Below are 56,979 nucleotides of genomic sequence, written 5' to 3' on the forward strand. Positions count from 1 at the left end.
CCTTCATCGTGTTGATGTATGCGACACCCCTCGCCAGCGCGGCGATTGCCACCCTGATGCTGATGCGGCAGAAGAAATCGCAATTGCCAGCACCCTTGCGTCGTATGATCGACACGACACGGTTGGCCTTTCAGCGGCGCTTTACCTCCAATAGCGCCAATGGCCAGGACAATGGAGGCAGCGCATGATGCTCAACACGCTCAGTCGCTATTTTCTCAAGCGCTATGCGATCACCGTGTTCTGGTTCGTGATTGGCGTCGCAGCGATCATTTTCCTGATCGACTTCAGCGAGGTCAGTGGCCGGTTCTCCGACAACGAACAATCCTCGCTGTTTGGCGTCTTCCTGCTGACGCTGATGCGCTTGCCGCTGCTGCTCCAGCAAACCGTACCCTTCATCGCATTGTTTTCCGGGATGGTGACCCTGATCACCCTGAACAGGCGCTCCGAATTGGTGATTGCGCGTGCCGCAGGCATTTCCGTCTGGCAGTTCATGTTCCCCTTCCTGCTGGGCGCTTTCCTGCTCGGCTGCGCCACATCCCTGCTGATCAATCCGCTTGCCGCTCTCGGACAGAAACAGGCTGCGACACTGGAGGCCGAATACAGCGACCCCGGCAAGGCCAGCAACAATAAGAACTCCGTGCCGTGGATGCGCCAGATCACCGGCAAGGAAGACACGATCATCGGCGCGACCTCGGTTCTGGAAGACGGCACGCTGCTGATGCAGGCGGTGTTCATCCACTTCGACGGCCAGGGCCGAATCACCTCCCGTCAGGATGCACGCACAGCGAAGTTGCAAGATGGTTACTGGTTGCTTAAGGATGTCGTAGAGACCAAGCCTGGCGAAACACCCAGGCGGGAGACATCGGCACAAGTTAGCACCAATTTGAAACAGGAATTTGTACAGGAGCGTCTCGCACAGCCGGATACTGTTGCTTTTTATGAACTTTCTCAGAAAATCGCAGTTGCCAAATCCTATGGCGTCTCAACGAAGAATTTGGAAACGCAGTTTCACACGCTGCTCTCCACTCCCTTCCTTTTCGTTGCGATGACTCTGATTGCTGCAACTGTTTCTCTCAAATTCAGCCGGTTCAACCAGTCACGTTCCGTGATTCTGGGTGGAATCATTTCGGGCTTCGTGCTTTATGTGGCGACAGTGCTCGTGAAGGCGTTCGGAAGCAGTGGCGTTGTGCCTCCGTTCGTTGCGACCTGGGTTCCTGTCATTGTTGCGACAGCGCTCGGGGCGACGATCCTGCTTCATCAGGAGGATGGTTAGTGGCGGCAATTGACCGCGGAAATATAAAACGGCTTTTCACAGCCCTGCTGGCAGGCGTCGCCTTTAGTGCGACCCTCGTTCCTGTGCCTTTTGCCTATGCGCAGACGGCCTCCAGCAATGGTTTGGTGTCACCGAAAATTCCCGCCGATGCGAAGCTCATGCTCGCAGCGAATGAAATGACATATGATAAGGACGCCCAGAAGGTGACTGCGGTCGGCGGCGTCCAGATCAATTACGCCGGCTACCAGATGGTATCCAAGCGCGTCGAATACGACCAGAAGACCGGTCGGATGATGGCCTATGGCAATATCGAACTGATAGAGCCTGATGGTAACCGCATCTATGCCGACAAGATGGACGTCACCGACGACTTCGCCAATGGCTTCGTCAACAGCCTGCGGGTGGAGACGACGGATAATACCCGCATCGCCGCCCAGAAGGGCGAACGGGTCAACGGCGACCAGATGATCCTCTACAAGGGTGTCTACACCGCCTGTCTGCCTTGCGCGCAGCAGGGCCGTGCGCCCTTCTGGCAGATCAAGGCGGAACGAGTCATTCAAAATGGCAAGACCCACACGATCCGCCTGGAAAACGCGCGCTTCCAGCTGTTCGGCAAATCGATTGCGCTGATCCCGTCAATCGAGGTTCCCGACAATACCGTCAAGCGTAAATCGGGCTTCCTGTTTCCCGAATTCAGCACGACTCAGAAACTCGGGTTTGGGGTTATTGTTCCCTATTACTGGGCCATTTCCCCGCAGACCGACGCCACGATCAAACTGGGTGGGTTTACCAGCCAGGGTGTGTTGCTCGATACAGAAGTGCGCCATCAGTTCGAGGATGGATTGGCGACGCTGCGCTTTGCTGGCATCGACCAGTTAAACCCAGGCAAGTTCGACAGCGGCACCACGGATGCCGAGAAGGACTTCCGCGGCATGGTCGGCTCGACCGGCAAATTCGATATCAATCCCCGCTGGAGCTTCGGCTGGGATGTGATGCTGGAGAGCGACAACAACTTCGCACGCACCTACGACCTGGAAGGTTTCAACCAGAAAACCCATACCAATCAGGTCTATCTGACCGGTCTTGGGGATCGTAATTCCTTCGACATGCGCGCCTATTACTTCGACATCCAGGATGCCGACAGCAAGGATGTCGCCGAGCGCAAGCAGCCGATTGTCACCCCAACCATCGACTATAGCTATTATGCGCCGGAACCGTTCATGGGCGGAGAATTGTCGGCAACCGTCAACTTCACGGCCCTGACGCGCTATAACAGCGATATTCTCAACCTGAACAATGGCAACGAACGCTTCAGCGGACTGAAGGGCAATACGACCCGCCTGACCGGTGAAGTGGAATGGAAGCGCACCTTCGATACACCGCAGGGCGTGTTGCTGACACCTATCCTTGCCGCGCGTGGCGATGCCTTTGGCAATAACATGGACGCACCAGGGTCCAGCTATTCCGGCAATTACAACGACACAACAGGCGTGACCCGTTCGATGGTGACGGCTGGACTTGAGGTTCGCTATCCGTGGCTGCTCAGCGCGCCGGGCAGCACGCATGTGATCGAGCCGATTGGCCAGATCTTTGTCCGACCCGACGAGCAACAGGCGGGCCGACTTACGAATGAGGATGCGCAAAGCTTCGTCTTCGATGCCAGCAACCTGTTTGAGCGCGACAAGTTCTCCGGCTATGACCGGGTTGAAGGCGGCACGCGTGCCAATGTCGGCCTGCGCTATACCGGCTCGTTCGACAGCGGTTATACATTGCGCAGTATCTTCGGGCAGTCCTACCAACTGGCCGGCAAAAACTCCTTTGCCTCCTCGGATCTGGTCTATGCCGGCAACGAATCGGGTCTGGAAACCGCAGTGTCCGATTATGTCGGCATGGTCGGGCTGGATACGCCTTACGGCATATCCACCTCGGTCAATGCGCGGTTCGATGAAAAGACCTTTGAGGTCGCGCGGACGGATTCGGCCATCGGTTATCACAACGACCAACTGCAAACGAATTTCATCTACACCCAGATCGCGGCACAGCCTAATTACGGCTATGATTACGACCGCGAAGAGATACAGAACGCCAGCTCGGTCAAGATTGGCGATTTCTGGTCGGTCTTCGGTTCGATTACTTGGGATGTGAAGAAGGACAATATCAACCGCTATGGCATCGGCGTGTCCTATGCCGACGATTGCACGATCTTCTCCATCGTTTACAAGAACAAGGACGATGACGAATCCGCCAATGACTGGTCCATCGGCGCCCGACTGACATTCCGCACCTTGGGCGATGTCAAAGTAGGCGATACCGACGTCACCGGGTTTAATTGATCTGTCTCGCCTTTTAAAAGCCCGCTGTTTTCCCTGGAAAGCGGCGGGCCACGTTCCTATTGATCCAAAATATCAATAGCACCGTGCGGAGACTGGATTCGGCACGATGCTATTGGTTTTTATTTTCGCATCGGATTTTTCAAGATCCGGTTCGCGGCTTTTCGGTCTGATGCCGTAGAACAGATGTGTTTTTATAAGAAACGCTGCCGCACGATTGGTTGACGCGCCGTTTCTTATGGAAAAGCCATTGTTTCGCCGCAGGGTTTGTGCAATCGATCCTGCAATAAAGCATTTTCAGCAAAAGTGCGGTGCGGCTTTGTGGTGTAAATGCCTGAAAGTAAAAAGGGAGCATTCTGCGGTTCACTTTGAAGCGGGAATTCTCCAATATGCTGTGCCTGCTGCATAATTATTTGAATCAATGCCGATTTAAGAAATTATGCAGCAGAGTTTACCGGGAAAAAACATGCGTGTTTTTAACGGTAGACCCTGAACACGATCATTCAGAGGGTGCCGCGCGCCATTGGATCGCTGCGGCATGGGAAAAGGACAGGTGATGACCTTGAGCAATAAAACTTTGCGCGCCGCTGTTGTTGCAACGGTGGCTTTGGTTTGCGTGACAGGCTTTGCGCCAGCAACGGTCACTCCAGCTCTGGCCGATACCGGCGTGGCTGTCGTCGTCAATAAAACCGCGATTACCAATACCGATTTGGCACGGCGGATTGCCTTCCTGAAACTTCGCCATGAGACAGGTGACGTTGCTAAAAAGGCCCGTCAGGAGTTGATTGACGAGCAGCTGAAACGCCAGGAAATCGCCCGGGTCGGAATGTCCGTCAGCACCATGGATGTCGACCAGGCTTTTGGGCGGTTCGCCGCTTCCAATAAGCTGTCGACGCAGCAGATGGGCCAGATCCTTGACAAGGCCGGTGTCGGCGTCGAGCACTTCAAAGCCTATATTGCCGTGCAGATGAGTTGGCCGCGACTGGTAAACGCACGCTATGCGTCCCGCTCGAAGATGAGCAACCAGGACATGGTTACCCGTCTGCTTGAAAACAAGCAGAAGCCGGTGACGACGGAATATACCTTGAAACAGGTTATTTTCGTTGTTCCCGTCGCCAAACGCGCCACCTTGACGGCCAAGCGCAAGGCAGAGGCCGAAGCGTCCCGCGCCAAGTTTCCCGGCTGCGACCAGGCGATGGATTTTGCCAAAAACTACCTCGACGTCTCGATCCGCGACCTCGGTCGGGTGATGAAGCCTGAATTGCCTGACGACTGGAAGCCTTTGATCGAGGGCGCGAACGGCACCACCACAGGCACGCGCGTCACCGAACGCGGAATTGAATATCTGGCGATCTGCAATCAGAAGCAGGTCTCCGACGATCTGGCCGCCGAAGCGGTTTTCAAGGCCGAAGATATCGGCAAGGAAGACAAGTCCAAGGGCGATCCGAACTCCGAAAAATACCTGACCGAACTGCGCTCCAAGGCCCAGATCATCAATCGTTGAGCATCATCATGTCGGATACCAGCCAGCGTCTTCCCCTCGCCTTGACCCAAGGCGATCCAGCGGGGATAGGCCCGGATATCGCCTTGGTGGCATGGACGAAGCGCAAGGCGCTTGACCTGCCGCCATTCCTGTTTCTGGGCGATCCAGCCGTGCTGAAAAGCCGTGCCAGACTGCTGGGGCTGGACATTCCCTTCAAGGAAACAGGGGCAGAGGATGCGACAGAGGTTTTCGAAACCGCGTTTCCGGTTCTGCCGATCCCTGTTGGTATCGATGTCGTGGCTGGCGAGCCGCATGTTGCAACCGCGCGCTCGACGATAGCCGCCATTGAAATGGCGGTCGATCTTTGCCTGAAAGGCCAGGCTGGTGCGGTCGTGACCAATCCCGTCGCCAAATCCGTGCTCTATGAGGGCGGATTTGGTTTTCCAGGTCATACCGAGTTTTTGGCCGCTCTTGCCGAAAAGGCCACAGGCCACCCGGTCATGCCCGTGATGATGCTGGCCGGAGCGCAATTGCGGGCAATTCCCGTCACAATCCACATGCCGCTAAGCGCGGTGGCGCCAGCGCTGAGCGAAGAGCTGATCATTCGCACCTGTCGCATCACCCATGCCGACCTGCGCGACAAATTCGGCATTGCCGAGCCTCGGCTCGCCGTTGCCGGGCTCAATCCGCATGCTGGCGAAGGCGGCGCGATGGGCCGCGAAGACGAAGAGATCATCGCACCGGCTCTCAAAATCCTCCGCGCGGAAGGAATCGACGCTTTCGGGCCGCTGCCTGCCGACACCATGTTTCATGAGGAAGCGCGCCGCCGCTACGATGTCGCTGTCTGCATGTATCACGATCAGGCGCTGATACCGGTGAAGACCCTGGACTTCGACGGTTCGGTCAACGTCACCCTCGGCCTACCCTTCGTGCGCACCTCGCCCGACCATGGCACCGCGTTCGGCCTCGCCGGCCAGGGTATTGCCCGTGAAAACAGCTTGGTCGCAGCGCTACGCCTGGCGGTGGATATCAGCCGCAAGGCCGCCCTCACCCACGCATTGGCCGTCTGATGGCCGCTCTGGACGGATTGCCGCCGCTGCGCGACGTTATCCAGCGCCATGGGCTGGATGCAAAGAAAGCACTCGGCCAGAATTTTCTGCTGGACCTCAATATCACCCAGAAAGTCGCCCGCACCGCCGGTGACCTGACGAATGCGACGGTATTCGAGGTCGGCCCAGGCCCAGGCGGTCTGACACGGGCCTTGCTGGCGCTGGGCGCCAAGAAGGTTATCGCCATAGAGCGCGACAACCGCTGCCTGCCGGCGCTGGCCGAGATTTCCGACCATTATCCGGGCCGCCTTGAGGTGATTGAGGGCGATGCGCTGAAGACCGATTTTGAAGCTATGGCCCCGGATGGTCCGGTGAAAATCGTCGCCAACTTGCCCTATAATGTCGGCACGCAATTGTTGATCAACTGGCTGATGCCACGCCAATGGCCGCCCTTCTGGGACTCGTTGACGCTGATGTTCCAGAAGGAAGTCGGCCAGCGTATCGTGGCGCAAGCCGATGACGACCATTATGGCCGTCTCGGTGTACTCTGCGGCTGGCGGACCGAGGCGCATATGGCGTTCGACCTATCACCACAGGCCTTCACACCACCGCCGAAAGTGACATCCACAGTGGTGCATCTGACGCCGCGCCCTGCCCCCATTCCGTGCGAGATCGCCAAGCTGGAAAAACTGACCCAGGCCGCTTTTGGCCAGCGGCGCAAGATGTTGCGTGCAAGCCTGAAGCCCCTGGGTGGTGAAGCGCTTCTGAACCGCGCCGAAATCGATGCATCGCGCCGGGCAGAAACCCTGTCGGTCGAGGAATTCTGCCGGATTGCCAATCTGCTGTAGCCACTACTCAATCAAACGTGAGAACCTATCACGCCTTCGGGACGCGCAGGGTAAACAGGGCGACCCGGCCATTTCGGCGCACGTCCACATCCTGAAAATGCGCACTGAGCGTCTCCGTAAGGCCCTCCTGCGTGTCGTGGCGATTGCCGAAAACACCCTTCGCATTGTAGACCGCCATCAGTCGTCGGCCATAGTGGTTATGGCCAGCGCTCTCGCCGAGGATTGTCGCCCCGTATATCACCCCGCCAGGTTCCAGATAGGGCGACAGATGGGCGATGGAAGCTGACTTTTCCGCCATGCTGCCCGGCAGGCAGTGATAGAGATAGAACAGCGAAATTGACGAAAAACGGCAATCCGACGGCAGCGGCGCGGTCGCATCACGTCACCGACATAGGTGCTACACGGTCGGCCCAAAGACCGGCCCAGGCGCGCCTGCGCCGCCTTCAGGCTGTTCGGGTTGAGGTCGAGCAGGCTGACCTTCTGATGCGGGCCGATCCCCGCCTCCGCAAGGTAATAGCCCGTGCCAACGCCGACATCGAGATGATTGTCACTGAGATGCGCCTTGAAGAACGGGAGTAGCACCTTGCGGGTCGGGCATGTCCAAGCGAAGCGGTTGGAAAAACCGAGCACGACGAGATCATAAAGCTTCAGGGTCAGCGGCGAATAGATCGCCGCACCCGAGCTGCTATCGAGACCATTCTCCGCCATTGGCATCTCTCTCCTCATGCCACCAGGAATAGGCTATTTGGTTCGAACCCTCCAGTCCTGACCCTATATTAAAGCTTTGGCTCTTCCGTAATCAGGTTATTTACGAAATCGAACAGGCCCGGGCGGCGATCGCGACGCAGGCGCTCGGCCTTGACGATTGACTGCACAGCATCGAAGGCCGAATTCAGGTCGTCATTGACGATGACATAGTCATATTCACGCCAATGCTCGATCTCGGAGCGGGAATTGGCCAGCCGCGTCTGGATCACCTCTTCGGAATCCTCGGCGCGGCGGTGCAGGCGAGATTGCAGCTCGGTCATGGTCGGCGGCAGGATGAAGACCGAGACGACATCGGCGGCCATTTTCTCCTGCAATTGCTGGGCACCCTGCCAGTCGATGTCGAACAGCATGTCACGCCCCTCCGACATCGCCACCTCGACCGGCTCGCGCGGTGTACCGTAGAAATTGCCATGCACTTCCGCCGACTCCAGCAGAGCATCCGAGGCCTTGAGTCGTTCGAATTCGCGCTGCGAAATGAAATGGTAATGCACGCCCTCGATTTCACTCGGACGGCGCTGGCGCGTGGTGACGCTGACCGACATGCCGATCTGCTTGTCGATATCCATCAGCGTGCGCGAAATGGTCGATTTACCCGCCCCCGAGGGTGAGGAAATCACCAGCATCAGGCCGCGCCTGGGAATAGTGGCGTTTTTGGACGCTGCGATGGACATGTTTCACTCCAGATTTTGGACCTGCTCGCGGAACTGGTCGATGACGACCTTCAATTCGATCCCGGCAGCGGTCACCGCGGCGGAATTGGACTTAGAGCAGATGGTATTCGATTCGCGATTAAATTCCTGCGCCAGAAAATCGAGCTTGCGCCCGACCGGTCCGCCAGCGCGCAGCAGGGTCCGGGCCGCAGCCACATGCGCCTTCAGCCGGTCGATCTCCTCGCGCAGATCGGCCTTGGTGGCCATCAAGGCCGCCTCTGCATAGAGCCTGTCCTTGTCAAGAACAGGTGCGGACGCCAGCAGCGCGCTAATCTGCGTGGCCAGCCGCCGAGCGATCTCGTCCGGGCTGCGGGATGGATCAGCCTCGATGACCAAGGCCAGTCCCTCGATTTCATCGATATGTGCGAGCAGGACAGACTGCAAGGCAAGGCCCTCGTGCGACCGCATCTCAGCAAGTGCGGCGACGGCAGTTTCCAGTTCGCCCAGCAGCATTCGCCGCCGTGCGGCCAGTTGGGTGCCGTCCTCCTGCGCCTCGCGCAGATCGACAAGGCCACGGATGGACAGAAGCGTATCGAGCGACAATGGTTCGGCAGAGACGATGCCCGGACCCAATTGAGTGCGCAGCTCTAGCACAGCATCGAGGGCATCGCGGTTGACCACCGCTTCCATTCGGTTGTCGCTGGCAGTCAGGCTCAGGCCAACCTGCACATTGCCGCGAGACAGCTGCAAGGCGACCGCTGCCTTGACCTCAGTTTCCATGTCTTCCAGGCCCGGCGGCAGGCGAAGCCGCACATCCAGCCCCTTGCCATTGACCGACCGCAGCTCCCAGGCAAAACGATAGCGGCCGATCTGACCTTCATTGCGGGCGAACCCGGTCATCGATTGCAATGTCATCGTGTGTCTTCCATCGCAGCTACGTTTGACCGGTCATCCGGCCAGCCGCGTCACGTTATTTTTTCTTCGCCGGCTTTGGAGCCTGATCAGGATCCGCTTCGGGCTGGCCATCGACGGCCTGGCCAGGATCTGCACCCCGATCCGCCTCCAGCTTGCGCCAACGTCTGACATTGGCATTATGCTCATCCAGGGTCGATGCAAAGACGTGACCGCCAGTGCCATCTGCGACGAAATACAGATCGGAGGTGCGCCAGGGATTGGCAACCGCCTCCAGCGCCGCGCGGCCTGGATTGGCAATCGGTCCCGGCGGCAGGCCCTTGATCACATAGGTATTATAGGGCGTCTGCTTCTGCAGGTCCGACTGGTAGATCGGCCGGTCGGCAGGTTTGCCGTCACCGCCGAACAACCCGTAAACGATGGTCGGGTCCGATTGCAGCCGCATACCCTTCTGCAGCCGGTTGAGGAACACCGAGGCCACATGGGCCCGCTCGTCATCCTTGCCGGTTTCCTTTTCGACAATGGAGGCCAGAACCACGAATTGCTCCTTGGTCTTCAAGGACAGGTCGGGAGAGCGATTGGCCCAGATCTGATCGACAAGACGTTTCTGTCCGTCGAGCATCTGGTCGACGACCTCCTGCCGCTTGGTGCCACGGGTGAATTTATAGGTATCCGGGCGCAGGCTTCCCTCTGGCGGCAGCGCCTTGGGTAGATCGCCTTCCAGCGTCTCATCCTTGGCCAGCCGGTCGAACATCTGCTTGACCGTCAGACCCTCCGGCAGCGTCACCGAATAGAGAATGGATTTGCCCGACCGCAGCAGCTCGAGAATATCCTTCATCGAGGCGCCGGCCTTGATCTCGTATTCGCCAGCCTTCAACGTATCGCCGTCATGCAGATAGGTCGATGTCATGTAACGGAAAATCCGCGCATCGGAAATCATGCCATTGCGCTCAAGGCTGGTGGAGATCTCGGAGACGCCCGCGCCGTTGCGAACCAGAAAATTGGCGTTGGTCGGGAGCGGACCGGGGTCCTGAAACGCAGAGACCACGTAATAGAAGGCAGCAACTGCGGCAATGCAGGCAAAGACCAGCAAGGTCATCACGAAATTCAGGAACACCACCACCTGGCTGCGCGCACGTCGCGAACGACGCGGCGGTTGCGGCACCCGCTCCGGCCTCAGGGCTTCCGAGGGCGATTTGGGGATGAAAGGCCCTTTTGCCGCCTGGTTTTGATTTTGGGGCTGCTGTTCGCCACCATTGCTGGAACGGTTGGCTTCCTGGTCGACGCGATCGCTCACCGGCACTCCTCTTCTGTTCGGTCATGGTGCTTTTGGGCAAGCATTACGGCAAAAGCGGGTTCCGGAGACATGTCTTCCGGCGTTGTAGCGACGGCAGGGGTTGAAACCAGACCTTCAAGCCCATCCTCTGCCCTTACCACGAAACAGCATCGGCCCGGCAGATTTTCATACTCTACCCCTGCCTTTCAGAAAAGGCAGGGGATCTATTTTTCCGACTGGTCGGGATTGAGAGCATGACCAAGGCTTGAATCACAGAAGCACAAGCGTTTGGCCCGTCGCTCTCGAAGCTGCCGTTAGTCTTTTCGGGAAAACCGGTCTCCGCTTTTCCTAAGGCAAGTCTAGCCTTCGAAGCGGCGCAGCACCAGCGATGCATTGGTGCCGCCGAACCCGAAGGAATTCGACAGGGCCACACGCACATCACGCTTGCGGGCCTGATGTGGCACCAGGTCGATGGCGCTGTCCACATCCGGCGTATCGAGATTCAACGTCGGTGGAACGATGCCGTCCCGAATGGCAAGCGCCGAGAAGATGGCTTCGACCGCACCGGCTGCTCCCAGAAGATGGCCGATGGCCGATTTGGTCGAGGACATCGAAATCTTCGAGGCCGAAGCACCGACCAGCCGCTCGACAGCGCCAAGCTCGATCGTATCTGCCATGGTCGATGTGCCATGGGCGTTGATATAGTCGATATCGGCAGCGGTCATCCCAGCGCGCTTCAGTGCCATGGTCATGCAGCGGAATGCACCGTCGCCATCTTCCGCAGGCGCGGTGATATGGAATGCATCGCCGGACAGGCCGTAGCCTACCACTTCCGCATAGATCTTGGCACCACGCGCCTTGGCATGTTCCAACTCCTCAAGCACCACGATCCCGGCACCCTCGCCCATCACGAAACCGTCGCGGTCTCTGTCATAGGGGCGCGAGGCCTTTTGCGGATCGTCGTTATGCTGGGTAGACAGGGCCTTGCAGGCGGCAAAACCGGCCAGCGAAATCCGGCTGATCGGCGATTCGGCCCCACCAGCCACCATCACATCGGCATCGCCGAAAGCGATGAAGCGGCTGGCGTCACCGATGGCATGGGCGCCCGTCGAACAGGCGGTGACCACGGAGTGGTTTGGACCGCGCAGCTTGTGGCGGATCGAAACATGACCGGAGGCCAGATTGATCAGACGGCCAGGAATGAAGAAGGGAGAAATGCGGCGCGGACCCTTGTCGCGCAGCGTATAGCCGGCTTCGACAATGCCTTCGATGCCGCCGATGCCCGAGCCGATCAGCACGCCGGTGGCGATCTGATCCTCATCGGTCTGGGGTTTCCAGTCGGCATCGGCCAATGCCATTTCAGCAGCGGCCATCGCATAGACGATAAACGGATCGACCTTGCGCTGTTCCTTCGGCTCCATCCAGTCATCGGCATTGAATGTGCCGTCTGTACCGTCGCCAAAAGGAAGGCGGCAAGCGATCTTGGCCGGAAGATCCTCGACCTCGAATTCGGTTACCTTGCGGGCAGCGTTCTGGCCGGCAAGAAGCCGCGTCCAGGTGACGTCCGTACCGCAGCCAAGAGGAGATACCATGCCGGTACCGGTGATAACGACACGTCTCATTCGCCCGTTCACCCCACTCAAACAATCAAATGCTAACGCATGCCTCCCTCAATCCGCCTCGATTGAAGGTGAAAACATGCAACGGATTAGAGATTTCCAGCCCGATTGCCCGTCATCCAGGATGAGGTACGACTGTGAAACCTGAAAACAACGTCAAAACAAACAGGACCGCAGGTGCATGTGTTTTGCTTGCAGGTCCTTTGAAGGGGGCGGACAGGTGCCCGCCCCTCTCAGGAAGATCAAGGATCAAGCCTGAGCCTTTTCGATGAACTTGACAGCATCGCCAACCGTGAGGATGGAGTCAGCTGCATCGTCGGGGATCTCGACGCCGAATTCTTCTTCGAACGCCATGACCAGTTCGACCGTGTCGAGCGAGTCTGCACCGAGATCGTCGATGAAGCTTGCGCCTTCAACGACCTTGTCGGCTTCAACGCCCAGATGGTCAATAACAATTTTCTTTACGCGTTCTGCGATATCGCTCATGTCGGTTTCCTCGACCTCTAATATAAAAGGGAATGCCGTGATGACGTTCCCACCCTGTTTTGCGCCCGCGGGTCCGAAGACGTCGCCGGCATTTGCGTTGAACCCGCTCTGCACACGTTCGTTCCGTGCTCACGGTCAGGCGCAAGACCTTCCATTTCGTGGCCATTTTCTGGCCATTTCCGGGACGACTGCTCACAGTCCCCGCCCGATTAACATGGTTTAAGTCTGCCGGAAAGCCCGAAAATCGATGCCCTCTGGTTGTTCCCAGACCAATTAACCGGGTTTTGGCTTGTCTTCAGATCATTGCCATGCCGCCATTCACATGCAGTGTCTGGCCGGTGACATAGCTCGCTTCCGAAGAGGCCAGGTAGAGAACGGCAGACGCAATCTCGGCTCCCGTTCCCATGCGTTTCATGGGGATTGCCCCCATAATGGTGTCTTTCTGCTTATCGTTCAGCTTGCCAGTCATGGCGCTTTCGATAAAGCCCGGTGCAATGCAGTTGACCGTGACGTTGCGCGCGGCAATTTCCTGGGCCAGCGACTTGGAAAAGCCGATCATGCCAGCCTTGGAGGCACAGTAATTGGCCTGGCCGGGATTGCCGGTCACGCCGACAATCGACGTGATGTTGATGATCCGGCCATAGCGGCGGCGCATCATCGGATGGGTCAGTTCCCGCGTCAGGCGGAATGTCGAGGTCAGATTGACCTCCAGCACGCTGTCCCAATCGGCATCCGACATGCGCACGAACAGGCCGTCCTTGGTGATACCGGCATTGTTGACGAGAATGTCGACGCCTTCCAGTTCTGCTTCGGCCTTTTCGCCCAGTGCCTTCACTTCATCGCGGTCGGCGAGATTGGCGGGAAAAATCTTCACACGCTCGCCGAGATCGGCGGCCAGCGCCTCCAGCTTTTCGACGCGGGTGCCATGCAGACCGACGATTGCGCCTTGCGCATGCAGCATGCGGGCGATTTCCTCGCCAATGCCGCCGGTTGCGCCGGTTACCAGGGCCTTGCGGCCGGTCAAATCGAACATGTTCAATCCTCGTTGCTTGAAACCCGGTTCCGCCCTGCGAAACGCCAGCCTCATGTTAGAAACTTCTGCATTGTGCATTCATAAGCGACCGGCATAAGCTACCAGCCCCGGCAGGCCGCAAACCGGATGGCTTAAGACATCAACGCGGTCAGGGCCGCTTCGATATCAGCTGGCGAACCGACCGCCGTGCCGGTGATATTCTTGTCGATGCGCCGCACCAGGCCGCTCAGCACCTTGCCAGCGCCAATCTCATAGAGAACCGAGACGGCATTGTGGCTGAACCACTCCACCGTTTCACGCCAGCGCACCTGCCCCGTCACCTGCTCCACCAACAGGCGGCGGATCTCGTTCGGGTCGCTCACCGGAACGGCGACGACATTGGCGATCAACGGCACAATAGGTGCTTTCATCTCGACAGTCGCCAGGGCCTGCGCCATCGCATCGGCTGCCGGTCCCATCAATGTCGAGTGGAACGGCGCCGAGACCGGCAACATGATGGCACGCTTGGCGCCTTTTTCCGTCGCAAGCACTGATGCCTTTTCCACGGCAGCCTTCGCGCCGGAAATCACCAGCTGGCCGCCGCCATTGTCATTGGCGATCTGCACCGGGCCGTCGCTGCTGGCCGCCTTGCAGACCTTTTCGACATCGCCATGCTCCAGACCGATAATTGCCGCCATGGCGCCAGCCCCAACCGGAACTGCGGCCTGCATGGCATTGCCACGAATGCGCAACAGGCGAGCGGTATCGGCAAGGCTGAAGGTGCCGGCGGCACAGAGCGCCGAATATTCACCAAGCGAGTGGCCCGCGACATAGGACACTTTGCGCGCCAACGAAAAACCACGCGCTTCCATGACCCGCAGCACCGCGATGGACACAGCCATCAGCGCCGGCTGGGCATTGGCCGTCAGGGTCAGATCCTCAGCGGACCCGTTCCACATCACGTCCGACAGTTTCTGGCCGAGTGCATCGTCAACTTCGTCAAAAACCGTGCGGGCTTCCGGAAAAGCCTCAGCCAGATCCTTGCCCATTCCGACGACCTGGCTGCCCTGGCCCGGAAATGTAAATGCGACACCCATGCGGTACTCCCTGCTAATTTCCTTCTCCAATTCACAAACTATCCTGGAGAGTCAACCCTTCGAGGCCGTATCGACGCCTCAACCCCGGTGAAGTCACAGGCTTTGGAGGTGCATTGGCGGGTCTTGCGGATCGGAAAATTCCCTCTACATTCCGCCTCGATCCCTCCCTGCTCGCAAAGAGCTTTTTCAAAACCTGGACCATAGACCATGAAATATAACAGGCTTGGCCGCACGGATATTTCCGTCTCCTCAATCTGCCTCGGCACCATGACCTGGGGAAGCCAGAATACCAAGGAAGACGCCTTCGCACAAATGGACTATGCCCTTGATAAGGGTGTCAATTTCTTCGATACCGCAGAGCTTTATCCCACCACGCCGCTCTCTGCCGAAACCTATACGGATACCGAAAAACTGATCGGCCTGTGGTTTGAAAAAACCGGAAAGCGTAAGGATGTGGTGCTGGCAACCAAGGTTGCAGGCGCGGGTCGACCCTATATCCGCGGTGGTGCACCGATCACTGCCGACACGATCCGCGAGGCGGTCGATGCCAGCCTGATGCGGCTGAAAACCGATTATATCGACCTCTATCAAATTCATTGGCCCAATCGCGGTCATTATCATTTCCGTGGTGTCTGGGGCTATGATCCATCCAACCAGAACCGCGCCCAGGTGCTGGCCGAAATCACCGAAAAGCTTGAGGCGCTCCAGGATTGCGTCACCGCTGGCAAGATCCTCGCCATCGGCCTGTCGAACGAAACCACCTGGGGCACTCAGAAATTTCTATCGATTGCCGAAGAAAAAGGCCTGCCTCGCGTCGCCAGCGTGCAGAACGAATATAACCTGCTTTACCGTCCGCATGATCTCGACATGGCGGAACTGTCCCACCACGAACAGGTCGGGCTGCTGTCCTACTCGCCGCTGGCTGGCGGCATCCTGAGCGGCAAATATCTTGATGGCGCAAAGCCCGCCGGATCGCGCGGCTCGATCAATGGTGACATCGGCGGTCGCCTCACACCGCATCAGGAACCCGCTACCCGCGCCTATCTGGATCTGGCGAAACAGCATGGCCTCGACCCGTCGCAAATGGCGCTGGCCTTCTGCCTGACCCGCCCGTTCATGGCCTCGGTCATTATTGGCGCGACCAGCATGGAGCAACTGAAAACCAATATCGGTGCTGCGGACGTCACCCTGTCCGACGAAGTGATGAAGGGCATTGCTGCGATTTATCGGCAATATCCCATGCCGATCTGACAGCTTTTTGGCGAGCCAAGAATAACCATAGGGGTGGGAGATATCCCGCCCTTTTTTTAACCCTTTGCTCACCGCATTTGCAGGCAAAAGTAGCTTTACCTATCTTTATATATAAGTGTGCTCTTATCTTGTGGCTCGTACCGGGCACGGAGAGCGGACATGAGCAGCATCAACAGTTTCTATCGCGACCCAAATGCCGTCGCCTATGCAAGCCAGCTGTTTTCCGGCAACAGCGCGGCCAAACCCACAACAACGACAAACACTGGCCATAGCCAATCTGATCGTGGCACAGTCTCCGACAGCGCCGGGCAACGGGCACTGGCCCGCATCATCGAAATTCTCAGCCTTGGCGATGGCGGCAGCGCCGACCAGGCGGATGTCAGTGAAAGCCTTGGCTATGTTACCAGCGTTACCGGCACGGAGGGCAATGACAGCCTGACCTTTACCGGCCGCGGCGTCTATCAGGTCGAGACCGGCAATGGCGACGACAGCCTGGTGGCCAAAAGCGCCGCCATAGCAGGAATTGCACTTGGCGAGGGCAAGGACAGCCTGAAGGCCAGCGCCACCCTGCTCTCGGAGATCGACGGCGGAGCCGGTGATGACGATATCCAGTTAACCGGATCGCTGATCATGGCGGTAACGGGCGGCGACGGGAACGACACGATCAAAGCCTCCGGCGACACGCTTGCCAATATTGATGGCGGTGCTGGCGACGATACGATGTATCTCGAAGGCAGCCGCATTTTCGCCTCCGGCGGAACAGGCAATGATACGGTGACCATCCACCAAAAACCCGGCAGCAATAGCGTGGCCGAATATGCCTTTGCCGCTGGCGATGGTCAGGACAGCGTGACCACGGATGGGCCACTCTCTCTTCGATTGGGCGGATTTCAGCAGAGCGATATCACTGTCACCGCTGGCACCAATAGCCTGATCCTGACCTTTGCAGGGTCGTCCGACAAGATGACCGTGACCTTTGACGGCGCGGCGGCCAAAGGCTCCACGCCGAGCTTTGCATTTGCCAATCAGGATGGCCACCTGACTCTCCAGATCAAATCGGCCTGATCGTTTCTCCCAAAAACCGCATGATGTTCTTGGCTCGCCTGCAACTTTGTCTGCGAGGCATGGAACCTGCTGGTGCCTTGATCGTTTTCCCGAATAAATTTTAACGACACTTTATACTCCCCTCGGTGGAAATCTGATCAATCATGGAGGTTGCCATGTGCCGCTATTGCCAAATCATTCCCGAAAAAGTGCTGATCGCCCTATCCCATGACCAGGATTTTCCTGCTGCCGTCCGCGAGCGGTTGCAGGAAACAATGCATCACGACCATCAACTGCGCCAGTTTCGAGACAGCGCCCGGCAACTGACCATCGCCAAGCGGCCTTTTCGGGCGTTTTCCGTGACCGTGGCCCAGGCACCGGACATCCCTGTTTATACCTGCAATAACGGCATGACCCTTCCCGGCGTACAGATCGTCAATCCCGGTTCATCAAAGGATGCCCAGGTGAAGACCACATTCGACACCACGAGCGGGGTCGAGGAATTCTTCAGCAGCGTCTTCAAGCGCAATTCCATCGACGGCAATGGCATGACCATCCTGTCGTCGGTCCATTACGGCAGGGATTACAACAACGCCTTCTGGAACGGCTCGCAAATGGCCTACGGCGATGGCGACGGGGAAATTTTCACCCCGTTTTGTGAGAGCGCCGATGTGGTCGGCCATGAACTGACCCATGGCATCACCCAATATACCCTGGGCCTCGACTATGAAAACCAGCCGGGCGGGCTGAATGAGAGCTTGTCGGATGTGTTCGGCAGCATGTTCAAGCAATGGACGAAAGGCCAGAGTGCCGATGAGGCCGATTGGCTGATCGGCAATGACATTCTCGGCCCGACAGCCCGGCAGAAATATACTTGCCTGCGCGACATGGCCAATCCTGACGCATCCCATTGCATGGCCGACCAGATCAGCCATTTCAGCGATTATCGCGATGGCATGGACCCACACGAGAGCAGCGGCATCGCCAACCGCGCCTTTTATCTGGCCGCCACCCGCATCGGCGGCAAAAGCTGGGACAAGGCCGGACAGATATGGTATGATGCACTCATAAAGAATGGCAGCAACCCGGACATGACCATGGCGGAATTTGCCGATGCGACCCGGGCCGGAGCTGCCAGGCTTTATCCAGGAGATGGACCGCTCGCAGAGGTGCTCGATACCGCGTGGAGCGAAGTGGGTTTGCAAAGTGCTTCGGTCTGATGCGTTTGCCAGGATCACGGCGGCATCGATCAGGGCCGTAAAGGTCAAGAACGTATGGATGAACTCATTCTTGAAAAAATGGGCGGCTTTGCTGGCTTCGGCGGAGCAAGATCGGCATTGCGCAGCGATGGGGTCTGCGCCGTCGAAAAACTGAGCGCGGCCGAAAAACAGCTGATCGAAGAGTTTTTCCGGCATTCGGTGCCTCAAACAGCAGCCGTAGCGGATGGTTTTCGCTATCGAATCGTCTGGCCGTCGCGTTTCGGCGACCAGTCCGTGGACGTGCCTGAAAGCCTGGTGCCGGATGAAATCAAGGCCGCCGTCAAGGATCGGCTTAGGTAAGAGCCCCATCTTATAATATTACCTCGGCGCACAACCGTTACGTTTCCCCAGCTTTTTGCTTGCTTTCCGGCTGAAACCAGCTATAAGCCCGCTGTTCGCAACACCCGGTCTTTTGGCTGGTGGCTGAACGGAGGGCCGGCAGACTTGTTTTGCCGTCAGAAACGAAAAGCGTTTCGGCCTCCCGTGTCTCCGCTCTCGACCGTCTCGTACAACGCTTTTCTTGCCCCGGGCCTTGCCCGATCAGGAGCAGTCGTTGAGGCTTAGCGCCGATCCGGGTGATGATCACAGCAAGAAAGGCAAAGCTATCATGGCTCTTTATGAACATGTATTCCTTGCCCGGCAGGATATGTCCGCACAGCAGGTTGATGCCCTCGTAGAACAGTACAAGGGTGTTATCGAAGCAAATGGCGGCAAAGTCGGGCGCGTAGAAAACTGGGGCCTGAAGTCCCTGACCTACCGCATCAACAAGAACCGCAAGGCTCACTACGCTCTGATGGACATCGATGCACCGGCTGCTGCCGTGCACGAAGTCGAGCGTCAGATGCGCATCAACGAAGACGTTCTTCGTTACATGACCATCGCCGTTGAAGCCCACGAAGAAGGCCCGTCTGCCATGATGCAGAAGCGCGACCGCGACGACCGTCCGCGCCGCGATGGCGACCGTCCGGATCGTGGCGACCGCGGTGATCGTGGTGATCGTGGTCCCCGTGAAGGTGGCCGTGAAAGCTTTGGTGATCGTCCGCGCCGTCCGCGCGAAGATCGCGCATAAGGAGATTTGACTATGGCTGAAGTTTCCTCTTCCACGGTTCGTCGTCCGTTCCATCGCCGTCGCAAGACCTGCCCTTTCTCCGGCGCTAACGCTCCGAAGATCGACTACAAGGACGTGCGTCTGCTGCAGCGCTACATTTCCGAGCGCGGCAAGATCGTTCCCTCGCGGATCACGGCTGTTTCGCAGAAGAAGCAGCGCGAGCTGGCCAAGGCCATCAAGCGCGCCCGCTTCCTCGGCCTGCTGCCTTACGTCGTTGCTTAATCTAAGTTGACGTGACTTTGCGGCTCCCGTTTTCGGGGGCCGTCTCCCTTCCGCGATGGGCGTGGATCGGAACGGATAAATCCCATGTTGAGGTGCAGGCCGCTTGCCGGTATCGCCCTCTAACTGCCAGGCGCAGGACAGCGACGTGAAACAATTGGACGGAAAATTGCTGCTGACCGGCTTTCTCGCCGGCGTGACCGCCATCTTTCTGGTGCTGGCGGCCAATGCACAACCGTCTTTTTCGTCTGTTTTCTATGCGGCATCTGCCTTGCCTGTGATGATTGTCGGTCTGCGCTGGGGCAATGTCCCAGCCATCGTCGCCATCGTCACCGCAGCCTTTGCTGGCGCGCTGGCGGTTTCGCCGCTGTTTGCCTGCGCCATGGCGGTGTTTACCCTTCTGCCAGCCGGCTGGATCAGCCATCTTGCCAATCTCGCCCGCCCTGCCTCGGAAATCGGTGGCCCGGACAAGCTGCTCGCCTGGTATCCGCTCTCAGATATTCTGATGCATCTCTGCGGGTTGGTCTGTATCGGCGTGATCTTCCTCGGCGTGATGATCGGCTATGATGCTGAACTGGTCAGCAACATGATCGATGCGCTGATGCAATCGCTGACCGAGCGCGATCCGACCGTTGCCGCCACCATGGGCAGCACAGCTGGGATCAAGTCCACCATGCTGTTGACCCTGCCAATCGTGCAGGGTGGCATGTGGGTCATCATGCTGTTTGCCGCTTACTATCTGGCAAGCCGGATTGTGGCGGCATCAGGCAATGCGTTGCGTCCGCGCGAGGATATTCCCTCGGCCCTGCGCATGAACCGCAATGCGCCGTTCATCTTCCTGGCTGGTATTGTCGCCTGCTTTATTGGCGGCGTTCCGGCCCTGATCGGCGCAACGGTCTGCGGCACGTTTGGGGCAGGTTTCCTGCTCGGCGGCTTCGCATCGCTGCATCAACGCACCCGTGGCAAGGAATGGCGCATCCCGGCGCTGATCCTCACCTATATGGCGTCTCTCCTCGCCTTTCCGGCCTTCTTCATCGTCATTCTCGGCCTTATCGACACACGGCGGACCGTTGCCCTCACCCCACCGAGGGTAGACGGCAAGTCCGGTACGGACAGCAAGTCCGATGACGATAACAAACCCGAAACATGAGCTTACAAACTTGAATTGCCCAACTTGAATTGAAAGGAACATAGCATGCAAGTCATTCTTCTCGAGCGCATCGCCAAGCTTGGCCAGATGGGCGAAGTGGTCAAGGTTCGTGACGGCTTTGCCCGTAACTACCTGCTGCCAACCGGCAAGGCGCTGCGCGCCAATGCCGCCAACAAGGCCCGTTTCGACGCCGAGCGTTCCACGCTCGAAGCCCGCAACCTGGAGCGGAAGTCCGAAGCCCAGACCGTTGCTGACGTTCTGAACGGCAAGTCGTTCATCGTCGTCCGTTCGGCTGGCGAAACCGGCCAGCTCTACGGTTCGGTTGCGGCTCGCGACATCATCGAAGCTCTGGCTGCCGAAGGCTTTACCGTTTCGCGCAACCAGGTTGAGCTGAACAACCCGATCAAGACCATCGGCCTGCACAACGTGACCATGCACCTGCATGCCGAAGTTGAAATCGCTATCGAAATCAACGTTGCCCGTTCCGCTGAAGAAGCCGAGCGTCAGGCCAAGGGCGAAAGCCTCACCTCCGCCGACGCCATCTACGGCGTGGACGAAGACGCGCTGCGTCCGGAAGACTTCTTCGATCCGGATGCCGACCGCGATGGCGACGACGAATAAGATATTCGTCCTTATCGATTGAAGAGACGCCCGGATTTTCCGGGCGTTTTTTTGTGCGGATCGGGTTAAAATAGGCACCTAAAGAACTGAGTCGCGCCATGCCACAGTCAATGGAAAAAGCGGGGTCAGCGTGTTTTTTTCTGCCCTGGCGCATCAGGCCTGTGAACTACTGTGTTTATCGCAATCCGCCCTTTAACCGCCCCACAGGATCGATAGGAATGCAGCTTCCAGCGAGAGAGAACGGATAAAGCCCATGAACGATGTTGCGCGCAGGTTAAATCCTGCCCAGCCGGCAGAGCCCCATTACCGGGAAGCCCCGAACAATATCGAGGCCGAACAGGCTTTGCTTGGCGCCATTCTGGTCAATAACGATGCCTATTATCGTGTCTCGGATTTTCTCAAACCCCCGCATTTTCATGAGGGACTGCACCGGAAGATCTACGAGGTCGCCTCCGACATTATCCGCATGGGCAAGACCGCCAATCCGGTGACGATCAAGACCTTCCTGCCCTCAGACCAGAAGATCGGCGATTTCACCATTGCCCAATATCTGGCGCGGCTGGCGTCGGAAGCCGTGTCGATCATCAATGCCGAGGACTATGGCCGGGCGATCTACGATCTGGCCCTGCGCCGTGCGCTGATCACCATCGGCGAAGACATGGTCAATATCGCCTTCGACGCACCGCTCGACATGCCGCCGCAGGCGCAGATCGAAGATACCGAGCGGCGGCTGTTCGATCTGGCCGAGAACGGCCGCTATGACGGCGGTTTCCAGTCCTTCAACGATGCGGTGGCCCAAGCCGTCGATATGGCCGGTGCTGCTTTCGAGCGTGACGGTCATTTGTCCGGCATTTCCACCGGCATCCATTCGCTCGACAGCAAGATGGGCGGTTTGCAGCGCTCCGACTTGATCGTGCTGGCTGGACGTCCCGGCATGGGTAAAACCTCGCTTGCCACCAACATCGCCTGGAACATCGCCGCATCCTACGAGCCGGAAGTGCAGCCAGACGGTTCGTTCAAAGCCAAAAACGGCGGTGTGGTCGGCTTCTATTCGCTCGAAATGTCCTCCGAACAGCTCGCCACCCGTATCATGTCCGAGCAGACCGAAGTGTCCTCTTCGAAAATCCGCCGTGGCGATATTACCGAGCAGGATTTTGAAAAGCTGGTTGGCTTTTCCCAAACCATGCAGAAAGTGCCGCTGTTCATCGACCAGACCGGTGGTATTTCCATCGCCCAGCTTTCCGCTCGGGCACGCCGCCTGAAGCGCCAGCGCGGCCTCGATTGTTTGGTGGTGGACTATATTCAGCTGATGACCGGCTCGGGCAAGTCAGGGGAAAACCGCGTCCAGGAAATCACCCAGATCACCACTGGTTTGAAAGCACTTGGCAAGGAGTTGAACGTGCCAATCGTCGCGCTGTCACAGCTGTCGCGTCAGGTGGAAAGCCGCGACGACAAGCGTCCTCAGCTCTCCGACCTTCGTGAATCAGGCTCGATCGAGCAGGACGCCGACGTGGTGATGTTCGTGTTCCGTGAGGAATATTATGTGCAGAACCTCGAACCCCGCGACCAGGCCGACCCTAAATATCCCGAATGGGAAGCCCAGATGGAAAAGGTACGCGGCACGGCGGACGTAATCATCGCCAAGCAGCGTCACGGACCGACCGGCACCGTCAAACTGGCCTTCCAGGCGCAGTTTACCCGCTTTGCCGATCTGGCCGATCCGAGCTTCACGCCGTACGAGGAGACCTGACCATGCTTTGCGCGGAGCTTGCTTAAACTTTGCGCAAATGCACACCGTCAATCCAGACAGAACCAAGGGCCGCCTTTTCCAGGCGGCTTTTTGCATAGTGGCATAGCAATTGCTTCAAGTTGTGCATCATATCAATCCGGAGCATCCTATGCATCGTCGTACCCTGCTTGCCCTTGGCCTTTCCCTTGCCACCTTTGCCGCCGTCCTGCCGGCCCATGCCGATGCGCTGGGCGACATTACCAAGCGGGGTACGCTAAAAGTGGCGGTGCCGCAGGACTTTCCGCCATTTGGCAGCGTCGGCACCGATATGCAGCCCGTCGGATATGACATCGATACCGCAGCGCTGATTGCCAAGAAATTGGGCGTCAAGCTGGAACTGGTGCCGGTCACCAGCGCCAACCGCATTCCCTATTTGCAGACCAACAAGGTTGATCTGGTCATTTCAAGCCTCGGCAAGAATCCAGACCGTGAAAAGGTCGTGGACTTCTCCACCGCCTATGCGCCTTTCTATAATGGCGTGTTTGCGCCCGCAGATACCGCCATCAAGTCCGCCGCCGATCTGTCGGGCAAGTCGGTCGGCGTTACCCGTGGCGCGGTCGAGGATCTGGAATTGACCAAGGTTGCGCCGTCCGACGCTGTCATCAAGCGCTACGAGGACAATAACGGCACGATTTCCGCCTTCCTCTCCGGTCAGGTCGATGCGGTTGCCACCGGCAATGTCGTCGCTGCCGCTATCCTCGCCAAGAACCCGCCGAAGCGTCCGGAGCCAAAGTTCCTGATCAAGAACTCGCCCTGCTTCATCGGCTTCAACAAGAACGAACCGGCGCTGGCGGAAAAGATCAATACCATTATCGCCGAGGCCAAGGCCGATGGCTCGCTGAGCAAGATTTCCGAAAAATGGCTGGGCGCACCGCTTCCCGCCGATCTGTAATCTTTGATCGGACGGTATAACCATTTCTGCACAATCACCGCAGCCGTGTGGCTGAGGTGATTGTGCAGGCCAGATACGGCAGCAAAGCCGCATAAGTTCGCTTTGCCAGCAGGTTTCATCATGCATTATATTTTCGATTTCAGCTGGTTTGGCGAATATTACCCGATCATCCTCAAAGGGGTCGGGGTGACGGTCGAACTGACACTGGTCGGTGGCGTGGTCGGCATTGCCTTCGGCATCGCCTGCGCCTGGGCGCGGGCCTTGGGACCGAAATGGATCAAGCCACCAGTTGCCGCCTATGTGGAACTGATCCGCAATACGCCCTTCCTGATCCAGCTGTTCTTCATCTTTTTCGGCCTGCCCTCGACCGGGCTGAAGCTCTCCGAGATGGAAGCCGCCAATCTGGCGATGATCATCAATCTCGGCGCCTATAGCTGCGAGATCATCCGAGCCGGGATCGAGGCAACCCCAAAAGGCCAGTTCGAGGCCGGAACTGCGCTGGCGCTTCGCCCGCTGCAAACCTTCCGGCTGATCATTCTGGTTCCGGCTCTGCAACGAATCTGGCCGGCGCTATCGTCTCAATTGGTCATCGTCATGCTCGGTTCCGCCGTCGTGTCCCAGATTGCCGCCGAAGACCTGACCTTTGCCGCCAATTTCATCCAGTCGCGCACCTTCCGCGCCTTTGAAGCCTATATGATCTCCACTGCTCTCTATCTGTTGCTGGCCATCGGCCTTCGACAATTGCTGGCGCTGCTTGGACGGCAGATCTTCCCGAAAGGGGCGACACGATGATTGAGTTCACCCTCTGGGATATCGCTCGCAATCTGCTGCTGGCAGTCCGCTGGACCCTGGTTCTTTCCCTGGTTTCCTTCATCTGTGGCGGAGCGCTTGGATTGGCGCTGCTGATGCTGCGGATTGCCAAACAGCGCATGTCCCGGATCTTCGCGCGCGGCTTCATCGAGTTTTTCCAAGGCACGCCGCTGTTGATGCAGTTGTTCATCGCGTTTTTCGGTCTCGGCCTGTTCGGCATCGACGTTCCCGCCTGGCTCGCTGCCGGTGTGGCACTGACTTGCTGGACCGCCGCTTTCCTGACTGAAATCTGGCGCGGCTGCGTCGAAGCCGTGCCAAAAGGCCAGTGGGAAGCCGGCACCAGCCTGGCCCTCACCTATCGTCAGCAGATGCGGCTGATCATCCTGCCGCAGGCCATGCGGATCGCCATTGCCCCGACCGCCGGTTTTTCGGTGCAGGTGGTCAAAGGCACGGCCCTGACCTCGATCATCGGCTTTGTCGAGTTGTCGAAGGCCGGAACCATCGTCACCAACGCAACCTTCCAACCCTTCACCGTTTATGGATTGGTCGCGCTGTTCTATTTCGCCATCTGCTACCCACTGTCGCGCTACTCAAAATATCTGGAACGCCGGTTCGGCGCGGCACCGGTCGGGCATTGATCCCCTCAGCCTATCCCCGGCGAAATTGCGCCGGGGTCATGCCCATCCGCGCCTTGAAATTGCGGGTAAAATGCGCCTGATCGGCAAAGCCGCAGGCAAAAGCGACGTCCGCAGGCGTAGCGTCCTTGGCCAGCATGGACTCCGCTTCTCGAATACGCCGAAGTGTCAGATAGGCGTGGGGCGTAATATGATAGGTGGCACGAAAGCTGCGGATCAAATGCGCGCGGCTAAATCCGACCAGTCCCGCCAGATGGTCAAGGCCGATATCCTCGGCAAAATTAGCATGGAGATAGTCTCGAACCCTCGCCATCGCCGTGTCGGGGCGAGCAGCAGAGGAGGCAGGCGCAACAGCGCCATGGCGAGTGAAAAGAGCGGTGAGTATGTCCAGCATCCCCTCTTCGGCACCGAGCATTCCATCTGCCTGCTCTATTTGCCTGTGCATCCGGTTAAAGGCCTGCGCCAAGGCCGGATCCGTGACGATCTGCTGGCGAAAGGACGGCGTTCCCCACGACGGTCTCTTGCTGGACTCTTGCAGAACGTCGCACACCATGGCGACCGACGGATAGATCATCCGATAGCGATAGACCCCACCCGCAGGACTGCCATCGTGGATCTCCTCCGGATTGATCAGGTATAGATCGCCCGGTCCGCAGACTTGTCTGCATCCCCTGATCGTGGCGATTTTCTGCCCCGTCTCCATGGCACCGATGCCAAAATGCTCATGGGCATGCGGGGAAAACCGATGGGTGATAAAGGTCGCACTCATACATTTCATGCCGCCAAACCGAGCATCTCGCCAGAAGCGGGTCTGCTCACGAATGAGAGGTTGATATAAACTAGCGGGGCGAGATGAAAGCATGTGCATGGCCCGACAATACCATCGCCGCATCATTCCAGTCTTGAAGAAAAGTGATAGGGTCCGGACATCGTTCCTTTGCGAAAAGCTGTTTCATGTCTGCTTCTTCCTTTTCCATTCCCCCCTCCGATGAATTCCTGACCGCACCGCTGCGCGTCACAATCGACCTGCAAGCGCTGGCCGACAATTGGCGCGATATGGCGAAGCGATCCGGCAAGGCGCGGGCGGGTGCCGTGGTAAAAGCCGATGGCTACGGCATCGGTATCGAGGATGCAGGCCAGACGCTCTACAATACCGGTGCGCGGGATTTTTTCGTGGCGCTGCCATCGGAAGGCGCGACCTTACGGACCTATGCGCCGGACGCCCGGATTTTCGTGCTGTCAGGGATCTGGGAGGGAATGGAACCGCTGTTTTTCGAGCATGATCTGGTGCCGGTGATTGCCAGTGAGGAACAGCTGGCGTTCTGGATGCGGGCCGTGGCCGAGCATGGCGATCATCCATGCGCCCTGCATGTCGATACCGGCTTCAACCGGCTGGGCCTCAGCATGGACGATGCCTTGTTCCTGGCGACGGACGTTTCGCGCCCGGCCAGCTTTTCGCCGGTGTTGATTTTGAGCCATCTCGCCTGCGCAGATGATCCATCCTCGCCGATGAACCAGAAGCAATTGCAGGCTTTTCATCAGGTTAGCGCGGCTTTCGAGGGCATTGAATCAAGCCTTTCAGCCTCTGCTGGAACTTTACTCGGCCCTGATTACCATTTCGACCTCACCCGCCCCGGCATCGCGCTTTACGGTGGCGAAGCGGTCACGGACCTGCCCAACCCGATGCGCCCAGTGGTCAAGGCCGAGGCCCGCATTCTCCAGATTCGACAAGCCAATAGCGGAGAAACCGTCAGCTACGGCGCCACCTGCCAGTTGACGCGCGATAGCCGTCTGGCCATTGCCTCCGTCGGCTATGCCGATGGCTACCTGCGCAATCTCTCAGGCCACGGCACGGCATTGCGCAATACCGGATTGCCGGGGGCCTATGGCTCTATTGCCGGATACCGAGTGCCGGTTGTTGGCCGCATCACCATGGACATGACGATCTTCGACGTCAGCGACGTGCCTGAAAAAGCGATTGCCGCTGGCGATTATATCGAGCTGTTCGGACCGAACATGCCTATCGATGACGTCGCCCGGGCGGCGGGTACGATCGGCTATGAAATGCTGACCGGCCTCGGCCTGCGCTACGAGCGGCATTATCTGGAGGCCGAATAAGTCGTTAGCCCTCTTGCATAGGCCCGGCATTTCTCTTAGGTGATAGCACGTATTCACTCTTTGTTCTCATTTCTCCATCCATATTGCGGTGGGTGGGATGGTACGATGCTCGTATGAAAGGCAATGCATGGCCAAGGCAAAGACCCAATTCATCTGCCAGAACTGCGGCACGGTTCACAGCCGCTGGGCTGGCAAATGCGATGGTTGCGCGCAATGGAACACCATTGTCGAGGAAGACCCGATGGGTGGCATCGGCTCTGGTCCCGGCAAGGTGCCAAAGAAAGGCCGGGCGGTAACGCTGACCTCGCTGTCGGGCGAAATCGAGGAAGCACCACGCATTCCGACCGGCCTGTCGGAACTGGACCGGGCGACCGGCGGCGGTTTCGTGCGCGGCTCCGCCGTGCTGATTGGCGGTGATCCGGGCATCGGCAAATCCACCCTGCTGATGCAGGCCGCCGCCGCCTTGTCGCGGCAGGGCCATCGGGTCGTCTATGTCTCGGGCGAAGAAGCAGTGGCCCAGGTGCGGCTGCGTGCGCAGCGGCTGAATGCCGCCGATACCGACGTGCTGCTGGCAGCAGAAACCAATGTCGAGGACATTCTGGCGACGATTTCCGAAGGCAAACGGCCCGATCTTGTCATCATCGATTCGATCCAGACGCTCTGGAGCGATACCGCCGATTCGGCCCCAGGCACGGTCACGCAGGTGCGGACCGGGGTGCAGGCGATGATTCGTTTCGCCAAGCAGACCGGGGCCACCATGGTTCTGGTTGGCCACGTCACCAAGGAGGGCCAGATCGCCGGTCCCCGCGTCGTCGAGCACATGGTCGATGCGGTGCTATATTTCGAGGGCGACCGGGGCCACCATTACCGCATCCTGCGCACCGTCAAGAACCGTTTCGGACCCACCGACGAAATCGGCGTGTTCGAAATGTCGGATCGGGGCCTGCGCGAAGTCGCCAATCCCTCGGAACTGTTTCTGGGGGAGCGCAATGAAAAAGCGCCGGGCGCTGCGGTGTTTGCAGGCATGGAAGGCACGCGTCCAGTGTTGGTCGAAGTGCAGGCGCTGGTGGCCGCCACAGCGCTTGGCACGCCGCGCCGGGCCGTGGTCGGCTGGGATTCCAGCCGTCTGGCGATGATTCTGGCCGTACTGGAGGCCCATTGCGGTGTCAGGCTTGGCCAGCACGATGTCTATCTGAATGTGGCAGGCGGCTACCGAATCACCGAACCCGCCGCCGATATGGCAATTGCCTCGGCGCTGGTGTCATCGCTGGCGGGCGTCGCCCTGCCCGCTGATTGTGTCTATTTCGGCGAAATCAGCCTTTCGGGCGCGGTGCGGCCCGTATCGCATACGGCGCAGCGATTGAAAGAGGCTGAAAAGCTTGGCTTTTCCTCCGCCGTTTTGCCCGCCTCCTCTGTCGATCTGCCGAAACGCACCGGCAAATGGGGTGAAATCGAAAGCCTGCCGGATCTGGTGGCGCGCATTGCCGGATCGAAACTGAAATCGCGCCAGCAGGGCAATGAGGATTGAGGCAACCGGTTCGATAGCACCAGCCGCAAGCAGGTTGCGACCCTTGTCGCTCATAACGGTTGATTGCTTGTAGCCTGGAATTGACAGGGCCGGACCCCTTCCCCTACATGAACGGCAACGGACTGCAAGAGGACGCTATGGGAAAGACACGGACGGCATTGGTGACCGGCGGCGCTGGATTTCTCGGTTCCCACGTCTGCGCACGTTTGCTTGACGAAGGCTGTGATGTGGTTTGCCTGGACAATCTCCAGACCGGGCGGCGCAAAAATATCGAACCTCTGCTGACCAATCCCAAACTGTCCTTTATAAAAGCCGATGTCCGCGATCCCTTGCCGCAAGGCAATTATGACGAGATCTGGAATCTCGCCTGCCCCGCCTCGCCGCCGCAATATCAGATCGATCCTGTCGGCACGATGCTGATCAATGTGCTTGGCATGAAAAACGTGCTGGACCTGGCTGTCGCCTGCGGCGCGCGGGTGTTTCAGGCATCGACCAGCGAGATCTACGGCGATCCGCAGGTTCATCCGCAGACGGAAAGCTATCGTGGCGCAGTCAACACGATAGGGCCGCGGGCCTGCTATGACGAAGGCAAGCGCGCCGCCGAAACCCTGTGTTTCGATTATCACCGCCAGCATGGCGTTGAAATCAAGGTGGTGCGGATCTTCAACACCTATGGTCCCAACATGGACCCGCAGGATGGACGGGTGGTGTCCAACTTCATCGTCCGCGCCCTGGAAGAGGCCCCGCTGGAACTTTATGGCGGCGGCACGCAGACCCGATCCTTCTGCTATGTCGATGATCTGATCGAGGGATTTTTCCGACTGATGCGCTCCGATGCCTCGATCACCGGTCCGGTCAATATTGGCGATCCCGGCGAGTTTACCGTGCGGGAACTGGCTGACATCATTCTGGAAATGACCGGAAGCCGGTCGGTTATCATCGACAGGCCGCTGCCGAAGGACGATCCGCTGCTGCGGCGTCCCGACATCACCCTTGCCGGGCAATTGCTGGGCTGGGCGCCGAAAGTGCGGCTGCGTGAAGGGCTGAAGCGGTCGATCCCGTATTTCGCAGCGGAAACGGGACGCCCCATAAACACAAGAGCTGCCAACATCAATCTGGATACATTGTCATGAAGAATATCCTTGTTGTCGGCGGAGCCGGCTATATCGGAAGCCATGCCTGCAAGGCCTTGTCCAAGGCGGGTTACACACCTGTGGTTTATGACAACCTGGTCCACGGCCATGCGGATTCGGTCAAATGGGGTCCGTTCGAACAAGGTGACATCGCCGATGGCGCACGGCTTGATGCGGTTCTCAGCAAATACAAGCCGGAATGCGTGATGCATTTTGCCGCCTTCGCCGCCGTCGGCGAATCGGTAACGGACCCGGCAAAATATTACAACAACAACATCCATGGTTCGGTCTGCCTGCTGGACGCCATGCGCCGCAACGGCGTTGACACCATCGTGTTTTCCTCGACCTGCGCCACCTATGGCGAGGTCAAAAGCCTGCCGATTGTCGAGGAAGCACCGCAGAACCCGGTCAATCCCTATGGTTTTTCCAAGCTGGTGATCGAGCAGGCGCTGAAGGATTACGGCCATGCCTATGGGTTGAAATGGGTGGCCATGCGCTATTTCAACGCCGCCGGTCTCGATCCGGAAGGCGATCTGGGCGAACGTCACGATCCGGAAACCCATGCCATTCCGTTGGCGGTTCTGGCGGCCATGCGCCAGACCGAGTTCAACGTGTTCGGCACCGATTACGATACGCCTGATGGCACTGCCGTCCGCGACTATATCCATGTCTGCGATCTTGCCGATGCCCATGTCCTGGCCATCGACTATCTGCAAAAGGGCGGCGAAAGCGGTGCCTTCAATCTTGCGACCGGCAAGGGTACATCGGTCAAGGACTTGCTGGAAGCAGTGTCTGAGGCCGTCGGCGCGCAGGTTCCGATCAAATATGCGCCGAGGCGGGCTGGCGATGCGCCGGCTCTTTACGCCTCCGGCGACAAAGCCCGAAGCCTGCTGGGCTGGACGCCGCGCTATACTGATATCAACCTGATCGTGAAAACCGCGGCGGACTGGTTCAAGGCTCACCGCAACTAAAGCCGACATAACGAGGCTTTGTCGATATGGTTCAATTGGAACCGCAAGGCAGTCCCGCCCTTAGCACCCCTTTGACAGGAAAGCGGCAGAATTCATGAATGTTCGCATTACCATGGTAGGCACCGGCTATGTGGGCCTGGTCAGCGGCGCATGCTTTGCCGAGCTGGGCCATGACGTCATCTGCGTCGACAAGGACCCGCGCAAGATTGAAATGCTGCATCAAGGCAAGATGCCGATCTATGAGCCGGGTCTGGATGAACTGGTGCAGCGCAATGTCGCCGCCGGCCGCATCACCTTCACTACCGACCTTGCCGCAAGCGTCAAGGACCGCGATGCCGTGTTCATCGCCGTCGGCACGCCAACCGAGGCGGGTTCGGACCGGGCCGATCTGAAATATGTGTTTGCCGCCGCCGCCGAAATTGCCAAGGCTGTCACCGGCTTTACCGTCATTGTCACCAAATCGACGGTGCCGGTTGGCACCAACCGTCAGGTCTTCGAGATTGCCAAGGCCAATGCCGCACCGGATGTGCGGATCGCGGTTGCGTCCAATCCCGAATTTCTGCGCGAAGGCGCCGCCATCAAGGATTTTCTGGAGCCGGACCGGATCGTCGTCGGCGTCGATACCCCTCAGTCTGGCGAGGTGATGGAGAGGATTTATGCGCCGCTGCTGCTAAACGGTAATGTTCCTTTCTTCAGCACCGGGATTGAGACGGCTGAACTGATCAAATATGCCGCCAATGCCTTTCTCGCGGTCAAGATCAGCTTTATCAATGAAATGGCCAATCTATGCGAGGCCGTCGGCGCCACAGTTGAGGATGTGGCGCATGGCATCGGTCTCGACAAGCGGATCGGCCGGGCCTTTCTCAATACCGGCCCTGGCTGGGGCGGCTCCTGCTTTCCCAAGGATACCCGCGCGTTGCTGGCAACCGCTGCCGATGCCGGGATCGACTCGCTCGTCGTGTCTTCGGCGGTCAATGCCAACAACCAGCGCAAGGCCGATATGGTCACCAAGGTGATTGAGGCCGCGGGCGGTGATGTCGAGGGCAAGAAAATCGCCGTGCTCGGCGTGACCTTCAAAGGCCAGACCGACGATATGCGCGAAAGCACCAGCCTGGTGATGCTGCCTGCCTTGCAGGCGAAAGGCGCAAAGGTTGCTGCTTTCGATCCGTCAAGCCCACATGACGCGGCAAGTCAGTTGCCGGGTGTTGAAATGACCAAGACAGCCAAGGAAGCCGCGACAGGCGCCGATGTTCTGGTCATCCTGACCGACTGGATGGTCTTCAAGACCTATAATTTCAAGGAAATCGCCAGTGTCATGGCGTCTCCTGTCCTGGTCGATCTTCGCAATATGTTCAATGCCAATGAAGCGCAGAAGAATGGATTTTCTCACTATGTCTCGCTGGGACGGTGAGGTAGCTCCCAGGAACAGGCCGTTCGGAAGGATTTTTGGCGTAAAGTCACATTTGTGTAACAAACTCGGCAAGGATTGATCCTTCCACTGCGTGACATCGTGGTGTAAGGAGAGGCCGCCGGAACAGCCGGACCGGAAAGATCAAGAAACCTGGCGACCCCTTCGCGGCCTAGTCCTGGAGTTGAACGGAATGCCCATTACGATTTTCGACGGTATTGTCATCGGTGTCGTGCTGTTTTCAGCCGTGCTGGCGATGATCCGCGGCTTTTCACGCGAGATCCTGTCGATTGCCAGTTGGGTGGGCGCCATTGCGGCGGCCTATTATCTCTATCCTTTCATTCTTCCCTATGTGAAGAATTATACCAACGACCAGCGGATCGCTGTTGCCGCCTCTGCAGGCGGAGTGTTCTTGCTGGCCCTGATCCTGATCTCATTCATTACTTCGCGCATTGCCGACTTCATCATAGACAGCCGGATTGGCGCATTGGACCGCACCCTCGGCTTTCTGTTCGGGGCAGCGCGCGGCATCCTGCTGCTGGTGGTGGCCGTGGCCTTCTGGAACTGGCTGATCGATGCCAAGCAGCGGCCTGACTGGGTCAACAATGCCAAGTCGAAACCGTTCCTCGATGCGCTGGTGGTCAAGCTGGAAGCGGTGCTGCCCGACGATATCGAACCGCAACTGCGCGCCCGCATCCTCGGCAAACAACAGACAGCACCTGCTGAAGGCCAGGCGCCTGCCGACGATGCGCCAGCCCAGACACCAGGTCAGACACCCGCGCCAGCCAACTGATATCGTCCGCCTTCTGGACGTTGATACCAGGCTTGCTTATATAGAGCTGGCCTGTCCGAATTGCTCAAGACCATCAGACCCTGCCAGGGATTGAGCCCAGGGATTGAGCATAGACAAAGAATGAGCGCCACCCGTGATGGAAATCGGCGCTCCTCACTGCATTTCGTCACCCGTGCCCCGTATCGGCGCGCATGTATCGAGCAAAGGCTTGCTGCAATGAAACAGTCTATTTCATCGACTTTCCTTGAAGAGCTTGATGGCGACACGCTGCATGAAGAATGCGGCGTGTTCGGCATTCTGGGCTATCAGGATGCCGCAACCCTGACCGCTCTCGGCCTGCATGCGCTTCAGCATCGCGGCCAGGAAGCAGCCGGACTGGTGTCTTTTGACGGCAAGCAGTTTCACACTGAAAAGCATATGGGCCTGGTCGGCGACCACTATACCAATCCGGTGACGCTGGCGAAATTGCCGGGTTCCGCCGCCATCGGCCATACCCGCTATTCCACGACAGGAGAAACGGCGTTGCGCAATGTGCAGCCGTTGTTTGCCGAACTGGAGGAAGGCGGTATCGCCATTGCCCATAACGGCAATTTCACCAATGGCCTGACGCTGCGCCGCCAGATCATTGCCACCGGTGCCATCTGTCAATCCACCTCGGATTCGGAAGTGGTACTGCATCTGATCGCCCGGTCACGCCACAGCTCGACCGCCGACCGTTTCATCGACGCCATGCGACAGATGGAGGGCGGCTATGCGATGATCGCCATGACCCGCACCAAGCTGATCGCCGCCCGCGACCCGATCGGCATCCGGCCTCTGGTGATGGGCGATCTCGACGGTAAGCCGATTTTCTGCTCGGAAACCTGCGCGCTGGACATTATCGGCGCGAAATTCGTACGCGATGTCGAAAACGGCGAAGTGATCATCTGCGAGATCCAGCCCGACGGCTCGATCACCATCGACAGCCGCCGCCCGGCACGCCCGCAGGCCGAGCGTCCCTGCCTGTTCGAATATGTCTATTTCGCCCGCCCCGATTCGGTTGTCAGCGGTCGCAATGTCTACCAGACCCGCAAGGCCATGGGCATGAACCTGGCGAAGGAAGCCCCTTGCGACGGCGATGTCGTGGTGCCTGTTCCCGATGGTGGCACACCGGCAGCACTGGGCTATGCCCAGGCCAGCGGCATTCCGTTCGAATACGGCATCATCCGCAATCACTATGTCGGGCGCACCTTTATCGAGCCGACGCAACAGATCCGCGCCTTCGGCGTCAAGCTGAAGCATTCGGCCAACCGGGCGATGATCGAGGGCAAACGGGTTATCCTGGTGGACGATTCCATCGTGCGCGGCACGACTTCGCTGAAGATCGTCCAGATGATCCGCGATGCCGGTGCCAAGGAAGTGCATATCCGTGTTGCCAGCCCGATGATCTACCATCCGGATTTCTACGGCATCGACACGCCGGACGCCGAAAAGCTGCTCGCCAATCAATATGCGGGTGCCGAAGCCATGGCGAAATTTATCGGCGCCGATTCGCTTGCCTTCCTGTCCATCGATGGGCTGTACATGGCGGTGGGCGGCGAGGCCCGCAATGCCGCCAATCCGCAATTTACCGATCACTATTTCACCGGCGACTACCCGACGCGTCTCCTGGACAAGGAAGGCGAGAAAATGGGCCGCAAGGTGTCGGTTATGTCGAGCAATGGGTGAGGCCGATAGTTAGCGTTGCATGAGATGATGAGGGGGAAGTGGACATGACGGTTGATCTCAAGGGACGGATCGCGCTTGTCACCGGCGCGTCACGCGGCATCGGCTATTTCACCGCGCTGGAACTGGCAAAGGCTGGCGCGCATGTGATTGCCTGCGCCCGCACCGTCGGGGGTCTGGAAGACCTTGACGACGCCATTACTTCGGCAGGTGGTAGCGCGACCCTCGTGCCATTCGATCTCGCCGACATGGGCGCCATCGATGCGCTGGGCGGATCGATTTTCGAGCGTTGGGGCAAGCTGGATATTCTGGTTGCCAATGCTGGTGTGCTCGGGACGATTTCGCCCGTTGCCCATGTCGAGGCCAAGGTGTTCGAAAAGGTCATGACCATCAATGTCACCGCCACCTGGCGGCTGATCCGCTCGATCGATCCGCTGATCACCAAATCCGACCAGGGCCGCGCCCTGATCCTGTCCTCCGCCGCACCGCATAAATGCAAGCCTTTCTGGGGCCCCTATTCCGCATCCAAGGCTGCGGTTGAAGCCTTAGCCCGCACCTGGGCTGCCGAAAACCAGCGCCTACCGCTCCGCGTCCTTTCCATTGACCCTGGTGCCACCCGCACGGCGATGCGCGCCCAGGCCATGCCGGGCGAAGACCCTGATACATTGCCGCATCCCTCAGAAGTCGCCAAAGCCCTGTTGCCACTGGTCGGGCCGCAACAGACGGAAACAGGCAAGCTGTTTATCGTCCGGGAACAGAAGATCGTCGATTATCCGCCCTACGGCTGACCGCGATTGCGGACAGCCTGGACGGCTGCGATCTTCAAAAATATTGAAATAGATTTTTACGGCAAGAGCGGCTCGAAAGTCGTGCCCATCAGGGCCACTTTGTTGCGAATCCGCTCGGCTCCTTCGGCTCTTTCCGCGGGATTATCGATCAGGCGGATGATTTCTGCGATCCAGGCAGCCTGATCATAGGGCAATCGAGGTTGTGCATCATCAGCCTCGGCGCCATAGGCCAGGCCTTCTGAGAACAGCCCTGCCGCACCCAGCCGGGCGACATCGATGAATTTGGTGCAGGCCCGGCTGTCATTGGCCTCAGACGGCGCCAAGGGTACCAGCATGATATCGACCTGCGCCCTTCCCGCGTAAACCAGATATTGTGGCCAGGACACTGGCGCCTTCACCGTTACGCGGTTCATGTCTTTCCAGATCGCGCGGGCCTTCTTGCCCGCAAACACTTCGAACACCGCCTGGGGGCGCTGTTCCAGCACGGTCCGGATGACCGGCTTCAGGAAGTGATGTTCCGCCACATGCACCCCCGTGGCGTGATAGGCAACCACCACCTTGTCCTGGCTCGTCGCGTCATCCGCTTCGCTATCGGCGTGCAAGCGACGCTCCCAAAGGCTGATGGGAGGAGCTGGTGGCAGGACACGGGCCATCGGTTCGCCAATCGCCTGGAACAATTGCGGCGTGGACAGCCAGAGAATGTCAAGATGGCGGTTCAGGCGCCGCAGCGGATAAAGCGCCCGAAACCATAGAAACAGGCTATAGGCGATATCGGCGTCTCGGCTGGAGATCACCGCATTGATGTCATCATCCAACAGCAGACCGACGCCGGCCAGCTTGTCGGCATGGGTTTCGATCCAGCGCAGCAAGGGTCGCGATGCATAGCGACAGATCACCACAAATGCGCCGTCGGGGTCGAGTGCGCGCCCGTCAAGCTTTCTAATATCGTGAACCTGATAGGGAGGCATGCCCTCTGCACTCAACCGGACGGGCAGATAATAGTCGAATGTGGGGTTTGGAACGCGACCGAAGACCAGAACCGACTTGACTGGGCGGCGCGGCTTTCCATCCGCTTGTTCCCGCAGCCGGGGTCGCGGCAAAACCTGCTCCAGAACGGGCCAGTACCACCGTTTTTTCATCGGATGCGGCCACTCCTTGCCGACAGGTCACGCGGCGCCGCTTCCAGCACGAAATCACCAGCGCTCAGCGAGCAGTTCGGATTGTAGCAGGGATCGTTGTCGATGACCTCGGCCCAGCGTTCGAACATTACCTTCTCCTCTCCGGCAAAGCGCAGCCGCTTTTCGACGGTATCGTCCCGCCCGCGCGATACGGATTCACGATGAACAAGGCGTGCATGAGGCGTCCAGACGATATCGAGACCGGCACGGCGCAGCTTCAGGCAGTAATCGACATCGTTGAAAGCAACCGGCAAATTCGCTTCATCCATGCCGCCCACCTGAAGCCAATGGCTCTTGCGGGTCAAGAGGCAGGCCGCCGTGACGGCGGAAACATGGCGGCGCTGCGCAAGCAGGCCATGATCCTCGCCACCATCAGGATCATGAAAATGGAAACTGTGGCGGGCGATGGACCCCGCCCCCAGCGTGACGCCAGCATGTTGCACAAAACCATCGGGATAGAGCAACAGGGCGCCAACAGCCCCGACTTGAGGATCATCCAACTCGGCATTCATCTCGCCCAGCCAGTCGCGCTCCAGCGGCTCGACATCGTTGTTGAGCAGCAGGATCCGGTCATGCCGGGCCTGATCGACGCCGAGATTGCAGGCTCGGGAGAAATTAAAGGTGCCAGGCATCGGCAAGCGCCGGACATGACCCTCCGCCTCGATCCTGTCGAGAAGAATGCGCGTCGCATCCTCCTTGCTGTCATTGTCGATGACAATAATGTCCAACTCACCATGATCGGTGCGGCCCAGCAGGCCATCAAGACAGGCGGAGAGAAGATCCGCCCGGTCGCGGGTCGGAATGATCACTGTGACAGGCGGGCGAGAGCTGCCCGGCTGAAGCAAGGGCCGCGACGGCGTGAGAGCCGGTCGCGCAGAGGACCGGTGAACCAGAACGCGGGGCAGATGAAGAATGTCCCCCGCGGCCGCCGCCTGGATGACGAGTTGGTTCGCATCGAAATTGGTGACATCGACAGGCTGCGGTAGGCGGGCATGGCGCAAGAGAACGCAGTCCATCGGCAGCCAGCCGGTTTGCACCAAGGGCAGGTTCCAGGCCGGTTTGAACAACGGCACAGCTGGCTCACCCTTGCGCGTAGTCTGGTCCTCGTCGCAATAGACCCCTGCCGCCTGCGGATTCTGGATCAGGCAGTCGGCCATCCATTGCAGCGCCCATGGCGACAAGGTGACGCCGGCCGGTACCAGCAGCCAAAACAGATCCTTGTCCTCAGTGCGATTTGACAGGCGATCCGCCAGATCTTCCAGCTCGGCAAATTCGAAAGCGCGGTAGCTTTGCCGCTCAAGACTTTTGCGCGTAATGGTCCGCCCCTCACCCGCCCCAGTGATACAGACCAAAACAAGCGGCCCAGAACGACTGTCGATGGCTGGTGGCTTGTCCACCTCATTGCGCAGCCGAAGCCAATCCTGATAGCGGGGGGACGACAAGGCCTCGAAATGCCGGAGGAACCGGAACGTCGCACCTTTGACGTTTCGAGCCGCCAGCAAGCGGAGCAAGGTGCGTGCGCTATGAGGCCAGCGGATCAGCACCCGCAGCACAGCTTCAGCGATGGACAGCGTGCGGATTGTGACGGTCGGTTGCCGAACTGCCTTGCCCCCATCCTTTGCCGGTGAGGCGACGAGTGCAATAGAGTCCAGATCGTCGGGCATCCATCCCAGGAAGCGTCCAGCGTTTTTCACGATCAGCGACCGCTTGAGAATGGCAGGAACCCGCCCGGGACGATGAAGCAAGACACGTGGCGACGGTCCAAGGTAACCGTCTGGATCATCAACGGAGATCATAACCGGCTTATCGGCGAGATGACGGGCAGCCGGACCCTGCGCGGCGCATACCTGCGCCAACCCAGCCGAATCCTGTCCATCGAGCACACTGGTCTTCAACGCATTACACCACCGATAAGACCATTGGATGCGCTCCACAGCCGATACAATATTTCATCGGGCCTCACTTTTGAAACGCCAACACCGACCGCAACGAGACCTCTGCCCGCGTTTTACCGCATAAACCTTAAATCAAAGTCGATTTGAGGAAAAAATTATGCAGCATATATAAACTGTTACAGCGCCACACCCTCTCAGGTGCGTGGCGCTGTATTGCAGATACGCGTCCGGTTTAAAAGCGTTAGAGCACTTTTTTCAGCAGATATTGCCCATAAGCGCTCTTGCCATATTGCAGGCCGAGCGCCTCCAACTGCTGAGCGTCGATGAAGCCGAGCCGATAGGCGATCTCTTCCGGGCAGGAAATCTTGAAGCCCTGACGGCGTTCCAGCGTGGCGACGAATTCCGAGGCGTCGAGCAGACTGTCGGGCGTGCCGGTATCCAGCCACGCATAGCCACGGCCCATTTTCTCGACATTAAGCCGGCCGCGTTCCAGATAGACCCGGTTGACGTCGGTGATTTCCAGCTCGCCACGCGCCGATGGCTTGAGGTTTGCTGCGATATCGACGACATCCTTGTCGTAGAAATATAGCCCGGTCACGGCCCAGCTCGACCGCGGCGTTGGCGGCTTTTCCTCGATCGAAATCGCCTTCATGTCCTTGTCGAATTCCACCACGCCATAGCGTTCTGGATCATTGACGTGATAGGCAAATACGGTTGCCCCGTCATTGCGTTCCACAGCACTTCTGAACAGGTCGTTGACACCATGGCCATAGAAAATATTGTCGCCGAGGATCAAACAAGACGGATTAGAGCCGACGAAATCCGCGCCGATAATATAGGCCTGCGCCAGGCCATCCGGTGACGGCTGCTCGGCATAGGTCAACGAAATCCCCCATTTCGACCCATCGCCCAGCAGGCTTTGAAAGTTCGGCAGATCCTTTGGCGTCGAGATGATCAGGATGTCGCGAATCCCGGCCAGCATCAGCGTCGAGAGCGGATAATAGATCATCGGCTTGTCATAGACAGGCATGAGCTGCTTGGAGGTGACTAGCGTCATGGGATGCAGGCGGGTGCCGCTGCCACCGGCTAGAATGATACCCTTCATTTATAAAACTCCTGACACGTCATTTGTGTTCGTTGTCTTTTGAGGAAAGCTGGCGACCAGTTTTCCCTAGACAAACTCTAAACTGCGGCTGGTCGGCGTAACCGGTCGATGACCAGTTGCGTCGATACGCGCCAATCGGGGATATCGATAGCATGAACTCTGGCCAGTTTGGCGCAATCCAGCCGGGAGTTCGCAGGCCGTTTGGCGGGCGTCGGGTAGGCGCTGGCCGGGATTGGATTGACTTTGGTCGAAGGGCCGTTTTGCTCAGCCGACAGCCTGAAAATTTCAGTTGCAAACTCCGCCCAGCTCGCCTCTCCCGTTCCCGTCATATGGAACGTGCCGCGCAGATCGGCGGCCTTGGACGACAGCAGGTTTTCGGCAACTGTCAGCACAGCATCGGCAATATCGAGAGCCGAGGTCGGATTGCCGATCTGGTCGGCCACTACGCCCAGTTCATCCCGGGTTTCGGCCAGCCGCAACATGGTCAGCAGAAAATTCTTGCCGAACGGGCTATAGACCCAGGCCGTACGCAGGATCGCGTGGTTATCGGTTTCAGCCGCCACCCGGCGCTCGCCTTCCAGCTTGCTGCGGCCATAGACGCCAAGCGGCGCAACCGGATCGGCTTCGTTATAGGGCGAAGCCTTGCTGCCATCGAAGACATAATCGGTCGAGATATGGATGATCGGGATATCCAGCGCCTTGGCAACCCGCGCCAATTCCCCCGGCCCTTCGCCATTGACCGCAAAGGCCGCAGCCTCGTCGGTTTCGGCCTGGTCGACCGCGGTATAAGCGGCAGCCGAAATAATCAGGTCGGGTTTCGCTGCCCGCACGGCCGCTTCAATCGTCGCGGGATCGGCCAGATCAAGCTGTGGCCGACCCAGGGCGACCAGGTCGATATCCTTGCGATCGCTGGCTTTCTCAAGCAGTGATTGAACGACCTGTCCGGCCAGGCCCGTCACCAGATAGCGCTTCACGCCGCTCATTTGCTCGCGGCTTTCAGCAGGCCAAGACGGCTACCGTCATAGCCCTGGCGCAACGGTTCCCACCACCAGCGGTTTTCAAGATACCATTTCACGGTTTTCTCGATGCCGGTCTCGAAATTTTCCTGGGCCTTCCAGCCGAGTTCGGTTTCCAGCCGCGTCGCGTCGATGGCATAACGGGCGTCGTGGCCGGGGCGGTCGGTCACATATTGGATCAGCTTCTCATGCGGTGTACCCGACGGATGCAGCTCATCCATCAGCGCGCAGACGCGGGTGACGACGTCGATATTGCGCCGCTCATTGCGTCCGCCGACATTATAGGTTTCGCCGATCTGCCCACGCTCGGCGATGATATCAAGCGCCCTGGCATGGTCTTCGACATAAAGCCAATCACGGATATTGGCGCCATTACCGTAAACCGGCAGAGGCTTGCCTTCCATCGCGTTGATGATCATCAGCGGAATGAGCTTTTCCGGGAAATGGAAGGGGCCGTAATTGTTGGAGCAATTCGACACCACCACCGGCAGGCCGTAGGTGCGCGCCCAGGCCTTGGCGAGATGGTCGGAAGCCGCTTTCGAGGCTGAATAAGGAGAGCTTGGATCATAAGGGGTGGTTTCGGTAAACAGACCCTCATCGCCCAGCGAACCATAGACTTCGTCAGTGGAGACATGCAGGAAGCGGAAACCGTCCTTGCTCGCACCTTCCAGCCCCTGCCAGTAGGCCCGGGCGCATTCCAGCATGGTGAACGTGCCGAGCACGTTGGTCTCGACGAAATCCTTGGCACCGGTAATCGAGCGGTCGACATGGCTTTCGGCGGCCAGATGCATGACGCGGTCAGGCTTGAAGCTTGTAAAAGCCGAGGCAATCGCCTGGCCGTCGCAGATATCGGCCTGAAGGAACCGGTAAAGCGGATTTGCCTCAACCGATTTCAGCGAGGTCAAGGTACCCGCATAGGTCAGCTTATCGACATTCAGGACGTCATAGCCTTTTTCAAGCACCAGATGGCGAACAACGGCCGATCCGATAAAGCCGGCACCGCCGGTTACAAGTACGCGCATGATTTTCGATATCCCCTAGCGTTCATAGAGCTGACAGGTAAAAAGCAGAGATGCTTAAGGCCGATAGACGAAATTCGTCTCAAGCTCGCTCAGTTTCGGCTGCTTCTTGTCCTTCTCAGACAGAATGGCATTGTCCTCCGTCACCGGCCAGTCGATCGCCAGAGCCGGATCGTTCCACAACAGGCCCCGGTCATGATCCGGGCTGTAATAATCCGTCACCTTGTAGCTGATCACGGTATTGGGCTGCAATGTGCAGAAGCCATGGGCAAAACCCGGCGGCACCCAAAGCTGGCAGCCGTTTTCGGCAGTCAGTTCGGCTTTGACCATCTGGCCGTAGGTCGGCGAACCCTGGCGAATATCGACAGCGACATCCAGCAAAGCGCCAGCCGCACAGGACACGAGCTTGCCCTGCGCCCTCGGGTTCAACTGGAAATGCAGGCCGCGCACCGTGCCGACCTCGGCCGAAAACGACTTGTTGTCCTGAACGAAGGTGAAAGATCCCACTTCGCTTTCAAACAGGCTGGCACGGAAGGTTTCCATGAAATAGCCCCGCGCGTCCCCAAACCGCTTTGGAGTGATCAGGAAAACACCCGACAGCTTCGTTTCTTCAAACTGCATTCTTATCCCTTTGAATTAAGCCCCTCGCGCAGTTAACAATCTCGGTCCATCAGAGCAAGTAAAATGCTAGCTGCCCACCGTCTTAACCGGAAGATTATGACGTTATTCGGACAGTCCCTGTGACCAGCTGCCACCATTGCAGGCAAGCGATTGCCATTTATGTCTCTTTACGACACCATCCGCTCAAAACGGCGCCCCCTCCAAAAAGCTCGAGAACGGTACGAAGGCCGACGAGCAATCGAGCGGCGGAACCGGATCTTCTTCACTGGCATCCACGAGATTGACTGTTTTCACCCGGCGCGCTGGATCTGCCTTCAGAAGGTCGGCAAAGCTGACCGGACCAGGGCCCAGCGTGACATGCGCATTGAGCGGAGGATCTTTTGCCGCCGGATCGGCAGAACCAGTCAAAAGCGGCTGAGGGCCGTCGAATTGGATCGTGTCGAGGAACAGGCCGAGCGGCTGATAATGCGCATTATCCCTGATGCCACGTAAAACCACATGGCCACCGCTGCCGGTCGTACTACCTGTGTAACGCAGGTTGCGCACCGTGATGCCGGAAAAATCAGGGATGCGATCACCGGTTTTGTCCGAGTAGCGGGTATCGAACACCAAGGGGAAGGCGACATTGCGCATGCAGACATCTTCATACAGCACATTGGTGACCTTGCCGCCGCGCGAGGTGTCCGACTTTATCCGCAGGCCATTGCCGTTGGGACTATCATGGCCATCCATCACCAGATCATAGACATGGATACCGTCCACGCCAGCATCGGTCTCGGAGCCAATCGACATCCCGTGGCCGTAATAGAACCGGTTATGGGCAAAAGTCATGCGCGTCGATGGTTTGTCGCCACCCGCCTTGATCGCCACATGATCGTCGCCGGTGCTGATCGCGCTGTAGGCGAGCACGACTTTCGAGGACTGACCCGGGTCGAAACCATCGGTATTTTTGACCGTATCAGGCGTGAAACAGGTGGCGGGCGTCAGCTTGTCTGGCGTGGTCTCCGGCGGGCAAGCGTAATTCGGGCGGGTATAGACGGCACTGGGGCTGAGGATCTTGATCCCCCAGGCGGTCAGGCCCGTCACACCATTGCTCACCACATGAAAATTCGGGCTGTTCAACAGCGTAATCCGGTACAGGGCAAAATTCTCGCCGCCATCGATTTCCACCAACCGGAACACATGCTGGATCAGCCCCTGCTTGGATTGCCACGCCACATCCCACCAGGATCGCTTACCAGCATTGTCGCCGGACAGCAGCAGCGAACCGCCGCGTCCATCGATCTTTCCTTCGCCAACGATGCCAGCAGCTTTGGTGTCCTTGGCCGCAATCAGCGGCTTGCAGGTCTTGGCGGCAGAGCTATTGGCCGTGCCGCAATCGCCAGCACCGCTGTCGTAATCCCTGGGATCGCGGGAGGCAAACAGCGTCACGCCCTTGTCGATCCACAGCACGACACCGCTCTTCAAGCTCAGCGGCCCGCTCAAAAACGCATCCTGCCCCTCACCGCCGGGCACGAGCTTGACGGCACCGCCCGCGCAGCCGTCAATGGCAGCCTGCAAGCGCATCTGGTCTGGATGGGGGGCCTTGCCATCGGCATCGGCATGGTCGAGGGAGCCGTCCTTGGCCGTCAGGCCAGCCGTCAATGTCGCGCAGAGATTTGAGGGAACCTCCGGCGCGGTCACCGACCCCCACTGGGTGGCAACAGCCGGCTCCGCCGCCAAGACAGTAACCGGCGACAGGGCGCAAATGGCGACCGCGCCAAGCATCCGACCTAAAGCAGACCGTTGAAACAGGTGGGCAAAAACAGGTCCGGGCATAGGCTTATCCTTCAGCGGCGGCATGTAAAACAACAGTTCGCGCCCATCTTCAAACGGGTGAATGGCCCGAAATCAAGGCCGCAGCGTGCGCTTGTCGATGGGATAAAGCAAAAAATTTTCACCACTGCGTAAAAACCGGCAGAGACCGACCAGAAGGCGCAAAAATCCGTTGACCAAAAACCGGGGCCGGGTCATAAAGCCAGCCATGAAAACGAGCACCTGCATTATCTGCTGGATCATTATTCGCTAGCGCATTCGCTGGCCCGGCCGTTTTCGTCTCTTGTAAAAGTCCCAGATGACAAACGCTTCGGTCCAGCCGGGTTTATACACGTCTGGGAGACTGACATGGCCGAGGGCCTCAAGCTTTACAACACACTGACGCGCAGCAAGGTTGATTTCACCCCGATCGACCCCAAAAACGTGCGCATGTATGTCTGCGGCCCAACGGTTTATGATTTTGCCCATATCGGCAATGCCCGGCCGGTTATTGTCTTTGACGTGCTCTACCGGCTGCTGCGTCACATCTATGGCGAAAACCACGTCACCTATGCCCGCAACATCACCGATGTCGATGACAAGATCAATGCGCGGGCGCTCCGGGATTTCCCCGATCTGCCGCTGAATGAGGCGATTGCCAAGGTGACGCAAAAGACGGCGGATCAGTTCCACGCCGATGTGGCGGTACTCGGTAACTTGCCGCCGACCATCGAGCCGCGCGCCACCGACAATATCCAGCAGATGATTGACATCATCAAGACGCTGATTGCCAAGGGCCATGCCTATGTGGCCGAGGGCGAAGTGCTGTTTGACACGCGGTCCATGGCCGCTTACGGCCAGCTTTCCAAGCGCAATCTGGATGAGCAACAGGCAGGCGCACGCATCGCTGTCGAGGCCCATAAAAAGCATCCCGGTGATTTCGTGCTGTGGAAGCTCTCAAGCCATAACGAACCCGGCTGGGAAAGCCCATGGGGCCGAGGCCGTCCTGGCTGGCATATCGAATGCTCGGCCATGTCAAAGCGCTATCTGGGCGAGGTTTTCGACATTCACGGCGGCGGGCTGGACCTGATCTTCCCCCACCACGAAAACGAAATTGCCCAATCCTGCTGCGCCAACGACACCAGCGTGATGGCCAATGTGTGGATGCACAATGGCTTCGTGCAGGTGGAAGGCCGCAAGATGTCGAAATCGGATGGCAACTTCTTCACCATCAACGAATTGCTGGACACGGAGAATTTCGGCGGTCGCAAATGGCCGGGCGAAGTGCTGCGGCTGGCGATGCTGATGACCCATTACCGTGAGCCGATTGATTTTTCGGTGAAGCGGTTGGAAGAAGCGGAGCGGCTGATTGCCAAATGGCCAACAGGCGGAACAGACGATGCCGCGCCAGATCAAACTGTGCTGGATGCACTGGCGGATGACCTGAACACGGTGGCCGCCGTGCAGGCTCTGCATGCGCTTGCATCTGCCGCCAATAGCGATCCATCCAAGCTTCCGGCTTTCGTCGCCAGCGCTGCTTTTCTTGGGCTCGCGCCAAAGAAGGCGGATGTTAGTGATGATCTCTCTGCCGCCATCGACGCCCTTGTCGAGATGCGCCTTGAAATGCTGAAGACCAAGAACTTTGCCGAGGCCGACAAGATCCGCGACGATCTTTTGGCAAAGGGCATTCAGCTGAAAGACAGCAAGAACAAGGACACCGGCGAGCGCTTGACCACCTGGGAGGTCAAGCGCTGATTTGCATGGTGAAGATCACTGGCATATGCTAAAGCCTATGCCAGTGATGGAGGCAAATATGAGTGTGGAGCAGGAAAGACATGTGCGGGTGTTCAAGAACGGTCGGAATCGCGCCGTCCGCATCCCCGTGGAATTCGAGTTTCCGGGCGATGAAGTGATCATGCGCAAGGAAGGCGACCGGATCATTATTGAGCCTGTCAACGACAAGAAGCAAAATCTGATCGAGTGGCTGCGTAGTCAGCCGCCTATCGAGGAGGATTTTCCCGATTTTGATCTGATTGAACCACCGCCGAGACCAGTCGATCTATGATAACCGCGCGCTACATGCTCGACACCAATATTATCTCTGATGTGGTGCGAAATCCTATGGGCAGGGCGGCAGACGTTATGCATGGCCTCAACCGTGACGATATTTGCCTGAGTTCAATTGTTCTGTCGGAAATCCTGTTTGGCATACAGCGCAAAGGCTTCGAGCGGCTTACTCGTCTGGTTGAAGGGGTCTTGGAAAGGATCGCTGTCATTGCCTATGATGATTTGGCGGGCCGTCATTATGCTGAGATTCGCACCGCCTTGGAAAAACAGGGAACACCTATCGGCGCAACCGACCTGTTCATCGCCGCCCATGCGCTGTCGCTGGATATGGTTCTGGTCACCAACAATACCCGTGAATTTGCCCGCGTACCCGGGCTGAAACTGGAAAACTGGCTCGAAACCGCACATAAGGGGCAATAGGCCATGGCAGAGACAATCCACACCGGCGGTTGCCAATGCGGAGCCATCCGGTTTCGCGTTAACGGCGCGCTGAAAGACTCATCGATCTGCCATTGCCGCATGTGCCAGAAGGCGTTCGGGGCGTATTATGCACCGCTCGTCTCGGTACGAGGGGTCGACTTTCAGTGGACACGCGGCGAGCGCAAGATGTTCCGCTCCAGCAATGTCGTGTCGCGCGGCTTTTGCGCAGATTGCGGCACGCCGCTGACCTATGAGGCCCCGGATGGCATGGCGGTTGCGGCAGGCGCTTTCGACGATCCAGCCGCCCTGCCCCCAGTGCAGCAATTCGGGACAGAAGGGAAAATAGGCTTCGTCGATCACCTGCATGAATTGCCAGGCAATCCGACAGAAGAAGACCTTGATGAGTTTCCATTCCTCGATGGCCTCGTCTCCTACCAGCACCCCGACCACGATACCGACAGCTGGCCAACCGAAAGCGGAGCAAAGTCATGAGCGAGATTTTTTCCGGCGGTTGCCAATGTGGCGCGGTGCGGTTTCAGGCAGCCAAGCTGGGACGGCCTTCCATCTGTCATTGCCGTATGTGCCAAAAACAATTCGGTGGGTTTTTTGGCGCTTTTGTCTCCGCTGATCAGGCGCATCTGACATGGACACGTGGCCAGCCGAAATTGTTTCGCTCTTCGAGCAAGGTCAAGCGTGGCTTTTGCGAAAAATGCGGCACACCGCTGACCTACCAACACCCCACCGGGGTAGAGATTGCTATCGGTGCCTTTGACAATCCCGCCGCCTTTGAGCCCGCCATTCAGGTCAATCACCACAAGCGCCTGCCGTGGATCGACACGCTGTTTGAAAAGCCGGTCTATACCAGCCCGGAATACGAAGCCTTCTTCGACTCCATCGAATCCTGGCAGCACCCAGATTTCGACACCCAAGTCTGGCCGGTGGAGGATGAGGCATGAAAGGTCAAACCCTGCATGGCGGCTGTCAATGTGGCGCGGTGCGCTACACGGCAAAATCGCCGATTGGCAATCCGCATATCTGTCATTGTCGCATGTGCCAGAAAGCGTCAGGCAACTATTTCCTGCCGCTTGGCTCGGTCAGCCGTGACCTGTTTCAGCTGACACGCGGCACCCCGCAGTGGTTTCAGTCATCCGATCTGGTAAGGCGCGGCTTTTGCGCCGCCTGCGGCACGCCGCTGTTTTTCGATATTCCCGAGGCGGATTTCATCAACATCACGCTCGGATCGCTGGATGACCCGGCCAGCGTCAAGCCCGTCGAACAGGCCAATCTGGACAGCAAGATGCCGTGGTTTGCAGCCCTCGACACCTTGCCGGTCGAGGCCAGCGAAGCCAATGCCGACTGGCTGGCGAAAGTGGCAGGCGCCACCCACCAACACCCGGACCATGACACGAGCGACTGGCCAACGCATATGGGATCGCCCCATGACTGAATTACGCACCCTCTACCCTGAGATCGAACCCTTCGAGACCGGCTTTCTCGATGTTGGTGATGGTCACGTCATCCATTGGGAGCGGGTCGGCACCAAGGGCGCCAAGCCTGCTGTGTTTCTGCACGGCGGACCGGGCGGCGGCATCAATCCCAGCCAGAGGCGGGTGTTCGACCCAGCTCTTTATGATGTGATCCTGTTTGATCAGCGCGGCTGCGGCAAATCCACGCCGCATGCCCATCTGGACGCCAACACCACCTGGCATCTGGTCGCCGATATCGAGCGTTTGCGTGACATGATCGGCGCTGAACAATGGCTGGTATTTGGTGGCTCCTGGGGCTCGACGCTGGCACTGGCCTATACGCAGACCCATCCAGAGCGGGTCAGCGAACTGGTGCTGCGCGGCATCTACACGCTGACCAAGGCGGAACTGGACTGGTATTATCAGTTCGGCGTCTCCGAGATGTATCCGGACCGTTGGGAGCATTTCATCGCGCCCATTCCGGTTGAAGAGCGTCATGACATGATTTCCGCCTATCACCGCCGTCTGACCGGAGAGGACAAGGAAGTGCAGCTCGCCTGCGCCCGCGCCTGGAGCCAGTGGGAAGGCGCGACGATTTCGCTGATCCCTAATATCCAGCAGATCGAAAATTTCGGCGAGGACCATTACGCCATCGCCTTTGCCCGGCTGGAAAACCATTTTTTCATGAACCGGATCTGGATGGAAGACGGGCAATTGCTGCGCGATGCCCATAAGCTGAAAGGCATTCCGGGCGTGATCGTGCATGGGCGCTATGACATGCCCTGCCCGCTGCGCTATGCATGGGAATTGTCCAAACTCTGGCCGGATGCCGATTTGCACATTGTCGAGGCTGCGGGCCATGCCATGAGCGAACCTGATATTCTCGACCAATTGATCCGTGCCACTGACCGTTTTGCCGGAAAAATCCAAAACACATAAGAATTTGCCTTTGGGAGGCACTCATGAGCCGCGAAAAAATCACCCTGTTCGACACCACCCTGCGCGATGGTCAGCAGACGCCCGGCATCGATTTTTCCGTGGAAGACAAGATTGCCATTGCCGCCATGCTGGATAATTTCGGGCTGGATTATGTCGAAGGCGGCTATCCCGGTGCCAATCCGACCGACACGGCATTTTTCTCAAAAAAACGCACCAGCCGCGCCCGCTTCACGGCGTTTGGCATGACCAAACGCGCCGGAATTTCCGCCTCCAACGATCCGGGCCTGAGCCAGCTTTTGCAATCGAAAAGCGATGCCATCTGTCTTGTGGCGAAAAGCTGGGATTACCATGTGACAGTGGCGCTTGGCTGCACCAATGAGGAAAACCTCGACTCCATCCGCGACAGTGTCAAGGCCGTGGTGGCTGCGGGCAAGGAAGCGCTGGTGGATTGCGAGCATTTCTTTGATGGCTACAAGGCCAATCCCGACTATGCCGTGGCCTGTGCCAAAACCGCCTATGAGGCCGGTGCGCGCTGGGTGGTGCTGTGCGACACCAATGGCGGCACCCAGCCGCCGGAAATCCGCACGATCATTGCCAGTCTGATCGAGGCAGGTGTTCCCGGCACGTCGCTGGGTATTCACGCCCATAATGATACCGGCCAGGCCGTTGCCAATTCGCTGGCCGCCGTGGAAGCCGGTGTGCGCCAGATTCAAGGCACCCTGAACGGCATTGGCGAGCGCTGCGGCAATGCCGATCTGACCACCATCATCCCGACGCTCTGTCTGAAGAAGACCTATGCCGACCGGTTCGAGACGGCCATTGATCTCGAAAAGCTGGTGGAATTGACCCGCCTCTCCCATGCGTTCGATGAACTATTAAACCGCTCCCCCAACCATCAGGCTCCCTATGTCGGTGCTTCCGCCTTTGCCACCAAGGCTGGCATCCATGCCTCGGCGCTGTTGAAGGACCCGAAAACCTATGAGCATGTAGAGCCGGGTCTTGTGGGCAATTTCCGCAAGGTCATGGTATCCGACCAGGGCGGCAAGGCCAATTTCATCAACGAGTTGAAACGCCGCGGCATCACGGTTGCCAAGGACGATCCGAAGCTGGACCGGCTGATCGAGATCGTCAAGCAGCGTGAAGCGACAGGCTATGCCTATGAAGGCGCCGATGGCAGTTTCGAACTTTTGGCGCATCGCACCCTCGGCACCGTGCCGGAATTTTTCGCCGTCGAAAGCTTCCGGGTGATGATCGAGCGCCGGTTTGACAGCAATGGCAATTTGAAAACCGTGTCAGAAGCCGTGGTGAAGATGGTGATCGACGGGCAGACGGTGATGTCGGTCGCCGAGGGAGACGGCCCGGTCAACGCGCTCGATATTGCGCTGCGCAAAGATCTGGGCAAATTCCAAAGCGAAATAAAGGATCTGGAACTGGCCGATTTCAAGGTCCGTATCCTCAATGGCGGCACCGAAGCCATTACCCGTGTTCTGATCGAATCCACCGATGCCAGCGGTGCCCGCTGGTGGACGGTGGGGGTCTCGGAAAATATCATCGACGCCTCGTTCCAGGCCTTGATGGACGCCATTGTCTACAAGCTGATGAAAAACCGCCAATTGGCCGGGCGGATTGCGGCGGAATAAGCCAAAACCGTCTCGATCTGCTTTCCGATTTTCGAACATTGACATAGTCGCATTCACCAAACTCACTGATCCTTCAATGGAATGAATTTGCCGTTTGCGTCCTGAAGGCGTATCGGCAGGAAAAACAGCAATGGGATCGGAAACATCATGAGCGAAGTTGCAGCGCCAGCGGGCGAAAACCGCGATAGCCTGCGTGGCTTTCTTTTTGCGCTTTCGGCCTATCTGCTCTGGGGTTTTCTGCCCCTTTACATGAAGGCCGTCGCGCATATTCCGCCCATGGAAGTGATCGCCCATCGGGTGCTGTGGTCCATTCCGGTGGCCGGTCTCGTTCTTCTGGTGTTGCGGCGCACCGATGACCTGAAGCGAGCACTGCGCAATCCGAAAATGATCGGCATGGCGGCAATCACTGCCTGCCTGATCAGCGTCAATTGGGGCATTTATGTCTGGGCCATCGGTGCCGGCCACGCGCTGGATACCGCGCTCGGCTATTTCATCAACCCGCTGTTTTCCATTCTACTTGGTGCCGTGCTGCTCAAGGAAAAACTGAAGCCGGCGCAAATGGCCGCGCTGGCGCTGGTGGTGGTCGCCGTCGTCATCCTGACGGTCGATGCCGGACGCCTGCCGCTGATCGCGCTCAGCCTTACCTTTTCCTGGGGCTTCTATGCGTTTTTCCGCAAGACGCTGCCGATTGGCCCCAATCAGGGCTTTCTGCTGGAAGTGCTGTTGCTGTCACCTTTCGCCCTGGCCTACCTGATCTATCTCGGCGTGACCGGACAGTCACATTTCCTGGGGTCGCCGGATACCAGCATGTTCAACAATACCGTGCTACTGGCCTCGAGCGGGTTGGTCACAGCCGTGCCGCTGATCCTCTACGCCAATGGTGCCAAGCTCCTGCGTCTCTCCACCATCGGCATCATGCAATATATCGCCCCGACGATGATTTTCCTGATCGCCGTCTTCCTGTTTCATGAGGAATTCAGCACCGCCAAGGCCATTGCCTTCCCGCTGATCTGGGTTGCACTGGTCATCTATACCTTACCGATGCTGAAACGGCGCTGATCAGAGCTTTGACAACACCTCCGCATCGCCGGAGATGCGACCGAGTTCTTCCCAGCGATCGACGATTGTCGGCACGATGGCCTCGATCTCGTTAATCACCAGCGGCTGCACCTTATGGCCGGTATGGACGAAGCCCTCCTGGCGCATATGGGTGATCAGCTCCAGCATCGGGTCCCAGAAACCGTTGACATTGGCAAAGACCATCGGCTTTTCATGGCGGCCAAGCTGGCCCCAGGTCATGATCTCGACGATTTCCTCTAGCGTACCGATACCGCCCGGCAAGGTGACGAAGGCATCGGCGCGCTCGAACATCTTGTGCTTGCGCTGATGCATGTCCTGCGTGATGATCAATTCGTTCAGCTGGCCGAGAGAATGACGTGTAGCTTCCATATCGACCAGGAATTCCGGTATGATGCCCGTCACCTGGCCACCCGCGTCCAACACGCCGCTGGCAACGGCACCCATGATGCCCTTGGTGCCGCCGCCATAGACGAGGCGCAGGCCATGAGCGGCAATTGAGTGGCCAAGTGTGCGGCCCGCAGCCATGTAATCGGGATCGCGTCCGGGCCGTGAGCCACAATAAACGCAGATGGATCGAATCGAAGAATGGTTTTTTGTCATACGTTTAGAATGGCCATCGCGGCCCGCTGACGTCAATAAAATTAACGAAAACTCCAGGAAGCCTATGAACAAACCGGGTTCATCGCTTGTGCAGCGATTAAGGAAACGTTACTGCATAAACTCTTAAATCCCTATGGATGTAAGAGATCGGACCAAAATGCGGGACGCGATTTTTGGAAAATCCGATGGAAATGCCAAATCCGTAGTACCGCAGCGGTCTGCGGTTTTGAGCTGGGTCATGCAGTGGGGACAAAACTTTTGGGCGTCCTTCATGGGGTATTCATACGCCATGGCGCTCTATCAGTTTCAAGGGATATGGCGGAATAATCCGCCCGGAGACGTTGGACTATGAAAAACCGTGCCGGTTGGCTGGCTCTCGGCGTGCTTGCCATTGCGACAGTATTGATGGTGTTTTTCGTGCTTCCGCAAATTGGCGGCACAAAGAAGACGGCAGAAACACCTGCTGCCCCGGCTGAACAGGCGGCAGCGCCCGAAGCGTCCGGGCCTTCCTCACCCACGCCTGCCCCCGATGGCCAGGCCGCCGCCAAGATGCAGCGTCTGACCAAGGCCGCAGAGCAATCGGTGGCCGCCTTGGAAAATCTGTTTGCCGATCAGAAAACCCCGGCACCCGAACTTTACGCCACAGCCCGTATTGCTGCATTGACAGCCCTGAAAGCCCTATCGGATGCCGATCTTCCCGCCGGGATCGAAGCAGGCCTTGTAGACAGCCTCACCAAGGCAAAGGCCTCGGCTGCCCATGCCTTGCAGTTGATCGCCAAACTGCCCGCCTCCCCGCAGGATGCCGCCGCCATGATCGCCAATATCGGTCGGGCCATGCGCGGCGAACCGGAAGTGGCTATCGATCCAGACATGCCGCGTTTTGACGTGCTCCGCGTTGAAAAAGACGGCTCGACTGTGATCGCCGGCAGCGCGGCACCGGGTGCCAAGGTCGAGGTCCATGACGGCTCCAGCAATATTGCCAGCGCCACCGCCTCTCCAAACGGCGACTTCGCCATCGTGCTCGACAAGCCTCTGTCGCCCGGCGATCATTCTCTGGATTTGAAAGCCACGACCAAAGAAGGCAAGACCATCGGGTCCGAGGAGCAGGCTACGGTTTCCGTCCCGGCCGATCCATCCGGTGACGTGCTGGCCATGGTGACCAAGCCCGGCGAAGCCAGCCGGCTGATCAGTGGCCCGCAACAGGATCAAGTCTCGCCAAAGGATCAGAGCCAGCCACAGGCTCCGGAACAGATCAATGGTGTCGACAAGCAGGGCCGCGTCGCCGCTGCTACGCCCACGACGACGCCTGGATCTGCGTCCACCCCATCCCTGTCCGCTGCCGATTTGCAGATCACCGCGGTCGAGCTTGAAGGCGACAAGATTTTCGTGGCAGGCAACGCCCAGAAGGGCCGCACCGTGACCGCCTATGCCGATGGCAAGCAAATCGGCTCGGCGGATGTCGACCAGAAGGGGCATTTCGTGGTCGAAGGCCAGATGCCGCTTTCCGTCGGCCAGCATATCATCAGCGTCGATCTGAAGGATGCCAATGGCAGGGTCACACTGCGCGCGTCGGTGCCGTTCAACCGGCCGGAAGGCGATCAGGTTGCGGTTGTCGCACCGGAAGCCCAGCCCGGCGCCGCCGGCAGCACCGTCAGCCCGGCCACCGTCGATAGCAACCTGTTTGATCGGCAGCGCGATACACTGGCCAAGTCCTTCACGCTGCTCAGCAACCTGTTTGCCGATGGCAAGACACCGACACTGGAAAGCCTGGCGGCATCGCGCTCGGCACTGGAATTTGCCCTGAAAGCAGTTGCGGATTTCCGCCCGACCCCCAGCACGGACCAGACCGCCAGCGCCTTCATGGCGCGCATGGCAGACCAGGCTGACAAGGCACTCGTGGTCCTCAAGCAAGTGCCGACGGCGTCGGTCACGGCGATGGCTAATGCCTTGCCGACCCTCAAGTCGCTTGTCGATGCGGCGCTGGAACCCATGCCAGCCAAAATTGCCGCTGCGCAAGCCGCAGCGACGCAAAACCCGGCACCGACCTTGGCGCCAGCCGATGGTACATCGCCGCCGGTGCTGAGCCAGGCGCCGCTGACCGAAAGCAAGAATGCGGTCATCATCCGCCGGGGCGATACGCTCTGGCAGATTTCCCGCCGGGTCTATGGCCAGGGCGTGCGCTACACGACGATCTATGTCGCCAATGCCGAACAGATCAGCAATCCCGACCTGATCGAGCCCGGCCAGACCTTCACCGTGCCGGATCAATCCATGCCGGATGACGAGGCCGAAAAAATCCATCGCAAATGGATGCGGGAGCACAAGCGATAGTCTGAAGTGCGGGCGATAGTCTGAAATGCCGGCAAGGGCAGACGAATGTTTCCAAGTCCTTGCCTCTTTCGTCAGCATTGCCTATATCAGCACATAACAAAGGCGGCCTCAGGGCCGCCTCTTTTTTGCCGCCTCTTCCGGGCGCCTCCTTCGGGAACGGACCGCGCTTCCACCAGCCCGCGCGCAGGACATAAAGCATGCATCAGAAAGTCAAAACGGTTTCGGCCGAAAGCAGCAATCCGTGGCGCACCATCGTCAATCTCTGGCCCTATATGTGGCCAGCCGAGCGCCTCGATCTGAAAATGCGGGTGGTCTGGGCAAGCCTGTTTCTGGTGATCGCCAAGCTGGTGCTGATGCTGGTGCCCTATTATTTCAAATGGGCCACCGACGCGCTCAATGGCAAGATGGATGCGACGGGCCTGCTGCCTGCCTTCATGCTGTCAGCGGTGATGCTGGTCATTGCCTATAATCTGGCCCGCATCGTGCAGATGGGCATCAACCAGTTTCGCGACGCGCTGTTTGCCAGCGTCGGCCAATATGCCGTGCGGCGGCTGGCCCATATAACCTTTCTGCACATGCATCAATTGTCGCTGCGCTTCCATCTGGAGCGCAAGACCGGCGGCCTATCACGCATCATTGAGCGCGGCACCAAAGGCATCGAGACCATCGTCCGCTTCACCATTCTCAACTCCATCCCGACGCTGATCGAATTTGCCCTGACGGCGGTGATTTTCTGGTGGAGCTACGGATTTTCCTATCTGGCGATCACCGCCGTCACCGTCGCCGTCTATGTCTGGTTCACAGTCAAGGCTTCGGACTGGCGCATCGCCATCCGCCGCGCCATGAATGACAGCGATACCGACGCCAATGTCAAAGCCATCGACTCGCTGTTGAATTTCGAGACGGTCAAATATTTCGGCAATGAAGACATGGAGGCCCGCCGCTTCGATGCATCCATGGCCCGTTACGAGAAGGCCGCCACCCAGGTCTGGACCTCGCTCGGCTGGCTGAACTTCGGCCAGGGTCTGATTTTCGGTGTGGGCATGACAGTGATGCTGGTGTTTTCGGCACTGGCCGTACAGCGCGGCGAGCAGACCATCGGCGATTTCGTCTTCGTCAACGCGCTGCTGTTGCAGCTTTCCGTGCCGCTGAATTTCATCGGCATGCTCTACCGCGAAATCCGCCAGGGCCTGACCGATATCGAACAGATGTTCGACCTTCTGGCGGTAGAGCCGGAAGTGCGCGACGCGCCTGATGCGAAGCCGCTTGCCATCGCCAAGGGCGCTATCACCTTCGAAAACGTGCATTTCGCCTATGACCCGGCAAGGCCGATCCTGAAGGGGATTTCCTTCACCGTGCCGGAGGGCAAGACAGTGGCCGTCGTCGGCCCATCGGGCGCTGGCAAATCGACAATTTCACGGCTGCTCTACCGGTTTTACGATGTGCAGCAGGGCGCGATCCGCATCGACGGGCAGGATGTCCGCGATATCACGCAGACGTCGCTGCGCGCCGCCATCGGCATGGTGCCGCAGGATACAGTGCTGTTTAACGATACCATCGCCTATAATATTCGCTATGGCAGGCCTGGGGCCAGCGATGCCGAGATGGAGGCCGCCGCCGACATTGCTCAGATCAGCCGCTCGATCCGTGAACTGCCGCAGGGCTACAAGACCATGGTCGGTGAGCGCGGCCTGAAACTGTCGGGCGGAGAAAAACAGCGTGTCGCCATCGCCCGCACCGTGCTCAAATCACCGCCAATCCTCATTCTCGATGAGGCGACCTCG

Annotated in this window: 56 protein-coding genes (2 of these 56 only partly in view); 37 read left to right on the forward strand and 19 right to left on the reverse strand. The window is 58.5% G+C overall.

Translation table 11 applies throughout. The features are described 5' to 3' along the window. The 3 genes in view from lptF to lptD are tightly spaced (each overlapping or abutting the next) and all read left to right on the forward strand, a layout consistent with a single transcriptional unit that may run on beyond the window. Window positions 1-188, forward strand: the 3' end of a protein-coding gene (gene lptF, locus IEI95_RS20385; RefSeq protein ID WP_071204681.1) for an LPS export ABC transporter permease LptF. The gene continues 997 nt to the left of window position 1, outside the view; only the last 188 of its 1,185 coding nucleotides appear in the window; its start codon lies beyond the left edge, outside the window; the stop codon is at window positions 186-188. Next, complete coding sequence (gene lptG, locus IEI95_RS20390; RefSeq protein WP_156538200.1) at window positions 185-1,273, forward strand: LPS export ABC transporter permease LptG; 1,089 nt, start codon at window positions 185-187, stop codon at window positions 1,271-1,273. Before lptF ends, lptG begins: the two co-directional genes overlap by 4 nt. Then, window positions 1,273-3,606 carry an LPS-assembly protein LptD gene (gene lptD / locus IEI95_RS20395; RefSeq protein ID WP_087727686.1) on the forward strand — a complete coding sequence of 778 codons (2,334 nt, stop codon included), beginning with the start codon at window positions 1,273-1,275 and terminating at the stop codon, window positions 3,604-3,606. Before lptG ends, lptD begins: the two co-directional genes overlap by 1 nt. A 233-nt stretch (window positions 3,607-3,839) precedes the next feature. Here lptD and IEI95_RS20400 read toward each other — a convergent pair whose 3' ends face one another. Continuing rightward, window positions 3,840-4,010, reverse strand: coding sequence for a hypothetical protein (locus IEI95_RS20400; protein WP_156538201.1), 171 nt, complete (start codon window positions 4,008-4,010; stop codon window positions 3,840-3,842). 149 nt (window positions 4,011-4,159) lie between these two features. Between IEI95_RS20400 and IEI95_RS20405 the strand changes: the two genes are divergently transcribed. Genes IEI95_RS20405 through rsmA form a run of 3 tightly spaced genes read left to right on the forward strand, consistent with a single transcriptional unit; the run spans window position 4,160 to window position 6,983 of the window. Beyond that, window positions 4,160-5,107, forward strand: coding sequence for a SurA N-terminal domain-containing protein (locus IEI95_RS20405; protein WP_015915525.1), 948 nt, complete (start codon window positions 4,160-4,162; stop codon window positions 5,105-5,107). Window positions 5,108-5,115: 8 nt separating this feature from the next. After that, a complete protein-coding gene (gene pdxA / locus IEI95_RS20410; protein ID WP_156534249.1) occupies window positions 5,116-6,156 on the forward strand; it encodes a 4-hydroxythreonine-4-phosphate dehydrogenase PdxA in 1,041 nt (346 codons plus the stop codon). Further along, window positions 6,156-6,983 carry a 16S rRNA (adenine(1518)-N(6)/adenine(1519)-N(6))-dimethyltransferase RsmA gene (gene rsmA, locus IEI95_RS20415; RefSeq protein ID WP_156534251.1) on the forward strand — a complete coding sequence of 276 codons (828 nt, stop codon included), beginning with the start codon at window positions 6,156-6,158 and terminating at the stop codon, window positions 6,981-6,983. The genes pdxA and rsmA overlap by 1 nt, the downstream gene beginning before the upstream one ends. A 28-nt stretch (window positions 6,984-7,011) precedes the next feature. On the opposite strand, the gene IEI95_RS29485 is transcribed toward rsmA, so the two are convergent. The 9 genes from IEI95_RS29485 to fabD all read right to left on the reverse strand — a co-directional run bounded on the left by IEI95_RS29485 (window position 7,012) and on the right by fabD (window position 14,803). After that, window positions 7,012-7,161 (reverse strand): hypothetical protein, encoded by a 150-nt coding sequence (locus tag IEI95_RS29485; protein WP_234891061.1) that lies wholly within the window; start codon window positions 7,159-7,161, stop codon window positions 7,012-7,014. Window positions 7,162-7,220: 59 nt separating this feature from the next. Then, the gene (locus IEI95_RS20420; protein ID WP_234891062.1) at window positions 7,221-7,691 is read right to left on the reverse strand and encodes a class I SAM-dependent methyltransferase; all 471 of its coding nucleotides are present in this window, start codon (window positions 7,689-7,691) and stop codon (window positions 7,221-7,223) included. A 68-nt stretch (window positions 7,692-7,759) separates the two neighbouring features. Beyond that, window positions 7,760-8,422 (reverse strand): guanylate kinase, encoded by a 663-nt coding sequence (gene gmk, locus IEI95_RS20425; protein WP_156534253.1) that lies wholly within the window; start codon window positions 8,420-8,422, stop codon window positions 7,760-7,762. A 3-nt stretch (window positions 8,423-8,425) separates the two neighbouring features. Further along, window positions 8,426-9,316, reverse strand: coding sequence for a YicC/YloC family endoribonuclease (locus tag IEI95_RS20430; RefSeq protein ID WP_156534255.1), 891 nt, complete (start codon window positions 9,314-9,316; stop codon window positions 8,426-8,428). A 55-nt stretch (window positions 9,317-9,371) separates the two neighbouring features. After that, a complete protein-coding gene (mltG, locus tag IEI95_RS20435; RefSeq protein WP_409065471.1) occupies window positions 9,372-10,616 on the reverse strand; it encodes an endolytic transglycosylase MltG in 1,245 nt (414 codons plus the stop codon). Window positions 10,617-10,948: 332 nt separating this feature from the next. Further along, on the reverse strand, window positions 10,949-12,211 hold the full coding sequence (gene fabF / locus IEI95_RS20440; RefSeq protein ID WP_015915518.1) for a beta-ketoacyl-ACP synthase II: 1,263 nt from the start codon (window positions 12,209-12,211) through the stop codon (window positions 10,949-10,951). A gap of 246 nt (window positions 12,212-12,457) precedes the next feature. Beyond that, window positions 12,458-12,694, reverse strand: coding sequence for an acyl carrier protein (locus tag IEI95_RS20445; RefSeq protein WP_015915517.1), 237 nt, complete (start codon window positions 12,692-12,694; stop codon window positions 12,458-12,460). Window positions 12,695-12,989: 295 nt separating this feature from the next. Beyond that, a complete protein-coding gene (fabG, locus tag IEI95_RS20450; RefSeq protein WP_015915516.1) occupies window positions 12,990-13,727 on the reverse strand; it encodes a 3-oxoacyl-[acyl-carrier-protein] reductase in 738 nt (245 codons plus the stop codon). A 131-nt stretch (window positions 13,728-13,858) separates the two neighbouring features. Next, the gene (fabD, locus tag IEI95_RS20455; protein WP_156534257.1) at window positions 13,859-14,803 is read right to left on the reverse strand and encodes an ACP S-malonyltransferase; all 945 of its coding nucleotides are present in this window, start codon (window positions 14,801-14,803) and stop codon (window positions 13,859-13,861) included. Between the two features lie 207 nt (window positions 14,804-15,010). On the opposite strand from fabD, the gene IEI95_RS20460 reads away from it, so the two are divergent. The 12 genes from IEI95_RS20460 (at window position 15,011) to IEI95_RS20515 (ending at window position 25,584) form a co-directional block, all read left to right on the forward strand. Next, window positions 15,011-16,054, forward strand: a complete 1,044-nt coding sequence (locus tag IEI95_RS20460; protein WP_156538202.1) for an aldo/keto reductase — start codon at window positions 15,011-15,013, stop codon at window positions 16,052-16,054. Between the two features lie 159 nt (window positions 16,055-16,213). Next, the gene (locus tag IEI95_RS20465; protein ID WP_156534261.1) at window positions 16,214-17,119 is read left to right on the forward strand and encodes an RTX toxin; all 906 of its coding nucleotides are present in this window, start codon (window positions 16,214-16,216) and stop codon (window positions 17,117-17,119) included. A gap of 155 nt (window positions 17,120-17,274) precedes the next feature. Then, entirely contained in the window at window positions 17,275-18,318 is a 1,044-nt protein-coding gene (locus IEI95_RS20470; protein WP_234894821.1) for a M4 family metallopeptidase, read from the forward strand. A 54-nt stretch (window positions 18,319-18,372) separates the two neighbouring features. Continuing rightward, window positions 18,373-18,657, forward strand: coding sequence for a protealysin inhibitor emfourin (locus IEI95_RS20475; RefSeq protein ID WP_071204693.1), 285 nt, complete (start codon window positions 18,373-18,375; stop codon window positions 18,655-18,657). A gap of 307 nt (window positions 18,658-18,964) precedes the next feature. Beyond that, the gene (gene rpsF, locus IEI95_RS20480; protein ID WP_015915511.1) at window positions 18,965-19,426 is read left to right on the forward strand and encodes a 30S ribosomal protein S6; all 462 of its coding nucleotides are present in this window, start codon (window positions 18,965-18,967) and stop codon (window positions 19,424-19,426) included. Between the two features lie 12 nt (window positions 19,427-19,438). Next, entirely contained in the window at window positions 19,439-19,687 is a 249-nt protein-coding gene (gene rpsR, locus IEI95_RS20485; protein ID WP_015915510.1) for a 30S ribosomal protein S18, read from the forward strand. Between the two features lie 145 nt (window positions 19,688-19,832). After that, window positions 19,833-20,834 (forward strand): DUF2232 domain-containing protein, encoded by a 1,002-nt coding sequence (locus IEI95_RS20490; RefSeq protein WP_194416938.1) that lies wholly within the window; start codon window positions 19,833-19,835, stop codon window positions 20,832-20,834. 45 nt (window positions 20,835-20,879) lie between these two features. Continuing rightward, entirely contained in the window at window positions 20,880-21,455 is a 576-nt protein-coding gene (rplI, locus tag IEI95_RS20495; protein ID WP_015915508.1) for a 50S ribosomal protein L9, read from the forward strand. A gap of 253 nt (window positions 21,456-21,708) precedes the next feature. Further along, a complete protein-coding gene (locus IEI95_RS20500; RefSeq protein ID WP_156534267.1) occupies window positions 21,709-23,205 on the forward strand; it encodes a replicative DNA helicase in 1,497 nt (498 codons plus the stop codon). A gap of 148 nt (window positions 23,206-23,353) precedes the next feature. Beyond that, complete coding sequence (locus IEI95_RS20505; RefSeq protein WP_156538203.1) at window positions 23,354-24,136, forward strand: transporter substrate-binding domain-containing protein; 783 nt, start codon at window positions 23,354-23,356, stop codon at window positions 24,134-24,136. Between the two features lie 120 nt (window positions 24,137-24,256). After that, window positions 24,257-24,928 carry an amino acid ABC transporter permease gene (locus tag IEI95_RS20510; RefSeq protein ID WP_156534271.1) on the forward strand — a complete coding sequence of 224 codons (672 nt, stop codon included), beginning with the start codon at window positions 24,257-24,259 and terminating at the stop codon, window positions 24,926-24,928. Then, window positions 24,925-25,584, forward strand: coding sequence for an amino acid ABC transporter permease (locus IEI95_RS20515; RefSeq protein WP_015915504.1), 660 nt, complete (start codon window positions 24,925-24,927; stop codon window positions 25,582-25,584). The genes IEI95_RS20510 and IEI95_RS20515 overlap by 4 nt, the downstream gene beginning before the upstream one ends. Window positions 25,585-25,594: 10 nt before the next feature. On the opposite strand, the gene IEI95_RS20520 is transcribed toward IEI95_RS20515, so the two are convergent. After that, window positions 25,595-26,449 carry an AraC family transcriptional regulator gene (locus IEI95_RS20520; protein ID WP_156534273.1) on the reverse strand — a complete coding sequence of 285 codons (855 nt, stop codon included), beginning with the start codon at window positions 26,447-26,449 and terminating at the stop codon, window positions 25,595-25,597. Between the two features lie 86 nt (window positions 26,450-26,535). Between IEI95_RS20520 and alr the strand changes: the two genes are divergently transcribed. The 8 genes from alr to IEI95_RS20560 all read left to right on the forward strand — a co-directional run bounded on the left by alr (window position 26,536) and on the right by IEI95_RS20560 (window position 36,024). Next, window positions 26,536-27,699, forward strand: coding sequence for an alanine racemase (alr, locus tag IEI95_RS20525; protein WP_194416939.1), 1,164 nt, complete (start codon window positions 26,536-26,538; stop codon window positions 27,697-27,699). 127 nt (window positions 27,700-27,826) lie between these two features. Beyond that, entirely contained in the window at window positions 27,827-29,227 is a 1,401-nt protein-coding gene (gene radA, locus IEI95_RS20530) for a DNA repair protein RadA (RefSeq protein WP_015915501.1), read from the forward strand. 137 nt (window positions 29,228-29,364) lie between these two features. Beyond that, window positions 29,365-30,360, forward strand: coding sequence for a UDP-glucuronic acid decarboxylase family protein (locus tag IEI95_RS20535; RefSeq protein ID WP_156534278.1), 996 nt, complete (start codon window positions 29,365-29,367; stop codon window positions 30,358-30,360). After that, window positions 30,357-31,331, forward strand: coding sequence for a UDP-glucose 4-epimerase GalE (galE, locus tag IEI95_RS20540; RefSeq protein WP_156534280.1), 975 nt, complete (start codon window positions 30,357-30,359; stop codon window positions 31,329-31,331). The genes IEI95_RS20535 and galE overlap by 4 nt, the downstream gene beginning before the upstream one ends. Before the next feature lie 94 nt (window positions 31,332-31,425). Then, entirely contained in the window at window positions 31,426-32,742 is a 1,317-nt protein-coding gene (locus tag IEI95_RS20545) for a UDP-glucose dehydrogenase family protein (RefSeq protein WP_156534282.1), read from the forward strand. Window positions 32,743-32,932: 190 nt separating this feature from the next. Continuing rightward, window positions 32,933-33,532: a CvpA family protein gene (locus IEI95_RS20550; RefSeq protein ID WP_015915497.1), complete on the forward strand. Its 600-nt coding sequence runs from the start codon at window positions 32,933-32,935 to the stop codon at window positions 33,530-33,532. 216 nt (window positions 33,533-33,748) lie between these two features. After that, window positions 33,749-35,239, forward strand: a complete 1,491-nt coding sequence (gene purF / locus IEI95_RS20555; protein WP_156534284.1) for an amidophosphoribosyltransferase — start codon at window positions 33,749-33,751, stop codon at window positions 35,237-35,239. A gap of 44 nt (window positions 35,240-35,283) precedes the next feature. After that, window positions 35,284-36,024: an SDR family NAD(P)-dependent oxidoreductase gene (locus tag IEI95_RS20560; protein WP_070167399.1), complete on the forward strand. Its 741-nt coding sequence runs from the start codon at window positions 35,284-35,286 to the stop codon at window positions 36,022-36,024. Window positions 36,025-36,080: 56 nt separating this feature from the next. On the opposite strand, the gene IEI95_RS20565 is transcribed toward IEI95_RS20560, so the two are convergent. From IEI95_RS20565 to IEI95_RS20595, 7 genes are all read right to left on the reverse strand, one after another. Next, window positions 36,081-37,163, reverse strand: a complete 1,083-nt coding sequence (locus IEI95_RS20565; protein WP_156534286.1) for a glycosyltransferase family protein — start codon at window positions 37,161-37,163, stop codon at window positions 36,081-36,083. Next, window positions 37,160-39,097: a glycosyltransferase family 2 protein gene (locus IEI95_RS20570; protein WP_156534288.1), complete on the reverse strand. Its 1,938-nt coding sequence runs from the start codon at window positions 39,095-39,097 to the stop codon at window positions 37,160-37,162. Before IEI95_RS20570 ends, IEI95_RS20565 begins: the two co-directional genes overlap by 4 nt. 241 nt (window positions 39,098-39,338) lie before the next feature. Further along, window positions 39,339-40,202, reverse strand: a complete 864-nt coding sequence (rfbA, locus tag IEI95_RS20575) for a glucose-1-phosphate thymidylyltransferase RfbA (protein WP_194416940.1) — start codon at window positions 40,200-40,202, stop codon at window positions 39,339-39,341. A 77-nt stretch (window positions 40,203-40,279) separates the two neighbouring features. Beyond that, a complete protein-coding gene (gene rfbD / locus IEI95_RS20580; protein WP_156538793.1) occupies window positions 40,280-41,185 on the reverse strand; it encodes a dTDP-4-dehydrorhamnose reductase in 906 nt (301 codons plus the stop codon). Continuing rightward, a complete protein-coding gene (gene rfbB, locus IEI95_RS20585; protein WP_156536653.1) occupies window positions 41,182-42,240 on the reverse strand; it encodes a dTDP-glucose 4,6-dehydratase in 1,059 nt (352 codons plus the stop codon). The genes rfbD and rfbB overlap by 4 nt, the downstream gene beginning before the upstream one ends. A 54-nt stretch (window positions 42,241-42,294) precedes the next feature. Further along, window positions 42,295-42,858: a dTDP-4-dehydrorhamnose 3,5-epimerase gene (gene rfbC / locus IEI95_RS20590; RefSeq protein WP_015915489.1), complete on the reverse strand. Its 564-nt coding sequence runs from the start codon at window positions 42,856-42,858 to the stop codon at window positions 42,295-42,297. Between the two features lie 183 nt (window positions 42,859-43,041). Next, window positions 43,042-44,676, reverse strand: a complete 1,635-nt coding sequence (locus IEI95_RS20595; protein ID WP_156536630.1) for a glycoside hydrolase family 28 protein — start codon at window positions 44,674-44,676, stop codon at window positions 43,042-43,044. A gap of 345 nt (window positions 44,677-45,021) precedes the next feature. Between IEI95_RS20595 and cysS the strand changes: the two genes are divergently transcribed. The 9 genes from cysS to rarD all read left to right on the forward strand — a co-directional run bounded on the left by cysS (window position 45,022) and on the right by rarD (window position 52,243). Further along, on the forward strand, window positions 45,022-46,407 hold the full coding sequence (gene cysS / locus IEI95_RS20600; RefSeq protein ID WP_156536631.1) for a cysteine--tRNA ligase: 1,386 nt from the start codon (window positions 45,022-45,024) through the stop codon (window positions 46,405-46,407). A gap of 58 nt (window positions 46,408-46,465) precedes the next feature. After that, window positions 46,466-46,717 carry an antitoxin gene (locus tag IEI95_RS20605; RefSeq protein WP_156536632.1) on the forward strand — a complete coding sequence of 84 codons (252 nt, stop codon included), beginning with the start codon at window positions 46,466-46,468 and terminating at the stop codon, window positions 46,715-46,717. Between the two features lie 14 nt (window positions 46,718-46,731). Next, complete coding sequence (locus IEI95_RS20610; protein ID WP_234934242.1) at window positions 46,732-47,139, forward strand: type II toxin-antitoxin system VapC family toxin; 408 nt, start codon at window positions 46,732-46,734, stop codon at window positions 47,137-47,139. A gap of 3 nt (window positions 47,140-47,142) precedes the next feature. Continuing rightward, window positions 47,143-47,631: a GFA family protein gene (locus tag IEI95_RS20615; RefSeq protein ID WP_156535287.1), complete on the forward strand. Its 489-nt coding sequence runs from the start codon at window positions 47,143-47,145 to the stop codon at window positions 47,629-47,631. Next, window positions 47,628-48,095, forward strand: coding sequence for a GFA family protein (locus IEI95_RS20620; protein WP_156535284.1), 468 nt, complete (start codon window positions 47,628-47,630; stop codon window positions 48,093-48,095). Before IEI95_RS20615 ends, IEI95_RS20620 begins: the two co-directional genes overlap by 4 nt. Beyond that, window positions 48,092-48,586 carry a GFA family protein gene (locus IEI95_RS20625; RefSeq protein ID WP_156535282.1) on the forward strand — a complete coding sequence of 165 codons (495 nt, stop codon included), beginning with the start codon at window positions 48,092-48,094 and terminating at the stop codon, window positions 48,584-48,586. Before IEI95_RS20620 ends, IEI95_RS20625 begins: the two co-directional genes overlap by 4 nt. After that, window positions 48,579-49,544, forward strand: coding sequence for a prolyl aminopeptidase (gene pip, locus IEI95_RS20630; RefSeq protein ID WP_156535281.1), 966 nt, complete (start codon window positions 48,579-48,581; stop codon window positions 49,542-49,544). The genes IEI95_RS20625 and pip overlap by 8 nt, the downstream gene beginning before the upstream one ends. A gap of 23 nt (window positions 49,545-49,567) precedes the next feature. Then, the gene (gene cimA / locus IEI95_RS20635) at window positions 49,568-51,184 is read left to right on the forward strand and encodes a citramalate synthase (RefSeq protein WP_156535279.1); all 1,617 of its coding nucleotides are present in this window, start codon (window positions 49,568-49,570) and stop codon (window positions 51,182-51,184) included. Window positions 51,185-51,331: 147 nt separating this feature from the next. Next, window positions 51,332-52,243, forward strand: a complete 912-nt coding sequence (gene rarD / locus IEI95_RS20640; protein ID WP_156535277.1) for an EamA family transporter RarD — start codon at window positions 51,332-51,334, stop codon at window positions 52,241-52,243. On the opposite strand, the gene IEI95_RS20645 is transcribed toward rarD, so the two are convergent. Next, window positions 52,244-52,864 (reverse strand): LOG family protein, encoded by a 621-nt coding sequence (locus tag IEI95_RS20645; RefSeq protein WP_194416942.1) that lies wholly within the window; start codon window positions 52,862-52,864, stop codon window positions 52,244-52,246. It abuts the gene before it with no gap. 348 nt (window positions 52,865-53,212) lie between these two features. Here IEI95_RS20645 and IEI95_RS20650 point away from each other — a divergent pair, with 348 nt between their 5' ends. Continuing rightward, entirely contained in the window at window positions 53,213-55,195 is a 1,983-nt protein-coding gene (locus IEI95_RS20650; RefSeq protein ID WP_156535274.1) for an Ig-like domain-containing protein, read from the forward strand. A 197-nt stretch (window positions 55,196-55,392) separates the two neighbouring features. Beyond that, window positions 55,393-56,979, forward strand: partial view of an ABCB family ABC transporter ATP-binding protein/permease gene (locus IEI95_RS20655; protein ID WP_194416943.1) — the 5' portion only. It continues 300 nt past the right edge of the window; the window shows 1,587 of its 1,887 coding nt (coding positions 1-1,587); it begins with the start codon at window positions 55,393-55,395; its stop codon lies off the right edge, out of view.

Source organism: Agrobacterium vitis (assembly GCF_014926405.1).
Lineage (GTDB): Bacteria > Pseudomonadota > Alphaproteobacteria > Rhizobiales > Rhizobiaceae > Allorhizobium > Allorhizobium vitis_H.

Excerpts from the sequence above, each read along its gene's own strand:
- IEI95_RS20445 (WP_015915517.1), bottom strand. The coding sequence starts at position 12,694 with ATGAGCGATATCGCAGAACGCGTAAAGAAAATTGTTATTGACCATCTG.
- rpsR (WP_015915510.1), top strand. The coding sequence starts at position 19,439 with ATGGCTGAAGTTTCCTCTTCCACGGTTCGTCGTCCGTTCCATCGCCGT.
- IEI95_RS20505 (WP_156538203.1), top strand. The coding sequence starts at position 23,354 with ATGCATCGTCGTACCCTGCTTGCCCTTGGCCTTTCCCTTGCCACCTTT.
- pip (WP_156535281.1), top strand. The coding sequence starts at position 48,579 with ATGACTGAATTACGCACCCTCTACCCTGAGATCGAACCCTTCGAGACC.
- IEI95_RS20625 (WP_156535282.1), top strand. The coding sequence starts at position 48,092 with ATGAAAGGTCAAACCCTGCATGGCGGCTGTCAATGTGGCGCGGTGCGC.
- cimA (WP_156535279.1), top strand. The coding sequence starts at position 49,568 with ATGAGCCGCGAAAAAATCACCCTGTTCGACACCACCCTGCGCGATGGT.
- IEI95_RS20405 (WP_015915525.1), top strand. The coding sequence starts at position 4,160 with ATGACCTTGAGCAATAAAACTTTGCGCGCCGCTGTTGTTGCAACGGTG.
- cysS (WP_156536631.1), top strand. The coding sequence starts at position 45,022 with ATGGCCGAGGGCCTCAAGCTTTACAACACACTGACGCGCAGCAAGGTT.
- IEI95_RS20545 (WP_156534282.1), top strand. The coding sequence starts at position 31,426 with ATGAATGTTCGCATTACCATGGTAGGCACCGGCTATGTGGGCCTGGTC.
- IEI95_RS20650 (WP_156535274.1), top strand. The coding sequence starts at position 53,213 with ATGAAAAACCGTGCCGGTTGGCTGGCTCTCGGCGTGCTTGCCATTGCG.
- IEI95_RS20520 (WP_156534273.1), bottom strand. The coding sequence starts at position 26,449 with ATGCACATGCTTTCATCTCGCCCCGCTAGTTTATATCAACCTCTCATT.
- lptG (WP_156538200.1), top strand. The coding sequence starts at position 185 with ATGATGCTCAACACGCTCAGTCGCTATTTTCTCAAGCGCTATGCGATC.
- rfbC (WP_015915489.1), bottom strand. The coding sequence starts at position 42,858 with ATGCAGTTTGAAGAAACGAAGCTGTCGGGTGTTTTCCTGATCACTCCA.
- rfbB (WP_156536653.1), bottom strand. The coding sequence starts at position 42,240 with ATGCGCGTACTTGTAACCGGCGGTGCCGGCTTTATCGGATCGGCCGTT.
- IEI95_RS20420 (WP_234891062.1), bottom strand. The coding sequence starts at position 7,691 with ATGGCGGAGAATGGTCTCGATAGCAGCTCGGGTGCGGCGATCTATTCG.
- IEI95_RS20500 (WP_156534267.1), top strand. The coding sequence starts at position 21,709 with ATGAACGATGTTGCGCGCAGGTTAAATCCTGCCCAGCCGGCAGAGCCC.
- rsmA (WP_156534251.1), top strand. The coding sequence starts at position 6,156 with ATGGCCGCTCTGGACGGATTGCCGCCGCTGCGCGACGTTATCCAGCGC.
- pdxA (WP_156534249.1), top strand. The coding sequence starts at position 5,116 with ATGTCGGATACCAGCCAGCGTCTTCCCCTCGCCTTGACCCAAGGCGAT.
- IEI95_RS20515 (WP_015915504.1), top strand. The coding sequence starts at position 24,925 with ATGATTGAGTTCACCCTCTGGGATATCGCTCGCAATCTGCTGCTGGCA.
- IEI95_RS20470 (WP_234894821.1), top strand. The coding sequence starts at position 17,275 with ATGTGCCGCTATTGCCAAATCATTCCCGAAAAAGTGCTGATCGCCCTA.
- IEI95_RS20535 (WP_156534278.1), top strand. The coding sequence starts at position 29,365 with ATGGGAAAGACACGGACGGCATTGGTGACCGGCGGCGCTGGATTTCTC.
- IEI95_RS20560 (WP_070167399.1), top strand. The coding sequence starts at position 35,284 with ATGACGGTTGATCTCAAGGGACGGATCGCGCTTGTCACCGGCGCGTCA.
- IEI95_RS20595 (WP_156536630.1), bottom strand. The coding sequence starts at position 44,676 with ATGCCCGGACCTGTTTTTGCCCACCTGTTTCAACGGTCTGCTTTAGGT.
- IEI95_RS20475 (WP_071204693.1), top strand. The coding sequence starts at position 18,373 with ATGGATGAACTCATTCTTGAAAAAATGGGCGGCTTTGCTGGCTTCGGC.
- IEI95_RS20550 (WP_015915497.1), top strand. The coding sequence starts at position 32,933 with ATGCCCATTACGATTTTCGACGGTATTGTCATCGGTGTCGTGCTGTTT.
- rfbA (WP_194416940.1), bottom strand. The coding sequence starts at position 40,202 with ATGAAGGGTATCATTCTAGCCGGTGGCAGCGGCACCCGCCTGCATCCC.
- radA (WP_015915501.1), top strand. The coding sequence starts at position 27,827 with ATGGCCAAGGCAAAGACCCAATTCATCTGCCAGAACTGCGGCACGGTT.
- galE (WP_156534280.1), top strand. The coding sequence starts at position 30,357 with ATGAAGAATATCCTTGTTGTCGGCGGAGCCGGCTATATCGGAAGCCAT.
- IEI95_RS20615 (WP_156535287.1), top strand. The coding sequence starts at position 47,143 with ATGGCAGAGACAATCCACACCGGCGGTTGCCAATGCGGAGCCATCCGG.
- purF (WP_156534284.1), top strand. The coding sequence starts at position 33,749 with ATGAAACAGTCTATTTCATCGACTTTCCTTGAAGAGCTTGATGGCGAC.
- IEI95_RS20430 (WP_156534255.1), bottom strand. The coding sequence starts at position 9,316 with ATGACATTGCAATCGATGACCGGGTTCGCCCGCAATGAAGGTCAGATC.
- rplI (WP_015915508.1), top strand. The coding sequence starts at position 20,880 with ATGCAAGTCATTCTTCTCGAGCGCATCGCCAAGCTTGGCCAGATGGGC.
- rarD (WP_156535277.1), top strand. The coding sequence starts at position 51,332 with ATGAGCGAAGTTGCAGCGCCAGCGGGCGAAAACCGCGATAGCCTGCGT.
- alr (WP_194416939.1), top strand. The coding sequence starts at position 26,536 with ATGTCTGCTTCTTCCTTTTCCATTCCCCCCTCCGATGAATTCCTGACC.
- rpsF (WP_015915511.1), top strand. The coding sequence starts at position 18,965 with ATGGCTCTTTATGAACATGTATTCCTTGCCCGGCAGGATATGTCCGCA.
- rfbD (WP_156538793.1), bottom strand. The coding sequence starts at position 41,185 with ATGAGCGGCGTGAAGCGCTATCTGGTGACGGGCCTGGCCGGACAGGTC.
- IEI95_RS20605 (WP_156536632.1), top strand. The coding sequence starts at position 46,466 with ATGAGTGTGGAGCAGGAAAGACATGTGCGGGTGTTCAAGAACGGTCGG.
- IEI95_RS20645 (WP_194416942.1), bottom strand. The coding sequence starts at position 52,864 with ATGACAAAAAACCATTCTTCGATTCGATCCATCTGCGTTTATTGTGGC.
- fabD (WP_156534257.1), bottom strand. The coding sequence starts at position 14,803 with ATGGGTGTCGCATTTACATTTCCGGGCCAGGGCAGCCAGGTCGTCGGA.
- IEI95_RS29485 (WP_234891061.1), bottom strand. The coding sequence starts at position 7,161 with ATGGCGGTCTACAATGCGAAGGGTGTTTTCGGCAATCGCCACGACACG.
- gmk (WP_156534253.1), bottom strand. The coding sequence starts at position 8,422 with ATGTCCATCGCAGCGTCCAAAAACGCCACTATTCCCAGGCGCGGCCTG.
- IEI95_RS20465 (WP_156534261.1), top strand. The coding sequence starts at position 16,214 with ATGAGCAGCATCAACAGTTTCTATCGCGACCCAAATGCCGTCGCCTAT.
- IEI95_RS20620 (WP_156535284.1), top strand. The coding sequence starts at position 47,628 with ATGAGCGAGATTTTTTCCGGCGGTTGCCAATGTGGCGCGGTGCGGTTT.
- IEI95_RS20565 (WP_156534286.1), bottom strand. The coding sequence starts at position 37,163 with ATGAAAAAACGGTGGTACTGGCCCGTTCTGGAGCAGGTTTTGCCGCGA.
- IEI95_RS20510 (WP_156534271.1), top strand. The coding sequence starts at position 24,257 with ATGCATTATATTTTCGATTTCAGCTGGTTTGGCGAATATTACCCGATC.
- fabG (WP_015915516.1), bottom strand. The coding sequence starts at position 13,727 with ATGTTCGATTTGACCGGCCGCAAGGCCCTGGTAACCGGCGCAACCGGC.
- IEI95_RS20610 (WP_234934242.1), top strand. The coding sequence starts at position 46,732 with ATGCTCGACACCAATATTATCTCTGATGTGGTGCGAAATCCTATGGGC.
- IEI95_RS20460 (WP_156538202.1), top strand. The coding sequence starts at position 15,011 with ATGAAATATAACAGGCTTGGCCGCACGGATATTTCCGTCTCCTCAATC.
- fabF (WP_015915518.1), bottom strand. The coding sequence starts at position 12,211 with ATGAGACGTGTCGTTATCACCGGTACCGGCATGGTATCTCCTCTTGGC.
- IEI95_RS20400 (WP_156538201.1), bottom strand. The coding sequence starts at position 4,010 with ATGCAGCAGGCACAGCATATTGGAGAATTCCCGCTTCAAAGTGAACCG.